57 protein-coding genes, 1 tRNA gene and 1 other RNA gene (1 of these 59 cut by a window edge) are annotated in these 56,356 nt (G+C 65.5%); 44 read left to right on the top strand and 15 right to left on the bottom strand.

Annotated features, from left to right (window positions below):
• The 4 genes from A3ES_RS0119775 to A3ES_RS0119760 form a co-directional block, all read right to left on the bottom strand.
• Positions 1-25, bottom strand: partial view of a VOC family protein gene (locus A3ES_RS0119775; protein WP_020388576.1) — the start only. The gene continues 377 nt to the left of window position 1, outside the view; only the first 25 of its 402 coding nucleotides appear in the window; it begins with the start codon at positions 23-25; the stop codon falls past the left edge of the window.
• A gap of 313 nt (positions 26-338) precedes the next feature.
• A complete protein-coding gene (locus tag A3ES_RS0119770; protein ID WP_020388575.1) occupies positions 339-2,864 on the bottom strand; it encodes a Tex family protein in 2,526 nt (841 codons plus the stop codon).
• Between the two features lie 283 nt (positions 2,865-3,147).
• Complete coding sequence (locus tag A3ES_RS0119765; protein WP_020388574.1) at positions 3,148-4,632, bottom strand: DHA2 family efflux MFS transporter permease subunit; 1,485 nt, start codon at positions 4,630-4,632, stop codon at positions 3,148-3,150.
• A gap of 57 nt (positions 4,633-4,689) precedes the next feature.
• Complete coding sequence (locus A3ES_RS0119760) at positions 4,690-5,319, bottom strand: DUF624 domain-containing protein (RefSeq protein ID WP_020388573.1); 630 nt, start codon at positions 5,317-5,319, stop codon at positions 4,690-4,692.
• An 89-nt stretch (positions 5,320-5,408) separates the two neighbouring features.
• Between A3ES_RS0119760 and A3ES_RS0119755 the strand changes: the two genes are divergently transcribed.
• The 9 genes from A3ES_RS0119755 to A3ES_RS0119715 all read left to right on the top strand — a co-directional run bounded on the left by A3ES_RS0119755 (position 5,409) and on the right by A3ES_RS0119715 (position 13,339).
• Positions 5,409-6,479, top strand: coding sequence for a LacI family DNA-binding transcriptional regulator (locus A3ES_RS0119755; protein ID WP_020388572.1), 1,071 nt, complete (start codon positions 5,409-5,411; stop codon positions 6,477-6,479).
• A gap of 48 nt (positions 6,480-6,527) precedes the next feature.
• The gene (locus A3ES_RS0119750; RefSeq protein ID WP_020388571.1) at positions 6,528-6,941 is read left to right on the top strand and encodes a hypothetical protein; all 414 of its coding nucleotides are present in this window, start codon (positions 6,528-6,530) and stop codon (positions 6,939-6,941) included.
• Positions 6,941-7,357, top strand: a complete 417-nt coding sequence (locus tag A3ES_RS47700; protein ID WP_020388570.1) for a hypothetical protein — start codon at positions 6,941-6,943, stop codon at positions 7,355-7,357. The genes A3ES_RS0119750 and A3ES_RS47700 overlap by 1 nt, the downstream gene beginning before the upstream one ends.
• Positions 7,357-7,764, top strand: coding sequence for a hypothetical protein (locus tag A3ES_RS0119740; protein WP_020388569.1), 408 nt, complete (start codon positions 7,357-7,359; stop codon positions 7,762-7,764). Before A3ES_RS47700 ends, A3ES_RS0119740 begins: the two co-directional genes overlap by 1 nt.
• Positions 7,761-8,990, top strand: coding sequence for a hypothetical protein (locus A3ES_RS0119735; RefSeq protein ID WP_020388568.1), 1,230 nt, complete (start codon positions 7,761-7,763; stop codon positions 8,988-8,990). The genes A3ES_RS0119740 and A3ES_RS0119735 overlap by 4 nt, the downstream gene beginning before the upstream one ends.
• Before the next feature lie 175 nt (positions 8,991-9,165).
• Positions 9,166-10,443 (top strand): extracellular solute-binding protein, encoded by a 1,278-nt coding sequence (locus A3ES_RS0119730; RefSeq protein ID WP_157630626.1) that lies wholly within the window; start codon positions 9,166-9,168, stop codon positions 10,441-10,443.
• A complete protein-coding gene (locus A3ES_RS0119725) occupies positions 10,440-11,381 on the top strand; it encodes a carbohydrate ABC transporter permease (RefSeq protein ID WP_020388566.1) in 942 nt (313 codons plus the stop codon). The genes A3ES_RS0119730 and A3ES_RS0119725 overlap by 4 nt, the downstream gene beginning before the upstream one ends.
• A complete protein-coding gene (locus tag A3ES_RS0119720) occupies positions 11,374-12,279 on the top strand; it encodes a carbohydrate ABC transporter permease (RefSeq protein ID WP_026163022.1) in 906 nt (301 codons plus the stop codon). The genes A3ES_RS0119725 and A3ES_RS0119720 overlap by 8 nt, the downstream gene beginning before the upstream one ends.
• A gap of 325 nt (positions 12,280-12,604) precedes the next feature.
• Positions 12,605-13,339 (top strand): endonuclease/exonuclease/phosphatase family protein, encoded by a 735-nt coding sequence (locus A3ES_RS0119715; protein WP_020388564.1) that lies wholly within the window; start codon positions 12,605-12,607, stop codon positions 13,337-13,339.
• On the opposite strand, the gene A3ES_RS0119710 is transcribed toward A3ES_RS0119715, so the two are convergent.
• On the bottom strand, positions 13,312-13,884 hold the full coding sequence (locus tag A3ES_RS0119710) for a TetR/AcrR family transcriptional regulator (RefSeq protein ID WP_026163021.1): 573 nt from the start codon (positions 13,882-13,884) through the stop codon (positions 13,312-13,314). The genes A3ES_RS0119715 and A3ES_RS0119710 overlap by 28 nt on opposite strands.
• 68 nt (positions 13,885-13,952) lie before the next feature.
• Between A3ES_RS0119710 and A3ES_RS0119705 the strand changes: the two genes are divergently transcribed.
• The 12 genes from A3ES_RS0119705 to A3ES_RS57110 all read left to right on the top strand — a co-directional run bounded on the left by A3ES_RS0119705 (position 13,953) and on the right by A3ES_RS57110 (position 26,535).
• The gene (locus A3ES_RS0119705; RefSeq protein ID WP_020388562.1) at positions 13,953-14,621 is read left to right on the top strand and encodes a lysophospholipid acyltransferase family protein; all 669 of its coding nucleotides are present in this window, start codon (positions 13,953-13,955) and stop codon (positions 14,619-14,621) included.
• Positions 14,622-14,663: 42 nt separating this feature from the next.
• Complete coding sequence (locus tag A3ES_RS56125; protein WP_337587768.1) at positions 14,664-15,068, top strand: MBL fold metallo-hydrolase; 405 nt, start codon at positions 14,664-14,666, stop codon at positions 15,066-15,068.
• Between the two features lie 155 nt (positions 15,069-15,223).
• Positions 15,224-15,457, top strand: a complete 234-nt coding sequence (locus A3ES_RS47690) for a hypothetical protein (RefSeq protein WP_040455052.1) — start codon at positions 15,224-15,226, stop codon at positions 15,455-15,457.
• Positions 15,458-15,704: 247 nt separating this feature from the next.
• A complete protein-coding gene (locus A3ES_RS0119690) occupies positions 15,705-16,565 on the top strand; it encodes a nitroreductase/quinone reductase family protein (protein ID WP_337587769.1) in 861 nt (286 codons plus the stop codon).
• A gap of 80 nt (positions 16,566-16,645) precedes the next feature.
• Positions 16,646-18,112 (top strand): ATP-binding protein, encoded by a 1,467-nt coding sequence (locus A3ES_RS0119685; protein ID WP_020388558.1) that lies wholly within the window; start codon positions 16,646-16,648, stop codon positions 18,110-18,112.
• A gap of 19 nt (positions 18,113-18,131) precedes the next feature.
• Positions 18,132-18,923, top strand: a complete 792-nt coding sequence (locus A3ES_RS51345) for an MBL fold metallo-hydrolase (RefSeq protein WP_020388557.1) — start codon at positions 18,132-18,134, stop codon at positions 18,921-18,923.
• Positions 18,924-19,049: 126 nt separating this feature from the next.
• Positions 19,050-21,296 (top strand): N,N-dimethylformamidase beta subunit family domain-containing protein, encoded by a 2,247-nt coding sequence (locus tag A3ES_RS0119675; RefSeq protein ID WP_020388556.1) that lies wholly within the window; start codon positions 19,050-19,052, stop codon positions 21,294-21,296.
• Between the two features lie 841 nt (positions 21,297-22,137).
• Entirely contained in the window at positions 22,138-23,157 is a 1,020-nt protein-coding gene (locus A3ES_RS0119670; protein ID WP_157630625.1) for a hypothetical protein, read from the top strand.
• Between the two features lie 501 nt (positions 23,158-23,658).
• Positions 23,659-24,159, top strand: coding sequence for a SigE family RNA polymerase sigma factor (locus A3ES_RS0119665; RefSeq protein ID WP_020388554.1), 501 nt, complete (start codon positions 23,659-23,661; stop codon positions 24,157-24,159).
• The gene (locus A3ES_RS0119660) at positions 24,156-25,040 is read left to right on the top strand and encodes a PASTA domain-containing protein (RefSeq protein ID WP_020388553.1); all 885 of its coding nucleotides are present in this window, start codon (positions 24,156-24,158) and stop codon (positions 25,038-25,040) included. Before A3ES_RS0119665 ends, A3ES_RS0119660 begins: the two co-directional genes overlap by 4 nt.
• Positions 25,041-25,933: 893 nt before the next feature.
• The gene (locus A3ES_RS56935) at positions 25,934-26,113 is read left to right on the top strand and encodes a hypothetical protein (protein ID WP_237745000.1); all 180 of its coding nucleotides are present in this window, start codon (positions 25,934-25,936) and stop codon (positions 26,111-26,113) included.
• Positions 26,110-26,535, top strand: coding sequence for a tyrosine-type recombinase/integrase (locus A3ES_RS57110; protein WP_202806546.1), 426 nt, complete (start codon positions 26,110-26,112; stop codon positions 26,533-26,535). Before A3ES_RS56935 ends, A3ES_RS57110 begins: the two co-directional genes overlap by 4 nt.
• 810 nt (positions 26,536-27,345) lie before the next feature.
• Here the strand turns inward: A3ES_RS57110 and A3ES_RS0119650 are convergent.
• From A3ES_RS0119650 to A3ES_RS55070, 3 genes are all read right to left on the bottom strand, one after another.
• Positions 27,346-29,376 carry an ATP-binding protein gene (locus tag A3ES_RS0119650; protein ID WP_020388552.1) on the bottom strand — a complete coding sequence of 677 codons (2,031 nt, stop codon included), beginning with the start codon at positions 29,374-29,376 and terminating at the stop codon, positions 27,346-27,348.
• 284 nt (positions 29,377-29,660) lie between these two features.
• Positions 29,661-29,906 (bottom strand): hypothetical protein, encoded by a 246-nt coding sequence (locus A3ES_RS0119645; RefSeq protein WP_157630624.1) that lies wholly within the window; start codon positions 29,904-29,906, stop codon positions 29,661-29,663.
• Complete coding sequence (locus tag A3ES_RS55070; RefSeq protein WP_020388550.1) at positions 29,903-30,064, bottom strand: hypothetical protein; 162 nt, start codon at positions 30,062-30,064, stop codon at positions 29,903-29,905. Before A3ES_RS55070 ends, A3ES_RS0119645 begins: the two co-directional genes overlap by 4 nt.
• Before the next feature lie 99 nt (positions 30,065-30,163).
• Between A3ES_RS55070 and A3ES_RS0119635 the strand changes: the two genes are divergently transcribed.
• Entirely contained in the window at positions 30,164-31,324 is a 1,161-nt protein-coding gene (locus A3ES_RS0119635) for a helix-turn-helix domain-containing protein (protein WP_020388549.1), read from the top strand.
• A gap of 142 nt (positions 31,325-31,466) precedes the next feature.
• A complete protein-coding gene (locus tag A3ES_RS54125) occupies positions 31,467-33,674 on the top strand; it encodes a hypothetical protein (protein WP_157630623.1) in 2,208 nt (735 codons plus the stop codon).
• 58 nt (positions 33,675-33,732) lie between these two features.
• Here A3ES_RS54125 and A3ES_RS0119615 read toward each other — a convergent pair whose 3' ends face one another.
• Together A3ES_RS0119615 and A3ES_RS0119610 are read right to left on the bottom strand one after the other, a co-directional pair.
• Entirely contained in the window at positions 33,733-34,224 is a 492-nt protein-coding gene (locus A3ES_RS0119615) for a GNAT family N-acetyltransferase (RefSeq protein ID WP_020388545.1), read from the bottom strand.
• A complete protein-coding gene (locus A3ES_RS0119610) occupies positions 34,224-34,949 on the bottom strand; it encodes a GntR family transcriptional regulator (protein WP_020388544.1) in 726 nt (241 codons plus the stop codon). The genes A3ES_RS0119615 and A3ES_RS0119610 overlap by 1 nt, the downstream gene beginning before the upstream one ends.
• Positions 34,950-35,146: 197 nt before the next feature.
• On the opposite strand from A3ES_RS0119610, the gene A3ES_RS0119605 reads away from it, so the two are divergent.
• From A3ES_RS0119605 to A3ES_RS0119565, 9 genes are all read left to right on the top strand, one after another.
• Positions 35,147-35,398 (top strand): DUF6284 family protein, encoded by a 252-nt coding sequence (locus A3ES_RS0119605; RefSeq protein ID WP_083933555.1) that lies wholly within the window; start codon positions 35,147-35,149, stop codon positions 35,396-35,398.
• On the top strand, positions 35,398-36,219 hold the full coding sequence (locus A3ES_RS0119600; protein WP_020388542.1) for a hypothetical protein: 822 nt from the start codon (positions 35,398-35,400) through the stop codon (positions 36,217-36,219). Before A3ES_RS0119605 ends, A3ES_RS0119600 begins: the two co-directional genes overlap by 1 nt.
• 2 nt (positions 36,220-36,221) lie before the next feature.
• The gene (locus tag A3ES_RS0119595) at positions 36,222-36,482 is read left to right on the top strand and encodes a hypothetical protein (RefSeq protein ID WP_040455049.1); all 261 of its coding nucleotides are present in this window, start codon (positions 36,222-36,224) and stop codon (positions 36,480-36,482) included.
• Position 36,483: 1 nt separating this feature from the next.
• Positions 36,484-38,685, top strand: a complete 2,202-nt coding sequence (locus A3ES_RS0119590) for a cell division protein FtsK (protein WP_020388540.1) — start codon at positions 36,484-36,486, stop codon at positions 38,683-38,685.
• A 194-nt stretch (positions 38,686-38,879) separates the two neighbouring features.
• Entirely contained in the window at positions 38,880-39,218 is a 339-nt protein-coding gene (locus A3ES_RS47675) for a hypothetical protein (protein ID WP_020388539.1), read from the top strand.
• A 32-nt stretch (positions 39,219-39,250) separates the two neighbouring features.
• Complete coding sequence (locus tag A3ES_RS0119580; RefSeq protein WP_020388538.1) at positions 39,251-40,126, top strand: bifunctional DNA primase/polymerase; 876 nt, start codon at positions 39,251-39,253, stop codon at positions 40,124-40,126.
• Positions 40,123-41,442, top strand: coding sequence for a DUF3631 domain-containing protein (locus tag A3ES_RS0119575; protein WP_020388537.1), 1,320 nt, complete (start codon positions 40,123-40,125; stop codon positions 41,440-41,442). The genes A3ES_RS0119580 and A3ES_RS0119575 overlap by 4 nt, the downstream gene beginning before the upstream one ends.
• A complete protein-coding gene (locus A3ES_RS0119570) occupies positions 41,439-41,747 on the top strand; it encodes a helix-turn-helix domain-containing protein (RefSeq protein WP_157630622.1) in 309 nt (102 codons plus the stop codon). Before A3ES_RS0119575 ends, A3ES_RS0119570 begins: the two co-directional genes overlap by 4 nt.
• A gap of 11 nt (positions 41,748-41,758) precedes the next feature.
• Complete coding sequence (locus A3ES_RS0119565; protein ID WP_020388535.1) at positions 41,759-43,090, top strand: tyrosine-type recombinase/integrase; 1,332 nt, start codon at positions 41,759-41,761, stop codon at positions 43,088-43,090.
• 147 nt (positions 43,091-43,237) lie between these two features.
• On the opposite strand, the gene A3ES_RS0119560 is transcribed toward A3ES_RS0119565, so the two are convergent.
• Positions 43,238-43,325 (bottom strand) — tRNA-Ser (locus A3ES_RS0119560).
• A 76-nt stretch (positions 43,326-43,401) separates the two neighbouring features.
• On the opposite strand from A3ES_RS0119560, the gene A3ES_RS0119555 reads away from it, so the two are divergent.
• From A3ES_RS0119555 to A3ES_RS0119545, 4 genes are all read left to right on the top strand, one after another.
• Positions 43,402-43,638, top strand: coding sequence for a hypothetical protein (locus A3ES_RS0119555; RefSeq protein WP_020388534.1), 237 nt, complete (start codon positions 43,402-43,404; stop codon positions 43,636-43,638).
• A gap of 219 nt (positions 43,639-43,857) precedes the next feature.
• An RNA gene (ffs, locus tag A3ES_RS52155) (signal recognition particle sRNA small type) lies at positions 43,858-43,954 on the top strand.
• 88 nt (positions 43,955-44,042) lie between these two features.
• Positions 44,043-44,861 (top strand): ammonia-dependent NAD(+) synthetase, encoded by an 819-nt coding sequence (nadE, locus tag A3ES_RS0119550; RefSeq protein WP_020388533.1) that lies wholly within the window; start codon positions 44,043-44,045, stop codon positions 44,859-44,861.
• A 172-nt stretch (positions 44,862-45,033) separates the two neighbouring features.
• Positions 45,034-46,206, top strand: a complete 1,173-nt coding sequence (locus tag A3ES_RS0119545; protein ID WP_020388532.1) for an acyl-CoA dehydrogenase family protein — start codon at positions 45,034-45,036, stop codon at positions 46,204-46,206.
• 2 nt (positions 46,207-46,208) lie between these two features.
• On the opposite strand, the gene A3ES_RS0119540 is transcribed toward A3ES_RS0119545, so the two are convergent.
• The gene (locus A3ES_RS0119540; RefSeq protein WP_020388531.1) at positions 46,209-46,517 is read right to left on the bottom strand and encodes a hypothetical protein; all 309 of its coding nucleotides are present in this window, start codon (positions 46,515-46,517) and stop codon (positions 46,209-46,211) included.
• A 108-nt stretch (positions 46,518-46,625) separates the two neighbouring features.
• Here A3ES_RS0119540 and A3ES_RS0119535 point away from each other — a divergent pair, with 108 nt between their 5' ends.
• Together A3ES_RS0119535 and A3ES_RS0119530 are read left to right on the top strand one after the other, a co-directional pair.
• Positions 46,626-48,290, top strand: a complete 1,665-nt coding sequence (locus tag A3ES_RS0119535) for a sensor histidine kinase (protein WP_020388530.1) — start codon at positions 46,626-46,628, stop codon at positions 48,288-48,290.
• Positions 48,278-48,916, top strand: coding sequence for a response regulator transcription factor (locus tag A3ES_RS0119530; protein WP_020388529.1), 639 nt, complete (start codon positions 48,278-48,280; stop codon positions 48,914-48,916). The genes A3ES_RS0119535 and A3ES_RS0119530 overlap by 13 nt, the downstream gene beginning before the upstream one ends.
• Here the strand turns inward: A3ES_RS0119530 and A3ES_RS0119525 are convergent.
• The 3 genes from A3ES_RS0119525 to A3ES_RS0119515 are packed head-to-tail and all read right to left on the bottom strand — an operon-like array spanning position 48,899 to position 50,583.
• On the bottom strand, positions 48,899-49,264 hold the full coding sequence (locus tag A3ES_RS0119525) for a hypothetical protein (RefSeq protein ID WP_020388528.1): 366 nt from the start codon (positions 49,262-49,264) through the stop codon (positions 48,899-48,901). The genes A3ES_RS0119530 and A3ES_RS0119525 overlap by 18 nt on opposite strands.
• Positions 49,265-49,270: 6 nt before the next feature.
• On the bottom strand, positions 49,271-49,735 hold the full coding sequence (locus A3ES_RS0119520) for a MarR family winged helix-turn-helix transcriptional regulator (RefSeq protein WP_020388527.1): 465 nt from the start codon (positions 49,733-49,735) through the stop codon (positions 49,271-49,273).
• Entirely contained in the window at positions 49,732-50,583 is an 852-nt protein-coding gene (locus tag A3ES_RS0119515; RefSeq protein WP_020388526.1) for an N-acyl homoserine lactonase family protein, read from the bottom strand. The genes A3ES_RS0119520 and A3ES_RS0119515 overlap by 4 nt, the downstream gene beginning before the upstream one ends.
• A gap of 121 nt (positions 50,584-50,704) precedes the next feature.
• Here A3ES_RS0119515 and A3ES_RS0119510 point away from each other — a divergent pair, with 121 nt between their 5' ends.
• From A3ES_RS0119510 to A3ES_RS47665, 6 genes are all read left to right on the top strand, one after another.
• A complete protein-coding gene (locus A3ES_RS0119510; RefSeq protein ID WP_026163018.1) occupies positions 50,705-52,330 on the top strand; it encodes a long-chain fatty acid--CoA ligase in 1,626 nt (541 codons plus the stop codon).
• Positions 52,331-52,338: 8 nt separating this feature from the next.
• Positions 52,339-53,046: a CocE/NonD family hydrolase gene (locus tag A3ES_RS0119505; protein WP_083933545.1), complete on the top strand. Its 708-nt coding sequence runs from the start codon at positions 52,339-52,341 to the stop codon at positions 53,044-53,046.
• Complete coding sequence (locus A3ES_RS0119500) at positions 52,955-53,443, top strand: CocE/NonD family hydrolase C-terminal non-catalytic domain-containing protein (RefSeq protein ID WP_083933543.1); 489 nt, start codon at positions 52,955-52,957, stop codon at positions 53,441-53,443. Before A3ES_RS0119505 ends, A3ES_RS0119500 begins: the two co-directional genes overlap by 92 nt.
• Positions 53,444-53,686: 243 nt before the next feature.
• Complete coding sequence (gene rfbA / locus A3ES_RS0119495) at positions 53,687-54,559, top strand: glucose-1-phosphate thymidylyltransferase RfbA (protein ID WP_026163017.1); 873 nt, start codon at positions 53,687-53,689, stop codon at positions 54,557-54,559.
• Positions 54,560-54,615: 56 nt separating this feature from the next.
• Positions 54,616-54,801, top strand: a complete 186-nt coding sequence (locus A3ES_RS0119490; protein ID WP_020388521.1) for a hypothetical protein — start codon at positions 54,616-54,618, stop codon at positions 54,799-54,801.
• 77 nt (positions 54,802-54,878) lie between these two features.
• The coding region (locus tag A3ES_RS47665; RefSeq protein WP_020388520.1) for a DNA polymerase III subunit gamma and tau at positions 54,879-56,356 on the top strand (1,478 nt) is incomplete at its 3' end.

The following is a 56,356-nucleotide window of genomic DNA, read 5'->3' as shown; positions in this document are numbered from 1 at the left end:
TCAACGCGAACTGCTCAAGATGCATATCCGCCAGAAAATCACCCACCCCCACCAACAGCCAAACCACCCACCAACAGCCAAGCCGCCGGCATCAGCCAACCGCCCGGCATCAGCCATGCTGCCCCGGCGATAGCCAAATCGCTCGGCATCAGCCAAGCCGCTCGGCATCAGCCATGCTGCCCCGGCGATAGTCAAATCGCCCGGCATCAGCCAAGCCGCCCGGCATCAGCCAAGTCGGCTGGCATCAGCCAAACCAACGGCCAACGGCCAACCACCTGACAACAGACAACCGGCCGGCAAGCCCAGTGGGCGCCGACCGGTTGTCTGTTCGGGGGGTGTCAGCGGACGGTGAAGCCTGCCTTGCGGAAGGCGTCGGCGAGGGAGCCTTCGTCCATGGGGGTTTCCTTGGCGGGCTGCGAGTTGCCGCCGCCCTGACGGCCGCCCTGACCACCGCGACCCTGGCCGCCACCCTGACCACCACGACCCTGGCCGCCACCAGACCCACGTCCTTGACCGCCACCACCCTGACCGCCAGCCGGTCCGCGACCGCTACCACCAGCGCCGCCAGGTCCACCCGGACCGCGACCGCCGCCACCGCTACCACCGGCACCGCCGCGGCCGGTGCCGCGGTTTTCGCCGGTGCGGGCTGAGCGGCCTTCGCCGGGGCGACCGCCTGAGGTCGGGGCGCCGACCTCGTCGTCCAGGCGCAGGGTCAGGGAGATGCGCTGACGCGGGATGTCGACCTCGAGGACCTTGACCTTGACGATGTCGCCGGGCTTGACCACCTCACGGGGGTCCTTGACGTAGTTCTTGGACAGCGCCGACACGTGCGCAAGGCCGTCCTGGTGTACGCCGATGTCGATGAACGCGCCGAAGGCTGCCACGTTGGTGACCTGGCCCTCCAGCCGCATCCCGGGCTTCAGGTCGCCGATCTTGTCGACGCCCTCGGCGAAGGTCGCGGTCTTGAAGGCCGGGCGTGGGTCGCGACCCGGCTTCTCCAGTTCGGCCAGGATGTCGGTCACCGTCGGCAGACCGAACATGTCGTCGACGAAGTCCGCCGCCTTGAGCGACTTCAGCATCGGCGAACCGATCAGCGACTTCAGTTCGCTGCCGGTCGAGTCGAGCATCCGGCGCACCACCGGGTATGCCTCCGGGTGCACGCTGGAGGAGTCCAGCGGGTCAGCGCCGTCGGGGATCCGGAGGAAGCCGGCCGCCTGCTCGAACGCCTTCGGGCCGAGTCGCGGCACCTCCTTCAGCGCGGTCCGCGACTTGAACGGGCCGTTCTGGTCGCGGTAGATGACGATGTTGTCGGCGAGCCCTTGGGTGATCCCGGAGACCCGGGTCAGCAGCGGCGCGGAGGCGGTGTTGAGGTCGACGCCGACCGCGTTCACACAGTCCTCGACCACCGCGTCCAGGGACCGCGACAACGAGTTCTCCGGGAGGTCGTGCTGGTACTGACCGACGCCGATCGACTTCGGGTCGATCTTCACCAGTTCGGCGAGCGGGTCCTGCAGCCGCCTTGCGATCGACACCGCGCCACGCAGCGAGACGTCCATCCCGGGCAGCTCGGCCGACGCGAAGGCGGATGCGGAGTACACCGACGCGCCCGCCTCCGACACGACCGCCTTGGTCAGCTTCAGCTCCGGGTGCTTGGCGATCAGCTCGGCGGCCAGCTTGTCCGTCTCGCGCGACGCCGTACCGTTGCCGATGGCAATCAAGTCGACCTTGTGTGCGGCGGCGAGCGCGGCCAGGGTGGCGATCGAGCGGTCCCACTGGTTCTGCGGGACGTGCGGGTAGATCACCCCGGTCGACACGACCTTCCCGGTCGCGTCGACGACGGCGACCTTCACGCCGGTGCGGAAGCCCGGGTCGAGCCCCATCGTCGCGCGCGTCCCCGCGGGTGCCGCGAGCAGCAGGTCGCGCAGGTTCGCCGCGAAGACGCGGACCGCCTCGTCCTCGGCGGTCTGCCGCAGCCGGGTCCGCAGGTCGATGCCGAGATGGACGAGGACCTTCGTCCGCCAGGCCCAGCGCACCGTCTCGACCAGCCACTGGTCGGCCGGACGGCCCTTGTTCTCCACGCCGACCTTGCGGGCGATGGTCGCCTCGTACTCCGTGGGGCCTTCGGCCGCTTCGACGCCGGCCGGCTCGGACTCGACGGTCAGCGAGAGGACGTCCTCCTTCTCGCCGCGGAACATCGCCAGGATCCGGTGCGACGGCATCTTGGTGAACGGCTCGTCGAAGTCGAAGTAGTCCGAGAACTTCGCGCCGTCGGTCTCCTTGCCCTCGCGCACCTTCGACGCCAGCCGGCCGCGGGTCCACAGCCGCTCGCGTAGTTCGCCGATCAGGTCGGCGTCCTCCGCGAACCGCTCGACCAGGATCGCCCGGGCGCCATCGAGAGCGGCCTGCGGATCGGCCACCTGGTCGTTCACGAATACCGCTGCCGCCGCCAGCGGTGGCACGCTCGGGTCGGACAGCAGTCCGTCCGCGAGTGGCTCCAGCCCGGCCTCGCGGGCGATCATCGCCTTGGTCCGGCGCTTCGGCTTGAACGGCAGGTAGATGTCCTCCAGCCGCGACTTCGTCTCGGCCGCCAGGATCGACGCCTTCAGCGCATCGTCGAGCTTGCCCTGGCTCTCGATCGACTCGAGCACGGTCTGCCGGCGCTCCTCGAGCTCGCGCAGGTACCGCAGGCGTTCCTCGAGGGTGCGCAGTTGCGCGTCGTCGAGCTCACCGGTGACCTCTTTGCGGTACCGCGCGATGAACGGCACCGTCGAGCCCTCGTCCAGCAGCCCGACGGCTGCCCGGACCTGGCCCACGCCGACTTCCAGTTCGTCAGCGATCCTCTGCTCGACCGACTGCAATGCCACTGTCCCGCATCCCCTCTACATCCGATGACAGACGAGCATTCTGCCCCGCTCGCCGCATCGCACATCCTTCCCTATCCCCCGGACAGAACACGACCACCGCCCCCACCCTGTGGACAACTACCCCAGATCCGGTACTACGACCGCCCGACGTGCCGAACCCACAACTGGTGGGCTCGCACCCAGAACAGCGGCCTCGGACAAGGTGTGCCGTGTCCGAGGCCACCGCTTGGTGTCCGAGCCCACCAGTGGTGGGTTTGGCACGTCGGGGCTGGCGTGGTACGGGTCAGGCGGCGTCGAGAGTCAGCTCGGCCTCAACCTCGGCGGCTACTGAGCGGGCCGGGCGCATGACCGTGCAGGCGATGACCACGGCGATGGCGACGAGCCCGCCGGCGACTGCGAAGGAGAGGTGGAAGCCGCTGGTCAGTGCTTCCAGGACCGGCTTGCCCGCGGTCGCCAGGGTCTCGGTGCGGGTTGCGGACAGCGTGGCCAGGACGGCCAGGCCGAGTGCGGCGCCGACCTCAGCCATGGTGCCGATCAGGCCGGAGGCGAGACCTGCGTCCTCGGGCTTCACGTCGGCCATCCCCAGCCCCATCAGCGCGGGGAAGCAGATGCCGCCACCCAGCCCCAGCAGGAACAGCACCGGCATCACGTGGATGAAATAGTTGCCGTCGACCGGAGCCTGGGTGAACAGCGCCAGCCCGATCACGATCAGGACCAGTCCGCCGATCAGTGGCCGGCGGGCACCGAAGCGCATCACGAGCTTCTCGGAGTACCTGACCGACAGCAGTCCCATCACGAGCGTCGTCGGCAGGAACGCCAGCCCGATCTCCAGGGCGTCGTACCCGAGCACCCGCTGCAGGTAGAGCGAGCCGAGGAAGAAGATGCCGAACATGCCCGCGGCGGACAGCGCCTGGATCAGGTTGGCGCCGGTCAGCGTGCGCGACTTGAAGATCCGCAGCGGGACCAGCGGGTTGGCGGCGGTCGCCTCGCGGACGATGAAGCAGGCCAGCAGGGTGAGCGTCAGCAGGCTGAGCGCGATCGTCCGCGGTGCGGTCCAGCCCAGCTCGGCGGCCGGCTTCACGATGGTGAAGACGCCGACCATCAGCGCCGAGGTGATCAGCACGGCACCCGGTACGTCGGTGCCGCGGCCGAAGCCGATGCCCTTGTCCTTCTCGATCACCTTGAGGGCCACGATCACGGTCGCGACGCCGATCGGCAGGTTCACGAAGAAGATCCAGTGCCAGCTGATCGCCTGGGTCAGCACGCCACCGGCGAGCAGACCGATCGAGCCACCGGCCGAGGCGACGAAGGCGTAGACGCCGATCGCCTTGGCCTGCTCACGCGGTTCGGGGAACAGCGTCACGATCATGCCCAGGATCACTGCCGAGGTCAGCGCGCCGCCGACGCCCTGGAGGAAGCGGGCCGCGACCAGGACCTCGGCCGACGAGGCGAGTCCGCAGAGCACGGAGGCGACGGTGAAGACGATCAGGCCGGCGACGAAGATGGTCCGCCGGCCGAGCAGGTCGCCGAGCCGGCCGGCCAGCAGGAGCAGGCCGCCGAAGGCGATCAGGTACGCGTTCACCACCCACGCGAGGCTGGAACTGGTGAAGCCGAGGTCGTCCTGGATGGCCGGCAGTGCCACGTTCACGATGGTGACGTCGAGCACGATCATCAACATGCCGGCGCAGAGCACGTAGAGGGCCAGCCAGCGCGAGCGGCCGCCCTGCGCGGCCGGCGTCGTCGCCAGGGTGTCGGTCGTCGCGTACATCTGGGTTCTCCTTCTGGTCCGGTTGGGCCTTACACCCCTACGTCGGACCAGCAGGACTCAGATTGACACGTCCGGAGAATCTTTTTTCGGACCGGTCGTCCGGGTGCGGGAGATCCAGTAGCCGATCAGTGCCGGAACGAGCCCGGAACCGATCGCGAACAGGGTGGGCAGCCGGGAAACCAGAGCGAACCAGGTGGCCAGCGCGATCACGCCGCCGGCTACTGCCAGTGAGCGGCGCAGCAGGAAGAGGTTGGCCGCGCGGAAGAGGGTCTTGGGTGTACTGTCCTCGGCCGCGTCGGGGAGCACCGCGAGTGCGCTCAGGTAGAGCCCGATGATCATTCCGGTCAGCGGGATGAGGATGGCGAGGGCGACGATCCGGACCGGGCCGTTCGTGTTCGCCCAGAAGAACAGGCCGAACGCGAGCGCGACGCTGCCGAAGTACAGGCCGAGGCCGGCCAGCCAGAACCGCGGGAAGGCCCACTTGAACTGCCGGAAGAAGCGCCGCAGCAACTGCGGATGCTGCTGGCTGAGCGCGTCCGGCAGTACTCGCTGGAACGCGAACGCCGCCGGGTAGAGGGTGACGATGCCGACGCTGAGGACGAGGAAAACGATCTGCAGCATGAGCAGATCGCCGATCACCGTCAGCTTCGACAGCACGACGTTGGTCCGGCCACTGGTATCGCTCACATAGGCTCCCTGGCAGTCGGCGCTTGGCCTGCGCATGATCATATGATCACAAACAATCAGATCCGGATCACCGTCCCCGGAGGACCCGCATGCTTGCATCGGAACGCCACGAGCTGATCCTGCGCAGCCTGCGCCGGCACGGCCGGCTGCGGGTTGCCGAACTGGCGGCCGAGCTGGGCGTTTCCGCGATCACAGTACGCCGGGACCTCGCCGAGCTCGATTCGGCCGGACTGCTGCGCCGGGTGCACGGCGGCGCGATCGGCACCAGCCCGGCCGCGGTTCGCACCAGCCAGGGCAGTCAGCTCACCATCGGCATCGTCGTACCGAGCTCGACCTTCTACTACACGTCCGTGATCCGAGGCGCCGAGGAAATGGCCGCCCGGTACGGCGCTCGCCTGGTGCTCGGCGTTTCCGGGTACGACGTGGTCGTCGAGCAGGAGCGGCTCGAGAAGGTGCTCGGGATCGGGGTGGCCGGCCTTTTGCTCAGCACCGCACTCGGCGACGGCAGCGCGGCCGAGATCAGCCGGACGCTCGACGCGATCGACGTACCGGTCGTGCTGATGGAGCGGGCCTTCGGGTTTCCGGATGTGGAGCGCGAATACGACCATGTCCGCACGGATCACGCGTACGGCGCGACGCTCGCGCTGCGGCATCTCGTCTCGCTCGGTCACCAGCGGATCGGGATCAACCTGGACGACAGCGTCACGGCGTACTGGCTACGGCAAGGGATCGAGCAGGCGGCCGAGGCGCTCGGGGTGGAGCTGTTCATCTCGTCGACCGGGCTGCCCGCCCACGGTGGAGATCCGGCCACGCTTGCCCAGCACGACGCGTTCCTGGCCGAGTGTGAGACTTTCGGCGCTCGCGCGGCACTAGTGCACTCCGACGAACACGCCGCGCGATTGACCGAACGAGCACTCGAGACCGGCCTGCGCATCCCCGGCGACCTGGCCGTAGTGGCCTACAACGACGAGACCGCCGCCTTCGCCGTCGTACCGCTGACTGCCGTCGGCCCGCCCAAGCAGACGCTCGGCGAGACGGCCTGCGAACTACTGCTCCGCAAACTCCAGGGCCACGCCCCAGCCACCCAGCACCTGAGCCTCCTGCCGGAACTCCACATCCGCGAGTCCTGCGGGGCGGCAGCCAGCCGTCAGTGGGCCTGAACCCGCAGTTAGATTTGGCCCCGACAAGGTCATCATCAGGAGGCACGGATGGACTACGAGCAGTTCAAGACCGAATACCAGCAGGTCTTCGACTCAATCGAAAACCAGCCGTCAGCCCACTTCGCGCCCGATCTGGCCCGGCTGAGGTCGATGGCCGCCGCGATCGACTCACCCGCCGACCGCCGCACCGCCGAGAACCAGATCGCCACGATCGAGGACATCCTCGCCTACGACGAAGAGCCCCCACTCTCCCCGGCAATGGCCAACGCCAGCCGCGCCCACGCCCGGGCCAGCGCCGCGGGTGGCACGACCGAGGAGCGAATTGCCCGTGCAGAGGCCGGCATGGCGGAAATCGGCCGGATCGCCGCTGCCGCAGACCCCGCCGAGCAGGCCTCCATCCTGGAGATGAACGAGTCCCTGTACATGCTGATCACATCCTTCGAGCCGAGTGGGAGTCGTTGATGAACTACGGGGAATTCGAGGCGGACTTCAAGCGGGTTTACGAAGCAGCTGGGGACGGTCTGAGTACCGGAGCCCTGAAGGCGGAGATACTGCGGCTGCGGCAACTCTCGGAGACGATCGAGGACCCCCGCGAGCGCGCTAACGCCGGGTATGACATCGCCATGCTCGACCATCTGGTCGCCCACGACGACGACCCGGAACCCTCGGCCATCATGCTCGTGGCCTTCGGTGCCTACCGAAGGGCTTCCGCAATGGATGGCACCCCGGCAGAACGGATCGCCCGGGCCGAGACGGGGATCGAGGAGATAGAGCGCATCGCGGATCGGGCCGCCCCCGACGAGCAGGCGTCGATCGCCGGCATGAACGAGTCCCTGTACATGCTGATCACAACCTTCGAACCGAGTGAGAGTCGCTGATGAACTTCGAGCAGTTCGAGGTCGAGTACCAGTTGGTTTTCGACTCGGTCGAGAGTCAGTCGGCTGCACATTTCGCGCCTGATGTCGCACGGTTGAAGGCTTACGCGTCCACCCTTGAGGATGTGCGGGAGCGGACTGAGGCAGAGAATCTCATCGCTGACCTGGAGGGTGTTCTCGAGTACGACGCCGAGCCACTCTCGCCGGCCATGGTGGAGGCTATCCGCGCTCACGCCAGGGCTGACTCCGCTGTCGGCACCCCGGTCGAACGGATCGCCCGGCTCGAAGCGGGGATGGAGGAGATCGCCCGCATCGCGGAAGGTGCCGAGCCGGCCGAACAGGCCTCCATCCTGGAGATGAACGAGTCGCTGTACATGCTCATCATGGCCCTGGAACCTGAATCTCGGTGAAGGTCACCAGCCAGAAGGAGTTGATGGCTGAGCAGGCTCGCTCAGCTGTCCGCATCTCCGGCGCCCATCATTCGTCCTGGAACGGCCGACTCGCCGTCGCTGACCCTGCCCGCAAGGTCCGGGGCGCGGTGAAGTGGGACAACACGATCGAGTATGACAACGCCTCGGTGAACGAGCCGCTGCGCGAGATGTTCGACAACGCGCGCGTCTACAACCAGGACGCGGAGACGCTGCGGTCGTACCGCGAGGCTCTCAAGACGGTCCTGCACGAGAACACCCATGTTCTCGCTGCTGAGGGAACGGACCATAGCGATGCGCAACACGCCTTCAATCACACGCCTGGTGCTCGTGCACTCGAAGAAGGCATCACCGAGCTCTACAGTTACAACAACCTGAACGCCTACATCGACGACCTCGGTCTGGAGGAGATCGCGCCCGGGATCAGTACGGCCGAGGCGAGACCGTCGTACAAGCAGTTCACTCCCGCGGCCACGCGGTTCACGGAGGCGATCGGTCGCCGAAGCGGCGTCGACAGCGACGAGGTGGTGCGCCGGCTGGCGGTGGTGAACGCCGAGCAGAAGTTCCGCGTCGCCGCCGAGATCCTGTACGACAACAGCGATCTGCCCGGTCTGGTGCCCGACCAAGAGCGGGACGCCGCAGTACGGCGGATCGAGACGGCGATGCAGGAGCCGCTCGCGAACCTCGGTGACCTGGACAAGTCGGACGAGGACCGGCTCCGCCGCGAATCCGCCAAGGCAGGCGCCAATGCGGTGCAAGCCGGTGCAGCCGAGATGAACGCCATTCGAGCACAGTGGACCGCTCCTGAGCCCAGTCGGCAGGTGACCCGCGGACCCCACCAGGCGACCCAGCAGGCCCAGAACAACCCACAGCAAACGCAGAATCCACAGCAAACGCAGAGTCCGCAGGAAGCTCAGGACCCACAGCTAGTGCAGAGTCCGCAGGAAGCTCAGGATCCGCGGCAAGCGCAGGAGCCGGGGCGTGGGCAGCAAGCCGGCCAGGCTCAGCACGGGCAGACGGGTGTCCAGTCGGGTGCCTCCGAGGGGGCGGTTGCGCAGTCTGGTGATCTCCAGAACGCGATGCGGGCGGGGCTGACCGGTACCTCGCCGATGTCGTCGGCTCGGGCGTTGAAGGCTGGGGAGCAGGGGGCTCGGCGGAGTACTGGGCAGGAGGGCCCGGAGCGGCAGGGGCCTGAGCGCGGGGCGTGAGCGGGCCTGGCGCTGTATGGAACTCTGATCGCGGCTGTTCCGTTATTGATCGAATTTGATCATTCGAGCGCTCAGGTATTGACGGGAAAGCCCTTTCCTCCTACTTTCGCTGCACTCGGTGGTCTGGTCGTCGCAGGTGGGCGCGGACCCCGCTCGGCAGCGAAGGAGTTCCCCTGTGAGACGTGGTGCCCGGAGTGGAGTGGTGGTGCTGGCCGCGGTGCTCGGCCTGGCCGCCAGCAGTTGTGGCAACGGGGTGATCGACAAGAGCACGGACGGCGTCCCGCCGGCCGAGGCGACCGGGACGTTACGGGTGCTGATCCCGTCCTTCCCGCCCAGCAACAAGGGCCGGGAGGAGTTCGACAAGGTCGTCGAGGACTTCAAGAAGACCTATCCGAAGATGAAGGTCGAGCCCGACTTCGCGACGTACGGCAACCTGAACGAGAAGATCTCCACCTCGATCGCGGCCGGCATCCCGTACGACGTGATGGTCACCGGCGTCGGCTGGGTGCAGACCTTCGCGTCGAAGCGGCTCTTCGCCGACCTCGGTCCGTACGGAGTGACCCCCGAGGTGATCCAGGACAAGAGCATCGGCGCGATGGTGCCGGCCGCGACGTACGACGGCAAGCTCTACGCCTACCCGATCGTCGCCGACGCCCGGGCGGTCGCGCTCCGGGTCAGCGCCTTCAAGGAGGCCGGGCTGGACCCGGACAGGCCGCCGAAAAACATGACCGAGCTGAAGGCCGCCGCCGAGAAACTGACCAAACGGGACGCCAACGGCACGATCACTCGCTCCGGCTTCGATCTGGCCGCGCCGACCAGCTTCCGCCAGACGTACACGACCCTGCTCGCGTCCACCGGGACGCCGCTGTACCTCGACGGTCAGCCGAACTACAGCAACGCCAAGGGTGTGGAGACGTTGGAGTGGATCAAGTCGATGATCAACAACGTCCAGGTCTACGGCCAGCGCAATGCCGCCCAGCAGCCGCTGGTGTACACCGGTGAGGCAGCGATGGGCATCACCGGCGGGGCCGTCGACTGCTCCGACAAGGGCATCGGTCAGGCCAACTGCGACGACCTGAGGTTCTTCCGGTTCGACAGTGGCAAAGAGGTTCAATTCGTCGGCGGCGACCTGGCTTCGATCGGCTCGCGGGCCCGGCACAAGGACGCGGGCTGGGCCTTCATCCAGTCCCTGACCAAGCCGTCGTCGGTCGACGCGATCGCCAAGCTGAACAAGAAGATTCCGGCCTACAAGGACGCGGCGAACTCCCCGCAGGCGAAGTCGAACCCGCTCAGCAAGTTCGTCGCGAGCGGTCTCGAACTCGCCATCTACGAAGGCGGTTCGGCGAACTGGCTGGAGATGCGCGGCAACTTCGACACCCAGCTCACGCAGGCGGTCCTCGGCCAGAAGGATCCCGCCAAGACGCTGGCCAACCTGTCAGGACAGTCCCGATGAGCGCCACGCTGGAACGAACTCCCACTGTCGCCAGTCCCCGTCGGGACGCGCCGGCCAAGGACAGCCGCAAGCTGGTCCGGAGTCAGGTACGGGCCGGCTGGCTGCTGCTCGCGCCGGCCCTGCTGCACTCGGGCATCTTCCTGGTGATCCCGATCATCTTCGCGGTCGCGCTCAGCTTCACCGACTACAGCTTCGGCGACTCCTGGTCCTGGGTCGGCTTCGAGAACTACTCGGTCCTCTTCGGGGACGCGAACTTCCGCGCCGCCTTCGCCAACACCGTGCTGTACGCCGTTGTGGTGATCCCGGTGTCGATGGCGGTCTCGCTGGCGATCGCCCTCGGCCTGAACCAGAAGATCCGCGGGCTCGGCTTCTTCCGGACCGCGTTCTACGTGCCGACGGTGACCGCCACCGTCGCGATCGCCACCATCTGGCTGTGGATCTACAACCCTGGATCGGGTCTGGCGAACGGCTTCCTCAGTCTCTTCGGCTTCGCGCCGAACCAGTGGCTGTCCAACCCTGACACGGCGCTGCCCTCCCTGATGGTGGTCGGCATCTGGCAGGGACTCGGTACGAAGATCATCATCTACCTCGCCGCCTTGCAGGGCGTGTCCCGCGATCTGCAGGAATCGGCCGCGCTGGACGGCGCGAGCCGGTGGCAGCGGTTCGCCAACGTCACCTGGCCGGCCCTGGGCCCCGTGCAGTTCTTCGTCCTCGTCACCTCGATCGTCGGTACCTTCCAGGTCTTCGACCTCGTCTACGTGATGACGGACGGCGGTCCTGGGACCGAGACGATGGTGCTGGTGCTCGACATCTATCAGAACGCGTTCCAGGACCTGCGACTCGGCTTCGCGTCCGCCGAGACGGTGATCTTGATGCTCTTGATCGCGGTGTTCATCGGCCTCGGACGCCTGCTACAGAAGGCGGATGTCAATGACTAGCGCAACGGTGACCGGCCCGATCGCCGGTTCGAAGGCGCCGGGCCTGCGGGTCGGCCGCGTGCTCCTGTACGTCGCGCTGTGCCTCGGCGCGCTGGTGATGATCACGCCGTTCGTGTGGATGGTGCTGACCGCCTTCAAGAGCGACCTGGAGATCGCGAAGTTCTCCTGGCTGCCGGGCGAACTGCGCTGGCGCAACTTCGTCGAGGCGATGCAGACCGCGCCGTTCCTGCGGTACTTCCGCAACAGCCTGTTCATCGCCATCGGCGAGACCGCGTTCACCCTGGCGGTCTGTACTACGGCCGGCTACGCGCTGGCCAAGCTGCCGATCCGCGGCTCCAAGGCGCTGCTGAGCTACTTCATCCTGCTGCTCCTGGTGCCGTTCCAGATCATCTTGGTGCCGCTGTTCCTGATCGTGAAGTCGATCCCGCTGTTCGGCGGCAACAACATCCTCGGCCAGGGTGGTATCGGCTGGCTGAACTCCTGGTGGGGTCTGATCATCCCGCTCGGTGCCGCGCCGTTGTTCACCTTCCTGGCCAGGCAGTTCTACGTGTCGCTCCCGAACGAGCTGGCGCAGGCGGCCCGGGTCGACGGGCTCGGTGAGTTCGGCATCTTCTGGCGGATCATGACGCCGCTGATCAAACCGGCCCTGATCACCATCTGCGTGTTCCAGATCGAGGCCGCCTGGAACGCCTTCCTCTGGCCGCTGATGATCACCACGTCGGACGAGATGCGGCCGTTGCAACTGGGGCTGGCGATCTTCGCCCAGAACCCGGCCGAGGTGCAGTGGCCCTATCTGATGGCGGGGACGGCGCTCGCGACGTTGCCGATGATCGTGATGTTCATCTTCGCCCAGAAGCGCTTCGTCGAAGGAATGGCCAACGTGGGCATCAAGGGGTAGGAATTCCCCTCCGCAGGTGCTCGCCCCGCCCCGGGCGAGCACCTGCCAGGGCCCCCTCCAAAATCACCAGCGCTCCCGAGGAAACACCGGAGCGTCCACTTGCCCCCCTCAAGACCAGGCCGCTCAACCTTTTATCGTCACAACCTCAGGGCCGTTACAGCTTTTCTCCACTATTTCGAAGATTGCCCGCACTTTTTCCGGTGAACCACCCTTTCCACAACAATTCCACTACTCATTGAACGGGCAAGTTAACTGTCCGTAATCAAACTCCGCGAATTCCCGTACGCCGGATTAGCCGCACCCCACGCTGGGCACCGAACCGCCGATGCGAGTTCTCACGATGAACGTCCAGCACGACGCGGGCGACCCCCGCCGTACCGGCCTGATCAACGCCGAGCTCCGGCGTACGGCGCCTGATCTGGTGACCTTGCAAGAGGTCTGCCATCCAGGCGACCAGTTGGCCGAACTGACGGCCGGTACCGGCTTGGTGCACACCACCCAGCAGCACGAACTCATCGGCCCGTCCGGATTCGGCCACGGAACGGCGCTGGCCACCCGCTGGCCGCATCGCATTCTGGAGGTGAGCGAGCATCGCGGCGACCCCCATTGGTGGACGGTCGTCGCCGCGGTGGAAATCCCAGACCGCGGCGACCAGCTCTTTATCGTCCCCACCACGCCTTGGAAGCTGGAGCACGAAGACGAGCGATTGCGGCAGGCTCACGACCTCACCGCACTCGACGCCCGCCACCAGGCCATTCTCCCGACGATCGTCGCCGGCGACTTCAACGCAGCACCCGATTCACCGACCATGAGCTACCTCAGCCGGTACTACGACGACGCGTGGACCGCGGCAGGCGACGGCCCAGGCGACACCTGGACCGTCGACAACCCGGTCGCAGCCCTCGAGATCACCAAGCTGCTCGGCGACCCCACCCACCACCGCCGAATCGACTACATCCTCACCCTGGCGCGAATCACCTCAGCCCAACTGATCGGCGCCCACCCCATCAACGGCACCTGGCTAAGCGACCACTACGGCGTACTGGCCGACCTCACCTGACCCAGATGCGTGTGGACGATGCCTGGGATCAGGGAGGTGGGGTTGGGGTCTAGGAGGTCCAGGGCGTTGGTGAGGGTGAGGGTGGCCAGGCCGTGGAGGTTGGTCCAGAGGGTGATGGTTTTGGTGGGTGGGTCGGTGGCGCCGGTTTGTTCGATCAGAGCGGTGATGGTGGCGAGCAGGGGGAGTGAGGTCTCGCGGAGGTTGCCGCCGGCGTTGGCGAGGAGGTCGTGCCGGAAGATCAGCTGGAACATCGCCGGGCGTTCCTGGGCGAACTCCAGATAACGCACCCCGAGCTCGACCAACTGCTCCTCGGCCGTGGCGCCGGCTGTCGGCGTACGGAGTCGAGTGGCCAGGTCGGCCAGGCCGGTAGCTGCGATGGCGGCCAGCAAGGCGTTGTGGGTGGGGAAGTAGCGCCGCGGTGCGCCGTGCGAGACGCCGGTACGCCGGGTGATCGCGCGCAACGAGAGTTCGGCCAGGCCCTCCTCCTCGAGGAGTTCGACGCCGGCCGCGACGAGTCTGTCCTGCAGTGAGTCCACGGTAGACATTGTCTAACACTCTGCCGTAGGCAGTGTCTACGATGCCTAGTAGACACTGTCTACGCCGGAGGTATCGCATGTGGTACTACCTGTTCAAGTACGCCCTCGCCGGCCCGGTACTGCTCCTGCTCGGCCGCCCCACGATCGAGGGCGCCGAGCACATCCCGCGCAGGGGCCCGGTGATCCTGGCCGGCAATCACCTCGCGGTGGCCGACTCCTTCTACCTGTGCCTGTTGGTGCGCAGGCGGATCACGTTCATAGCGAAGAGCGAGTTCTTCACCACCGGCGGACTCAAGGGCCGCTTCCTGCGCTGGTTCTTCACCGCCATGGGCCAGGTCCCGGTCGACCGCTCCGGTGGTAAAGCCGCGCAAAACGCCCTGAACACCGCGACGGCGATCCTCGAAGCAGGCGGCGTCTGGGGCATCTACCCCGAAGGCACCCGCTCCCGCGACGGCCGCCTGTACCGCGGCAGGACGGGCGCGATGCGAGTTGCCCTCGCCACCGGCGCACCCGTAGTACCGGTGATCGTCAGTGGTACGGAGACGGTCAATCCAGTCGGCTCCAGGCTCTGGCGTTTCGGCAAGGTGCACCTGACCATCGGCGAGCCGCTCGACCTGTCGCCCTACCTTTCCCGCCCGATAAATCAGCAAGCGGCCCGCGCCGCCACCGACTATCTGATGCAGGTTCTGCAGCAGTATTCCGCTCAGCAGTACGTCGATCACTACGCCGGTCGTCAAGCCTCTTGAACGTTCCATTCCGAGGGGCGATCAAAGGCCTACTCCACGTATATGATTCGCCACGTGGTGGGGCTAACCGATGGGGTCGAACAGCTGCTTGGCCGGCCGCCGCATTTCATGAACGCGTGCCTCGTCGACGACGTCCTGGTCGACGCCGGTACTCCGGCCGCCGCGCGGCGGATCCTGCGCCAGCTTCGCGACCGGCAGGTCGGCGCCCATGTGGTGACCCACGCACATCCTGACCACTTCGGCTCCAGCCACGCGGTCTGCGAGGCGCTCGGCGTGCCGTTGTGGACCGGACTGCGCGACGCCGAGGCGATCGAGACGGCCGGGATCGGCAAGACCCGGCTCGTCGACGAGGCTCGCGCGCTGGCCAAGGACCGTGGATTCGTCCGGATGCAGGCGACCGGCGACGAACTCGAGCCGCCGCCGTTGGGGCCCATGCCGGCCTTGTAGCCGAGCCACCCGAGCCATGCCGTCACCGGGTCGTAGTCGGCCGGTACTGCGGGGTCGTACTCCGTCAGCAACTGCCCGTTGGGCGTGATCCGCATCGGCAGGCCCTTGTGCTCGCCGAGGTAGAACATCGCGTTGTAGAGCGAGGCGGGCCCACAGTGGCTGTTGCCCTTGGCGGCCAGGTGGGTGCGGAACTGGTCGACATCAGTCACGTCGCACAGATTCACGGCGTACTGCGTGCCGGTGGTGTCCCGCTGCTCGGCGCAGAGCGGCGCGATCGGGAGCTGGTCGGCGTGGGCGGCAGTGGTCGGGAAGATGGCCGCGGCGGCGGTAAGGCCGGCGAGAAGGGAGAGGCTGTAGCGCTTCATTTCGGTGGAACCCCCAGGTCTTGAACTCGGTGACTGACTCGGTAGTGACAACTCTGTCCGCCACCGCACCTGAGGGCATGAGGGTCAATCCCTCATCCTTCGTCCTGGGGGGTTCTGGGGGGAAGCAGGTTTACCTGACCAGGCCGGGCGGTTAGTCTTTCCCCCGTGACTGCCGGGTCGGCCTTGAGCCATTCACCGATTGGGTCCCCGGCTGCGTTCTGAGCGCCGGTGGGGCCGCTAGGGCTCCTCCTCTTTCTCTGTTCTTCCGGTCCTGAGTTTCCTTTTCAGCCAGAAAGCAGAGAGAACCCTGAACAGTTTCACCCAGCAGATCATCGAGGAGTTCCGCGCCAACGCCGGTCGCGTCGGCGGCCCGTTCGACGGCGCGCGGTTGCTGCTCCTCACCACCACCGGAGCCCGCTCCGGCAAGCCCCACACGGCGGTCCTCGGGTACTACCCCGACACCTCCGACCGCATCCTCATCGTCGGCTCAGCCGGCGGCGGCCCCAAGCACCCCGACTGGTACCACAACCTGCTCGCCAACCCCCGCGTCACCGTCGAGGACGGCCTCCACACCTACCAGGCCGACGCCGTCGTACTGCGGGACGCCGAGCGCGACGAGATCTTCGACCGCCTGGTCGAGGCCGATCCGGGCTGGGGCAAGTACCAGGCCGACACCACCCGCATCCTCCCGGTGGTGGCTCTCACCGCGGCAACCACCGGCCCACCGCCCGCCACCCTCACGCTCCGGATGATCCACGACGCCTTCCGCCACGAACTCACCCTGATCCGCAAGGAGGTCGTCACCGCCGCAAGCACCGGCACCACCGCGGGACTAGGCGCCCAACTCCGGATCAACTGCCTGAAGGTCTGCCAGGGCCTGCACTTCCACCACACCCGGGAATCGGGCGGCCTCTTCCCAGCCCTGCTCGCCACCAACCCCGACCTGGCCGGCACCATCGAACGCCTCGACCAGGAGCACGCCCAGATCGCCACCCTGCTCGAAGAACTCCAAACCCTCCTGACCAACACCTCCGCCCTCGACGTCCTCCCCCGCCTGGACACCCTGATCGAAGCCCTCAACCACCACCTCGACTACGAGGAAGACCAACTCCTCCCCCTCCTCGGCCAGTAATCGAGTAGGCGTTCCGGCCTGGGTGTGGATTCTTAGGAGTACACTTCTTAAAAGTACAGTCCTAAGAAATGGGAGGACGTGTGCCCAGGTCTGCGGCCAAGCCTGATCACATCTTCGGCCGGGACGCCGAGTGGGCGGGGCTCGTCTCGTTCGCGACCCGGCCGCTGCCGCACGCCATGCTCGGCGTGGTCGGCGGCCGGCGGCGGATGGGCAAGACGTACCTCCTTCGCGCCCTCGTCCAGCAGCAAGAGGGGTTCTACTTCGCGGCCACTGCCGCGACGGCCGGAGAGTCCCTTCGCCAGTTCGGAGCGGCTCTTGCCGCCCAGGCGGGATCGCCCTCACCCTTCTCCTTCGCGAACTGGGACGACGCGATCAGCTACTTGTTCGGCCTGGCGACGCCGGGCCGTCCTTTCCTGGTCGTGATCGACGAGTTCCCCTACCTGGCGAAGACCGCGCCGGAGTTGCCGTCACTGATCCAGCGCGAGGTCGACCGCTTCCAGCGGGAGGAGAGCTCGATCCGGTTGCTGCTCTGCGGATCCGCGATGTCGGTGATGGGAGGACTGCTCGCCAGTACTGCGCCGCTGCGCGGACGTGCACAACTGGAGTTGGTCGTCCGGCCTTTCGACTACCGCGCCTCGGCCCGGTTCTGGGGGGTTCAGGACGATCCCGCGCTGGCCGCCAGGTTGCACGCCGTGCTGGGTGGCACACCGGCGTACCGGCGTCAGTTCCTGGCCGATGACGCGCCGCGAAGGCTGGACGAGTTCGACGAATGGATCTCCCGAACGGTGCTGTCGCCGTTGAGTCCGCTCTTCCGGGAGGCCCGCTACCTGCTGGCGGCGGAGGCCGATATCCGGGATACCGCCTTGTATCACTCGGTTCTCGCTGCTGTTGCCGGGGGCAACTCGACCCGCGGTGGCATCGCCAACTACATCGGCCGGAAGGCCGTCGACATCTCTCATCCGCTCAACGTGCTCGAGGATGCTCATCTGGTCGAGCACGAAGAGGACATGTTCCGGTCGGGGCGAGCGCAGTACCGGATCACTGAACCGCTGATCAACTTCTACGAGGCGGTGATGCGTCCGGCGTGGGCGCGGCTGGAGTCCGGACAGGGACGCGAGGTGTGGGCGCAGTCGAGTGAGCGGTTCTCGTCCCAGGTCGTGGGACCGCACTTCGAGGCGATGTGTCGCGAGTTCATGCTGGGCCCGGGGTTGGCTCTCGTCGACGCGCCGCTGGGCAAGGTCGGGCGTGGAGTGGTGTCCGACGTGGCGGGCCGCCGGCAGACAGAGATCGATGTCGCGGTGACTGAGGGCGGCAGAGGCGGCGCGCGAGCCGCCCTGCTTGGCGAGGCCAAGTGGGGAAAGAAGATGGGCGTCGAGCATCTCGAGCGCCTGGCCCGGGCTCGTGATGTGCTCGGTGCGCGGGGTATGGACACCACCCGCTGTGTCCTGGCCTGCTTCAGTGGTGCGGGATTCACCGATGCGCTTCAAGCGGCCCGGTCCGATCGGGAGGATGTTCTCCTGGTGGGTATCGGGGACATGTACGCCTGACTTTCCTGGAGGATTTCCGATGCAGTTGGGTGCGATGCAGGTGGACGCCATCAGTGACGGGACGTTCACTGTTCGGCCGGAGTACTTCGGTGCTGAGGGTGATGCTCGGCGGGAGTTTTTTGCGCGGGACGGGTTCGGGTGGTTGCCGATCGGGTGCTTTCTGATTCGTACTGGTGAGCGCACGATCCTGGTCGACGCGGGGATGGGGCCGGATCAGGACGAGCTAGCGCACGGCATGGTGCTCGTCGGTGGGCAGCTGTTCGTCGGGCTCGGTGCGCTGGGGATCGGTGCCGAGGACATCACCGATGTCGTCATCACCCACTTCCACACCGACCACGTCGGCTGGCTCTTCGACCTCGCCGCCGAGCCCGTCTTCCCGAACGCGATCATCTGGTACGGCGCCGCCGACTGGGACTACTTCGTCAACGGCCCCGGCGATATCCGCCCTCACATCCGCGACGGCTTCCTCGCCCAGGCGTCCCGCCAGCACCCCTTGACCCACGACGCCACGGTCACGCCCGGTGTCACCGCAGTACTGACTCCCGGCCACACACCAGGCCATCTGTGCGTCTCCCTGGAGTCCGGACCCGACCGGCTCCTGCTGCTGGGCGACGCCATCACCTGCCCCATCCAACTGGTCGAACCCACCTGGCACTCGTACGGCGACGTAGACCCAACCACCGCCGAGCAAACCCGCCAACGCCTCCGGGCCGAGCTGGAAACCACCCCTGGCGTAGGCGCTCATTTCCCCGCCCTGAGCGCAGGTCAACTCCTGCTGCCTGACCAGTGGCTGCCTCGAACCGGGAAGTAGTCGTCACCGAGCCGTGACCTGCGCCGCCCTTCCGTCTGCGGTGACTGCGTGTAACTCTCGGAACAGTGGCCTGTCTGGCCACCTTCCTGTGGGGGGAAGTTCACGGTACGGATTCCTGGGGGGATCATGTTCCGTCAGCTGTTCGGGTCGACCGCCGCCGCTTTGTTGCTCTCGGCCACTATCGTGCCGGCCGCTGTGTCGCTCGTGAGTGCCAATGTGACCATTGCGGCGTCCGCGGGGGCGAGTGGCACGACGACCCTGAGTTATCGGGCGACGGTGACTCGGGCCGGGACGGTGCGGGACATCGTTGTGTCGGTGCCTGCTGGCTCGACCGGGCAGATCACCTCGATCAACGGGACGGTCAGCACGGTGTCGCCCGGCGTACTGCGGTGGCGACCGAGCAACACTGTTGTCGTGGCCGTAGGGGCGCGGTTCTCCATTCCGCTTTATGGGTTGCGACTGCCTAGTGGTGGACCGTGGAGCCTTGCTTTCAAGGCGACTGGTACCACCGGCGCGATTCTGTCCTCCGGCAACGGGACTTTGGCGCTGCCGGCGAATGTACTGATCCTTGCGAGCAACCCGATCCCGGGACAAAAAACGACCCTCACGTACGCCGGTACGCTGGCCCGCGCCGGCGTCCTGGCCGCGGTGCGGATGCAGTTGCCGGCGGGAGCGTCAGGCGCCGTCACGAGCATCAACGGCACGCTGACCACCTCTGGCGGCTACGCGACCTGGAAGCCCCGTACTCCGATCAGCGTCGGCGCCGGCGCTCGGCTGTCCATCCCGATCTACGGGGTGGTGCTGTCGAAGTACGGCGGGATCCTGACGCTGGCGATGTCGGCCTCGGCCTCGACGGGCGTGAGCTTGATGTCCGGCTCCGCCACCTTGGCGCTGATCGCACCCCCGGCCGCCATGCCGCCGGTACCGGTCAACGCGATGCCGAGTGTCAGGCTCGGTTGTCCGTCGAGCTGGCCGTCGACCGTGGTGGAGAACGTGCGGCCGGGCACCGCCGATTGGGTGATTCCATCCTCGATGAACGGAGCGCTGGCTGCCTACCTCACCCAGACGTCGGCCACTTGCGGAGACGTCGTCGATATCAAGGTGACGTCTGGCAATCCCGTCAGCATCGTGGCGTACCGGATGGGCTACTACCAAGGCCTTGGCGCTCGGGAGATCTGGCGCCAGGACGGCGTACCGACGGTGGTTCAGGCGGCTCCGACCACGGGCGGCACCGCCAATGGCAACAGCCTGCGGATGACGTCCGCGGCGCACTGGACGACGACCGCGAGCATCCCGGTGAACGCGACCTGGGTGCCCGGTGTCTATCTCATCAAGGTCAGCGGCGGCGGGGCGGCGGCGTACGCGCCGCTGACGATCCGCGATGACAGCGGGACGAAGCACGACCTGCTGATCCAGCAGGCGACGACGACCTGGGAGGCCTACAACACCTACGGGGGCATCGGCTTCTACAGCGGCGGCGTGACCGGCGGCTCGGGCCGGCTCAGCTCCGACCGCCCGTACGCCGAGGGGCAGGGGTCTGGGCAATTTCTCCCGCTGGAGCAGGGATTGGTGTTCTGGGCCGAGTCGAAGGGGCTCGACGTCACGTACTGGACCAACCACGACCTGGACGAGTACGGCGGGCAACTGCCCGATCGCGCTGGGACGGTTTTCCTGCCTGCGCATGACGAGTACTTCTCGCTGCCGATGCGGGCGGCCCTTAGCCAGGCGATCAACAGTGGTGTGAATGTGGCGAATCTTGGTGCCAATACGGCGTACCGGCGGATCACTTTCACCAACGACAGCAGGCGAACCTGGGATATCGACCGGTACGCGGACGGGTACAACTCGACCACCTGGCGGTATCTGGGGGATGGGTATGCCTCGCAACCGCTGCTGGGCGCCGAGTACGTGTGCGCCGTCCTAGCAAGCACACTGACCACGGGCACCAGCTGGGTTTTCGACGGAGTCGCTCCAGGGACCGCTCTACCCGGCTTCGTCGCAGGCGAGATCGACTACGCCCAACCGGGTCTGTACCAGCACCCTGGCCAGACGACCGCCGCAAGCTCCACCGGCACGTGCCGCACGAGCGGCAAAGCAGCACCCATGCACATGACGACGTACACCGCACCCTCCGGAGCCCGCGTCCTCAACGGCTCAACCTTCGCGTTCGCCTGCTTCCTCGTCGCCCGCTGCCCGTCCAACTGGACCGTCCCAACCCCATCCCCGGCCTCCCAGCTAGCGGTCGGCAAGATCGTCGCCAACATCGCCGAATGGGTCAGCCACGGCCAAATCGCAGTACCAGCCGACACCACCATCGCCCAGGTGCGCGCCGCAGTCCCCAAACAAAAACTCGAAGTCCACACACAGCCCTAGAAGCCAGAACGAAAGGTGGGCCGGCCGCGATTGCGACCGACCCACCTGGTGTTTCGTCTCTCAGACGGCCGGAATGGTGCCCTGACCAGGTGGAAGCTGGTCGGTCGGCCGCTCGGAGAGTGGCGGAGGATACGAGATTCGAACTCGTGAGGGGTTGCCCCCAACACGCTTTCCAATTCCTTGGACTGATGTTCAGGATGCCTTGTGGGCGTTCGCGTCGCCTAGGCGGAACGCTCATCGAACGTCTGTGAACGGTGGTGAACGGCGACGAATGAGACCAAACTGAGACCAATCCAGGTGCGCCTAGACCCGTAGTCGGCAGCCTCGACGGTCCGAGGTAAACATGTCGTGGGCGGCTGACGGGAGTCGGCCACCACCCTCAGCTTGGGAACTGAATTGTCCAGCTCGCGGCGCTGACGTCTCCGCTCGATTTTCGGGGCTGTGACCGCGGTTGACCGCCGGTGGCCACGTGAGATTTTCCGATCGGGCACGAATCGGTGCAACGCGTTGGACAGGCTGTGCCGTCCAACCAATGGAGAGAGTCTCGGGACGTTTCAGACGTGCCGACAGCACGGCCAGGACCTAGTAGAGGTACAGGGCGGCATTACGCCTGAGCGGTGGTCTAGTCCAACGGGCTTTGCGCGGGTAGCGTGCAAGCATTCTGTGGTTAGGGGCCGAGATGATGCGGCGAATCTCAGCTGGCGTGCTGGCGGTGCTGGCGGTGGGGGCGGCGATGGTGTCGCCTCCTGCTGTTAGCGCGGCTCCGGGGGATGATGATCCCGGGTACGGTCTGTACCCGGGGCGGGATGAGCTTCTGCGGTTGAAGGGTTGCGCTGACTGCGTGACTGATCAGCCGGTGAAGATCGACATCACCGGTACGGCGGACCGTCAGGCGCAGATCGACTCGATTGCGGAGTTGCTGAGCAAGGGGCCTGTGCCGGATGGTGGCTTGAGTTGGGATGCGGACACGCGGACGGTGGTCGTCCGCCTGGTGGGGGCTGTCGACGGGACGTCGCCTGCGGTAGAGCAGGTGAAGTCCTCGGTCTTGTCCACGGCCAAGGGATTCACCGTGGAATTCCAGTCGGTGAAATATTCCCGGGCCGAACTGGAGCAACTGAGTTATCGGTTGTTCTCGACCACGGATCAGTGGGCTCCTGGTCTCACCGGAGCGGGCGGAGGCTGGAATGCATTCATCAACCGCGTCGAGGTGTGGGTGCCTGCCGAAACAGCAGGGGCCTGGACCGAGCGAGTGCGGGCGCTGAACGACGACAGGATTGTGATCCAAATCTCCACGCTCCCCGCTCCCCCCAACTCAGGCTTGGAAAGCGGAGCTTTGCTGCCCCACGCGTCTGCTGACGCTCAGGACCCAAGTCCGGATGCCAAGTTGGCCGGAGCGACGCAGGGGTCATTGCCGTTGGACGTGACGGGTGACTGGGATTCGTCCGTAGAGCGCGACCGATTACGAAGCATACTGAGGCCTTTGCTGGATTACGACGGCGGCATGATGTGGGATAACTCGACTAAAGCGCTGACCATACAAATGACTTCTGACGACGCCGTCGAGGACGCGCGGAAGCTCGTAGCATCGGCCGCGACGACGCTGCGAATCAGGTTCGCGCGTGTGCAGTATTCCGCGAAGGAGCTGGATGACCTTGCCAACCAGCTCTTGACAAATCAGGTTGAATGGGCGGGGGCTTCAGGCATCGGTGGCGGATTCGATACCCGGTTAAATCGAGTCCTCCTGCAAGTCGATCCGAAATACAAGGATGCCGACGCCCTCATTCACGCTATTGAGAAGCTCAACGATCCGCGCGTTTCCCTCCAGCTCATTGAAGCCGTTGGTGGAGGCCCGGAGAGTTGATTTGATGATCTTGCGGCTTGGACTGCTTGTGCCGTGGGCTATTCCGGCTCGTTCTTCATCAAGATCAATTCCATCAGCTCGATTCGACCAGGGGTCTTGCGTTGGAGCGGGTGACGGGAATCGAACCCGCACTGTCACCTGACTTGTGCCACGTTCGGTGATCTCGGCTGAGCGCAGCGCGTTGACCTGTGGATATGTGCCGCTTGCTGCTCGGATGCGTGCACTAAGCGAGCGTCCTAAGGCTGTCAGTCGTAGCTCCGTACGCGCGCCTGGTGAAAACCATCGGTGCGACCGAGGCCCAGATCGTGAAATTCCTCGCGGCGCGGCTCGCGGGACATCGAGCACATCGGATCGGCGCACGACGACGTTGAGCTGGAGCTGTTGAAGGCTGCCGCGCGCAGCGACGAGCGGCGTGACCAGGTCTTCGCAAGACGTGGCGGAACCTTTGGGTGCTGCCAGCCTGTCTATACGGGTGAGGGGCTCCTGAGGGACAGGTGAGAGATGGCCGGGGACTCGGACTTTAGCGAGTACGTCGCCGCGCGCTGGCCCGGCCTGGTGCGCTCCGCGGTGCTCCTGGGATGCGCGCATGCCGAGGCCGAGGACCTCGTGCAGACAGCCCTCGAACGATGCCTGTTGAAGTGGGGCAAGGTGCAAGCGGCCGAGGACCGGGACGCCTACGTGCACCGAGTCCTGATCAACACCTTCATCTCCGCACGTCGCCGCCGCTGGACGGGTGAGAAACCGGCGGCGGTCATTCCCGACCGGGCCGGCCCCGACCAGACCGCCAGCGTGGACGACACCGACGCAATGATGCGTGCGCTGGACCGGCTGAGCAGCGACCAGCGCGCTGCGGTGGTACTGCGCTACTACGCCCACCTGAGCGAACAGCAGATCGCGTCAATACTCGGCGTCGCCGCAGGCACCGTGAAGAGCCGTCTGTCCCGAGCCGTGAAGGCCCTCGCGCAGGACCCAGACCTGGCAGAACTGCGAGGAACACAATGAACGAATCCAAGCTGACCGAACTCCTCGAACGCGCCGGGGAACGGACAAGCGTCGGGCCACCGCCGATCGACGCGATCCGCGCAGGCGCCACCCGCCTACGTCGTCGTCGCACAGTGGCAGCGTCCGTGACCGCCGCGGCAGCCTTGGTGGCCATGGTCGGTGGGACCGCGCTGGTCGCAACTCACGGCAGGAGCCTGGACAACCCTCCACCTCCTGCCGCCTCCGCCAGCCCGGGGCCGGTGCCTGCCGCGACGCGGCTGCTGGGCATCGGGCATGCTGCTATCGCTGTGCCGAAGGTCTGGGGCACGAACCAGAGCAGCTGCGGTACGCCGAAGAAAGACACGGTTCTTATCGATGACCCGAGTGCCGCGCTCCTCTGTCAGTCGTCCCGCCCCAGCGGTGTCGAGAGTGTGGAGCTGGCGAGTGGCAAGCCACTGCGTTTCGACTTCCACGCCGACGAGACCATCGAGGTCGACGGCGTGCGGGCCGAACGTCAGCGCACACGCTGCACCGATGGCGCGATCAACAACGTCAGGGTCTGCTCAGGCGCGGTGTTCATTCCGTCTCTCGACGTATCATTCCGCGCCGAGTCCTCCACGAACGCCGGCGAGGTCGACCGCATCCTCGAGCGGATCGTCATCGTTCCCGACCGAGTCGGTGTGCCGGAGCCCCTTGAGTTCATCGCACCGAACAACTCACCGGCACTGTCCGGCGAGAAGTATGCGAACAGGCTCACGGCACTGGGCCTGAAACCTAGGATCCAGACCAGGAAGGCTCCCGGCTACAGCCCTGGCGACGTCCTGGCCGTCTCTCTCTCATCGGCGCCCGGCACGATGCTGCCGCTCGGAGCGACAGTGACGATCACCATCGACCAACCCTGAGGCTTCAGCCGCAGCGCCAAACGCCAGGTGGCCCGAGGTCCTGATCCTCTGACCCGGCTGGCACGGACGCAGCCAGGGTGCTCGTAGCAGGCTGGCAGGTATTTTGCGGCGATATGGGATCTTGACGCGCCGTTCCTTGCTGCAGGTGGCTGTCTGCTTCTGTGCTCCCCCGCTCGCCCAGATCACCTGACCAAGCCATGCGCACTAACTTGGCCGAAGTCAGGGACCCCAGGTCAGAAACCTGCATTCGACCTGGGGTCTTGCGTTGGAGCGGGTGACGGGAATCGAACCCGCACTGTCAGCTTGGGAACAGAATTGTCGGTCGCAGTCGGCTCAGCCGGAGCAGCGGCGAGCTGGCCGCCCGGGCTGAATTGACCGCTGTTGACCGGTGGTTCGCACCGAGGACCATCCGATCGGGCAAGCACCTTGTTCCTGGGCTCGGAGCACACAAGCTTCAAAAGCTCGAACCGGAGCACCTGGAAGGTCTGTATCAGCGCATGATCGTGAACGGCAGCAAGGCAGGCACTGCACATCAGGTGCACCGCACAGCCCGAGTCGCCCTGGGCGAAGCGATGAGGAGAGGGCACGTCAAAAGAAATGTCGGCAAGATCGCCAGAGCGCCACGGTTGACGGATGAGGAAATTGAGCCGTACTCGGTCGAAGATGCCCAGCGGATCATGACGGAGGCTGGAGAACACCGAAACAGCGCGCGATGGGCGGTCGCACTCTCGCTCGGCCTGCGACAAGGAGAGGCGCTAGCACTCCGCTGGCCGGACGTTGATCTTGACGCCAAGCAGCTCCGCGTGAAATGGACCTGCCTACGGCCGATCTACGAACACGGGTGTGGCGGGAAGTGCGGTCGATCGGCGGGATACTGCACCAAGAAGGTCCGGGTGAATCCACTGGTAGGTGAGACCAAGAGCCGCGCCGGCAAACGCGTCATCGGTCTGCCGGACGAGCTTGTAGAGCTGCTGCGCGATCACAAGGCAGCCCAGGACGAGGAACGGCGGCGCGCTCGGCAGCTCTGGAATGGGGGCGACTGGGTGTTTGCAGGTCTGACCGGAGAACCGTGAATCCCAACACCGACCACCACGAATGGAAGGCGCTCCTATGTCGAGCTGGCGTCCGAGAATCACGGCTACACGACGCACGGCACACCGCCGCGACGATGCTGCTGGCGCTAGGCGTGCCTGAGCGAGCCGCGATGGGAGTCATGGGCTGGTCCTCAACGTCGATGGCAGCTCGGTACCAGCACATGACTGACCCGATCTGGCGGGACATCGCCAAGCGGCTCGGAGGGTTGCTCTGGGCGGTGCCCAACGAGGACGACCAGGCCTCCGGGAAGGACGGCCCCGATGACGCTGGGGGCGCGTTCCGGTCCCGGCGTAGGAGAACTGAGACCAAAACTGAGACCAAACGACTCCGGGGCGGCTCCCAGATGTGGGAGCCGCCCCGGTTCGTGTTTATCCTCCGAGAGTCTGCAACCACGCTCTGACCTGCGGTTTTGCGACCCTCGGGGAGTGGCGGAGGATACGAGATTCGAACTCGTGAGGGGTTGCCCCCAACACGCTTTCCAATCGCTCAATCCCGTGTTCAGCACTGTTCCCCAAGGGTCGCACAAGCAGGCGACGCCCATCCTCAGTACCTCCCCGAACGCCCCCGAACGCAGGCGGATGAGACTGGCTTTGAGACTGCGCGAGACACCCGACATGAGAGCAACGGTGGGGTGGTCTTGACTTGGGACCGCCGCTTTTCCGTTCGACAGCAGCCCACGGAACGGGGCGTCGACCCGTTGCGCTGTGGGCCTTCCAGGGGGCTTCGCATGGTTCCTGTCGCTGGTTGTTGCGGTACCTGTCGCGGGTACTTCGAGGTTGCAGACGACCAGCGGGCCAGCGTCTGGACTGTGGTTGCGCAGTCGCCGCCGTTCGCTGCCCCACGGGCTATGCCATGGCATCCGAAGCCGCTAGCATCGGGCTAGTCGTCGATTGAGGCTAGGGGTTACGGGGATCGGTTCGATTCCGATCTGCATCCTGGTTCTAATCGTCCTCGCAATAACCGTGATTCGACTCATCAGTCTGGGCCTAGAAAACACCAACCCGGGAGTGAACACGCCGCGAGGCGGAAAGGAGCCAAGCATGATTCTTAGATATGCAGGGTTGTTCGGAAGTGCAGTTCTAGAAACCGCGTGGACGATTAGCCTGGGTGTAGTAGCTGGGCCGCTACTCCTAACCTGAGTCGACGACCATTGATGTCGAGATGAGACCTAGGCGCTTTGCAGGATGCGGGATTCACCATCGAACCGATTTTATTCGGATGCGCCAGAATCCTCAGTCGATTCTTCGCTGCTGTCGATGTCAGTTGCGTCGTTAATCCCTGTTGTCGGAGAGTCGCTAGCAAGCGCCGCATTGGGTAGATATCGGCCATAAGCTCTCCGGAGGTATTCGATGCCACGGTCGGTGTCGCTCGTGTACTCAAGTGCAGCACGGATGAACGCTAACCGATGCTTGGCATCTTGAAGGATCTTCCCCCATGTAACCGCACGAACAATATATTTTCCGTCCGTAGAAATGTTGACGATGCCCGGTTCGCGATTCTGCTGGTTTGCCTGGTCTTTGGCGCTCTCTGTTAGCTCATCGCCAACGATCCAAAATTCCCATCGGCTGTCGGTGCCGTTGAATCGAGCATCGGCTTTGACGGTAGATGCGTAGTTTTGGATCTGGGAGAGTTGCTCGGAGCCGATGTGGACCGAAGGTCGCTTCAGTTCGATGACTATGTTCTCGCGCTCATTGTGGGCTTGTTCGGTTATGCGGCTGAGCATTAGGTCGACCACTATGCGTCTGCCGTCCGCGTCCAAGACCTCGGCATCGAGATCGGATGGAACAAGGTCTTCACGGCCAAGAAGGCCGATATGATCCTTTAAGGCAGTGCGCAAGGTTACGTCATCTGCGGTGAGTGCATACTCTTCCTTGAAAAGCCAAGTCTCGTTGGCTAAGATTCGATGTAATTGACTGCGCTCTAGTGTGTGTTTCCGCAGAACGCCATCGAACAGGATTTGTTCCAAGCCCTGAATAAAATCAAGACGGTCCGTGACCCGCCTTGCGGCCGAGATGATCGAGCCGAGAGACGTTGCCTCGACTAGGTCGCGCAATTCTTGAAGGCGGTCTTCGGGCAGGTTCAATACTTCCTGGAGAACCTCATGGACTGTTCCTGGGCTCTTTTCAATTGCTTCGCGGAGCAGGCGTAGGGACAACTTTCTCGATTTGACGTCTGCGGCCTCCACGACAGGCGCTGTGGTGATGGCGAGGATGTTGAATAGGTCGCGCTCCGTCTTCTCGACTACGGTAGCCGGCTCAACATTGAAGGGGTATGTTTTCTCCTCCTTCCAAGCCTTTATTAATTCACCACCCTTGTCCGATGCTCGCTTCTTGAAGTACTCGCGAAGTGCATCGCGGCCAGCGTTGATTACCGTGGCTACGTCGGTGTCATCCATTTCTTCAAGCACGAGTTGACTTTGAAGATCCTTGAATCCGTCCCAGCGAATGTATGATGTAAATTCGAAACCTAGGGCTCGAATGCCGGGTGCCATCTCATGTAAAGAAACGCCTGAGCTATCACAGAGGTGGAGTGCGCGCTTGGCGGGCTTGCGCCACTCGATGATGTCCAACTCTGCGCCCGTGATGCCTTCGATGCTTAGTGAGAGATTCTCTCGCCTTAGCTGAAGAGATTCAGGATCTACAGGCGTCCCGCGCCAGGTAATATCAATTGGATACTTCTCTAGGATGAACGCGAAGATGGCTGCGAGTTCGTCAATGACATCGTCACGAAGGAGATAGGTCTCCGCTTCACTGGTGAGATTCGTGCACTCCACCACGGTGCCCGTATCTCGGTCGGCCGCCACCACTACATCAGAGACGTCGAAGTCGCGCAGAGATGTCCGTCGACCAGTCACGACGATTTCACGTCGAGGGCCGACGACGGCATCCGCGATGCTGGTCCAGACGACTGTTTCACCGATTGCGAAAGCAGAGAATCTGCCCTGCCCTGCGCGGCCATGAAGTTGCCGGCCGTCCGGGGTATTGGCAGTGAGCTTCTTCCAAGATCCGCCGAGCTGGGAAAAGTCGATGTCGATGCGCTCGCGGTTCATGCCGCGACCGTTGTCGATGACCCGCAGAGAATCTGCGCCGCCCAGGCCGTTGTCAACGACCTCGCAGTCCACCTTTGTAGCATCCGCATCGAGCGCATTCCAGATCAGCTCGGCAATGCCAGTGATTGGGCGTTTAACTAAGCGCTCAAGGTGGTCCTGGTCAACTTGAACTGTCAGTCGGCTGGCAGTCATCTCGGCAGTGTGTCACGCTTCGTGCGCCTCGTCAGTACGTCGCTGACTGTCCGTCATTGCAACTTGCGTCGAGCTAGCCATTCGAGCCCATCTACGTAGCCGGCGGCCGAGTTGAGAGTGGTACACGAGCGGTCCCCGTGTCCGCCCTCGCCGGGGACCGCAGGTGCGCGCGGAGGCAGCCGTCCAACTGGCTCCGCACGGTCTCAGGCCAGGCGCATCTGGCCGAGAGTGGAAGACGAGGCGTACGCGGGTTCACAGGGCTTCACACGCACGCCTCGCCGGTCTTAGCCGCCCTCCAGCTCGCAGCGGAGCCTGGCGGCAACTTGCTCCACTAGTTCCCTTGGCACGTTGGGTCCTGGGAGTTGCGCGAGGAGCTTCTCAATAGCTTCCGCGCCTTGCTCGATGCCGGTGTCCCAGCCTTCGCTGAAGGACTTCTGAATCCACGGCAGCCGATCTCTGATCTCGTGCCACCACAACTCAACGAACATGGTGAAGCGCACGTACGTGCGCCAAAAGGCTCGACGGTTCATTCTTCGTCCAGCCATTCCGCGCCGTCAGCCGTGCGGTGGTAGCCCTTGTGTTCCCCGAGGATGCACGGCATGCCGGTGTTCGGGTGGAGGCCTTCGCAGATATCGGTGCCTGCCCACTCGACGCCGTTCAGTTCGCGCCCTGTATGTGTGCCGTTCATGGGTTCAGCCTGAGGGCCGCAGAGCCTGTCATCACTGATTCCCGCGTATCCCTCTGGTTCAGGATGCAGGGATACAAGGGCATGGGAGACACTGGATAGGTGACCTTCGGAGATCGGCTGAGGGAGTACCGCGAGCACAGGGGTTGGTCTTTGGCCGACCTCAACAAGGCAACGCACTACAGCCGGTCGTACCTGTCGAATCTGGAGAACGGCCGCAAGCCCCCGACCGAAGATGTCGCACAGACCTGTGACGCGGCGCTGCGGGCCAAAGGCGAGCTGATCGCGGCCGCCAGAGGTGACACGGTCGCCAAGCTCGATCGGAGGCCGTGGCAAACGGCTGAGCTAATCCAGCGGATGCAAGCCAGCGACACAACGGCCAGCACGCTGGAAAGCCTGCAATCAACCGTCGAGGAGCTGTGCTGCCAGTACAACCATCGCGATGCCCTTGAGCTGCGCCAGGAGTCGCATAGCTGGCTCCTGCACGTCGTAGGTCTCTTAGATCGGCCGGTGGGCCTGAAGGCACACGCAGACCTGCTGGTAACCGGTGGATGGCTTGCCCTGCTGGCCGGATGTGTTGAGTACGACCTCGGGATGCGCACGGCAGCAGAGTCCACCAGGCGAGCGGCCATGCAACTCGGCCTCGAGGCCGGCCATCCAGAGATCGTCGGTTGGGGATACGAAATGACCGCCTGGTTCGCGCTGACACAGGGGCGGTACCGGCAAGCCGTCGAGGCCTCCCAACGAGGGCAGGCCGTGGCACCCAGGAGCACTGTGCATGTGCAGCTCATCGCCCAGGAGGCGAAGGCAAAGGCGCGCCTTGGTGACTCAGGTCTGCAGACGGTGCTTGATCGTGGCAAAGACATTCTCGATCACCTGCCCCACCCAGACCGGCCGGACAACCACTTCAAGGTGGACCCCGCTAAGTGGGACTACTACGCGATGGATGTCCACCGCGTCGCTAGAGACGACGAGCTGGCCACCCAGTACGCCCGCGCCGTAATCAAGGACAACATCACCCCAGACGGCGCCGAGCTCAGCCCCATGCGCATCGCCGAGTGCCGCCTCACCCTCGGCGTCGTCGCAGGCCGCGAAGGCGACCTTGAGCAAGCAGTAGGCCTAGGTATCTCGGGCCTCAAGGACGGCCGCCAGAGCAAGCCGCCCCTCCAGATGATCGCCGCAGAACTCGACCAGGAACTACGCCAACGCTTCCCCAGCGAGGGCCTGGTAGCTGAGTTCGAAGAGGCTCTGCGTAGCCTCTGATACGACCCTGGGAACCTCCGCTACTGAAATACGGCGTGGGTAACTCTGGGGCCAAGGGTTTCCGGCCAGGATGCCTCCGACGCCCTCGTCTGCTCCCTTGGCCTCTGCCCCATTTCGTCCTTTTCGCGCTAGCCTGCATGGCATGTCTTCTGAACGCTTGGCGCTGGCCCTACGGGAGCTTCAGTCTGGGGACTGGCTAGTCTTCGAGAAATTCGCTGCTGCATTCCTGGCGGTCGACTATCCCAGTCTCAGGACCATGGCTTCGCCTGCCGGGGATAAGGGCAGGGACGGGCAGTTGTATGTTGTCGATGAGGCTCCAAAGACAATGGTTCAGTACTCGGTAGCCGAGGACTGGCGAGCCAAGATCTTGGGGACCGAGAAGAGGCTTAATGAGAATTTCAAGGGATTTACTCGGCTCATTTATTGCACTAGTCAGGTCATTGGGCCCGCAGCGGATTCTCTAGTGGAGGAGTTTCGTAACCGAGGTATCTCGTTGGACATCCGTGATAGATCCTGGTTTGTTGATCGGCAATACACTGCTGCTCAGCGTGAGATAGCTTCTGAAGATCTCTCGGTGCTAAAGGTTGATCCACTTCTAAGTCGTCACGGAATTGCGAATATTTCGGGACCGATGATGTCTGATGATGATGCGCGAGTTGCTCTCTTCCATCTGTCACTGGAGGGCTATGACGAGAATTCGGATCGAAATATAACGAAGTCGTGCTTCGAGGCGCTGCTCCTGGCTGCACTTCACGACACAAACGTCGACAGTCCGATCGGTATGGATGAACTTCAGGTGGCCGTGAAGGCGCTTGTGCCGGTTGACGCCGTCGCTCAGGTGGAGGCGCAGATTTCAGGCGCGGCCAGTCGCCTGACTCGTAAGGGAGGGCCGGTCAAGTTTATTGCCAAAGAAAACAAGTACCATCTTTCGTTTGAGCAGCATCAGCGCAATGTGGTCGCCGCGCAAGAATTCGCTACGCGCCAGCGCCACATCGAGGACGATTTTGCCGCCGCGATCCAATCGCTGGATATTGGTATCGAGGATGCGCGATGTAAAGACTTGGGTATCAATCTTCGGGCAGGTATTGAGGAGATTCTCTTCCGCAAGGGAGAGGCTTTCGCTCGTGCTGTTGCTGGTGGAGTCATGGTTCAAGTTGATGGTGAAGCAGTAATGACCTACCTGACTGAGGCCGGCCACGATGTTCGACCTCTGACAATTTCGGATGCAAAAGATGTAATCTTCTCGGTGCTGGACAGTCCATCAGAGGACACGCAAAAGCATCTAGGACGCTTAGCTGACGGCTACACACTGTTTGCGTTCTTGCGGCAGACTGCGGACGTTCAGAAAATAATGCTGGAGGTCTTCTCGGGTGGCGAAATCTGGCTGGACGCGAGTGTCGTCCTGCCTTTGTTAGAAGAGACACTAATAGATGACCTGGCAAAGCGTCATTACACAACACTTCTCGGCTCGGCGCTTGATGCCGGATTCAAGCTCTATGTAACGGATGGCACCGTCGAAGAAATCGAGCGCCATCTGTATAGGGCGCAATTGTGTGCACGAACAGCTCCGGCCGACTGGCGATCTGATGTGCCGTTCATTTATGCTGCCTATACGCTATCGGGCCGTCCGCGGAACGAATTCTTCGATTGGCTCAGTGAGTTCCGAGGCCAGAATAGTCCTCTCGAAGATATTGAGGAATATCTTCGTGACGAGTTCAGAATTGAACTGCGAAGCCTTCTCGAAGAAGCGAATGCAGCACCTACTGAGTTGCGCGGAGCTGTTCAGGAGATATGGGCTGGCGAGATGGATCGGAAGCGTAGTGACGGCGAGACCCCGCCGGAGGTCATAAGTCGCCTGGTCGCACATGATGTGGAGGTGGCTGTTGGTGTGATTCAGCTCCGCAAAGCGACGCAGCGTTCTGGGACGGGATATCGTCAGTGGTGGCTCACGTTCGACCGAACGGCGTTCGACCTGAAAGCAAGGCTGGCGGAGCGCATGGTCGGAGCTGCACCCCAGTCACCGGCGCTCAGTCCCGATTTTCTCTCGCAGCTTTTGCGTTTAGGTCCGCTTCGGGCTGCGATCGAAACTGAGAAGCACGTCGCGCTACCAGTGATTACGTCAATTAGTACTTATGAATCTATTCCGTCCTCTTTGTTGGAAGTCGCCGACTCCACTCGCAAGCGGTTCGAGGGCCAAAATGAACGAACCGTTAGGCGGCTAGTGAAAGACAAGCTCAATGAGCTCCGGTGGAGAGTAGGGGTAGAAGCTCGGTCAGGTGTGCGCGGGGCCGAGAAGCGCATACGTGGTCGCCTGCGGGACCAAGCGGCCGCCGGGGGAGCTGAAGAGTAGCTCGGCTGCTACCTCCTCAGGTGCCTGCCTCGAACGAGAATGTGTATTTCTCACAACGTCAGGAGATGCTGCGCTGGAAGAGTGCGCCGCTCATTCGGCCGGGTATTTCGCATGTACGCATATGTTGAAAGCCGTGGGCGCGGTAGTAGTCGTGCAGTTTGGTGTTGCTGCTCCAACAGTTGAGGCGGACCCACCGCTTGCCTTCTTTCCGCGCCTGGTCAATCACCTCTTCAAGAAGGGCTGAGCCGTAGCCCTTGCCGTGTTCTACGACGAAGAAGCGGCTGATGTAGGTCTGGGGTTCGGCTAGTTCTTCGGGGGTCCAGAAGTCGGGTTCTGGGTCGATGAGGGCCATCATGGCGACTACGCGGCCGTCGACCTCCCAGCCGACGAAGGGGAACTTGTCGAAGTCGTGGTCGATGTTGGCGTGGACCTTGGCCATGTCGAGGCCGCCCCGGTACTGGTCGGTGCCCTTGGTGGCTAGCCACTCTCCGGCCTCGTCGCGGACCTGGTGGACGAGCTGGCGGTGCGATTCATCGAGCGTGATCAGCATCAGGCGTCCAAGTCGTAGGAGACTTCGACGCGGTCGGCCGCCATGCGGGTGACCATGTAGCGGACCGGCCGCCCTTCGGCGTCGTAGCCGAGGCGGGTGTGCACTAGTAGCGGTGTGCCGGGCGCCATCATCAGGCGCTGGGACTCTTCGGCGCTGGGCATGCGGGCAGTGAGGGTGTCGTGCCAGCGGACCTGCTTGTGGCCGGTCGCGGCTAGGAGGCCGCCTTGGACGCCGAGATCACCGGGGTTCCAGAAGAGGTCATTCCCGTCCGTGACGAAGGGTGGGAAGTAGGAGTCGCTGAGCTGGTGGGGTTCGTCGTTGACCCAGCGGAGGCGGTTGCGGGCCTGAATCGCTGTGCCTGCGGGGATCTTGAGCTCCTTGGCCACATCGGCCGGCGCCTGGATCGACAGGATCTGTAGGTCGTTCCTTGGGGTGCCGCCTTGGGCTTTGATGGTGTTCGCCCAGGCGTCGCCGTCGTTGTTGTGGGCCCTTTCCCACTCGGCCATCTTCCATTCCCAGCGGTTGATCTCGCGGACCTGCCTGGTCCGGCCTTGGCTGCTGGTGATCAGACCCTGAGCCTCCAGCGCGGACAGGGCAGCGCGAACCGTGTTGCGGCTGGCTCCGTAGCGCTCGACCAGCTCCGCCTCACTGGGCAGGGCTGAGCCCGGCTCTCCCAGCGAGTCGCGGATCAGGCGCGCGACTCGCTCTTGCAACGTCTCCGGCATCTCCAAGTCCTCTCGATTGGTGCTTGACAAGCTTATGCGACTTATACCAACATGTCACCCAAGCAACTTGTACCTACAAGTCAAACAAGCAGACCAAGACCTAGAAGACCCGAGTATGCGACGCCCCGGCGGTGGCACCCGCCGAGGCGTCTGGGGTCGCACTGTCCCTTCGCAGAGGAGCACAACCCGTGAACATCATGTCCCTTCCGGTGGCCGACGGCGATGAGCCGACCGCTGCCGATTTGGCTGCAATCGAGCGTGAGTGGCCGCTGATCGCGGCCGAGTTGGATCTCTTGGACGCCGAAATCTCCCTCCTGGGCCTGTCCGGCTTTGTGTCGGCGATGGATCACCGCCGGGTACGCCGGGCCAAGCGCCGCGTCCTTGCGGTAGAGCGGCAACTGGATGCCGGTGCGGAAGCTGCCGACATCGATGGGGCGGAGGTCGCGTGATGAGCACCCCGCTTCGTACGACCTACCCAGTACCTGTTGAGGACCTGATCCCGGCCGCCCGCAAGCTTGCGGCGGACCTGGGTGCGGTGCCGTCTCGGAACCGGATCATGAAGGAATACCGGATCGGCGCCGAGAAGGCTCGCGCCATCCTCGACGCGCTGACCACCGATTCCACGCCGAACCCGGCGCCGGAGCCGGTCGAGCCGCACCTACATGTGGTCGAGAACCGGACTGCCCCGGAGCAGACTGCGGGTGAGGATGAGATGCCCTCCGCGCCGGGGGAGGAGGCATCTCCGCAGGTCACCCAGTTCGTAGACCTGGGAATCGATGCCACACCTCCGTTGTCTGAGGCGGTTCCCGCGGCTGCCTCTGCTGAGGTTCGGCCGGTGCGTTCGTGGCCGGTGTTGTTGCTGGCGCTGCCCGCGTTCGTCGCCGTCTGGTCCGGGTGGGTCGGACTCGGTGAACTCACCGGGTTCGGGGTGGTCCACCCGCTGCCTGGTATCGCGGACGGCTTCACGATCAACTCCGCCATCACGCTGCCGATCGGTGTGGAGACCTATGCCGCGTTCGCGTTGCGGGTCTGGCTGTCGGGCCAGGTCCCGCCGTCTGCCCGGCGCTTCGCGAAGGTGTCGGCGCTGGCAGCGCTGGTCCTGGGTGCGCTCGGTCAGGTCGCCTATCACCTGCTGGAGGCGGCCGGGGTCACCCAGGCGCCGTGGTGGATCACCACGGTTGTTGCCTGCCTGCCCGTCGCCGTACTCGGTATGGGCGCAGCGCTTGCCCACCTCATCCACGCCCGCCCCGCGCAGAACTCGGAGAAGTGATCATGACCGACCACGACAGCGTGACGCCGGTCAACGTGACCGTCTTCGACACCGATGAGATCGCCTACCTGATTACGGCGCTGGCCCTTCTTCAGCCTGCTATCGCCGTGATGGCACTGGGATGGGCACCGCAAGTCCGCGATGCCGTCGCGAAGGCCTTGGCGCTCGTCAACATGACGCCGTTCGGCCTGGGGCAGGTCAACACATCGGTCCGGCCGTTCAAGGTCGTCAGCGTGCAGTCGGACCAGAACAGGGGGAACTGAAATGAGCGAGCACGCCAATGACAACCTGCCCGAGCCGATCGACTTGGAAGCCCGCCGTGCACGCCGCGACGACGCCGCACAGACGCCGGACGAAAAGGCCGGCATAGCGGTGCCGCTGTCTGCGGGCGACGTCGAGCGCATGGACACCGCGTATGAAGTCGCCCTGGACGAAGACACCGGCACTGACCCCGGTGGGGGCAAGGTGCTGGTGCCGGTGGACACGCGAGGTGTGCCGGTGGTGGCGACGCCGGGGGAGCGGCTGCCGATCATTCCGGTTCACCTGCGCCCGGAGAACCTGCCCGCGACGGTGCGGCGTGCGCTGGCTCGTGCTGCGCATGTGGCTGCGTTCCATGCGGTCCGCTCACCTTGGTATGGCTGCAAGCTGGCGTGGTTCGCGGGTCGCGGTGTGACCCGTGTGGCTCGCAATCAGATCAACTGGTTTTGGGTGCCGAACTCGTTTGCCCTTGAGCAGAAGGCCGCAGACGGCAACGAGCTCAAGGAATGGGAGAAGATCCACCGCGAGCTGAAGCGCACCCGCTTGTGGCGCGGCTTCGTTCTGGCGGCTCAGAACGTGGGCCTTGCCATCAGTGTCCCGGTCGCCCTGAACACGGCTCCTACCGCCGCCGTGGCCCTCGCGGGCGCTGGTCTGGTTGCCGCTGCCGCGCACTACGGCCGCCCGGCCGGTCAGACCCTGGTCGGTACTGCGGTGGTCGCTCCGCGGTTCCGCAAGCTCAACTCTGACATCGTGCTGCGGGCCTACTACGCGGCCGGTCTGGGGAAGCCGGACAGGTCGGATCAGGAGATCCGGTTTGGGTCGCAGATGTCGCGGGATGCCCGCAATACCGGGTCTCAGGTGCTGGTGGATCTCCCGTACGGCAAGGGCTGGTCGGATGTGTCCGGGGCGCGGGAGAAAATCGCGTCCGGCCTGGACGTGCACATGAACCAGGTGTTCCTGTCGCCGGACAAGACCAGCTCGCGCCGCCACACGTTGTTCGTGGCCGACCGTGATCCGCTCGCGGTGCCGGTGGGCCGCACGGACATGCTCGACTGCAAGCCGCGCAGCATCTGGCGCCCTGCGAAGTTCGGCAAGGACGAGCGCGACGCCCCGGTGTCGCTGATGCTGATGTGGATCTCACTGCTGGTCGGTGCGCAGCCGCGCAAGGGCAAGACGTTCGCGGCCCGGCTGATCGCGCTGCACGCGGCACTCGACCCGTACGTGAAGCTGATCGTTGTCGATGGCAAGAACTCTCCGGACTGGCTGAAGTTCAAGCTCGTTGCCCACCGCATCGTGTTCGGCACCCACCCGTCACCCGACGACCCGGACCCGATCGGCAACCTGCTGGCGATCCTGGACGAGATCCTGGCCCACATCGACCGCGTGAACACCCAGCTCGCCGCGCTGCCGGTCAGCGTGTGCCCGGAAGGCAAGCTGACCGAGGAACTGGCCCGCGACTCGCGGTACCCGGACCTGCGGGTGATGGTGATCGTGATGGAAGAGTTTCAGGTCTACTTCGAGACCGAGGACCAGGAGCTCAACAAGCAGATCGCGGCCAAGCTCTCCCGTATTCAGGCAGTCGGTCCGAGCGCTGGTGTGGTGATCGTGTCCAGCTCGCAGAAGCCGTCCGGTGTCGGCGCCGGTGATGTCGGCCGGTTGTTCAACCGGTACCGCGACAACCACGCCGTCCGGTTCGCGCTCAAGTGCGGCAACCGGACCGTCTCGGAAGCTGTGCTCGGTGGTGACGCTTACCAGGAAGGGTTTGACGCCAGCACCCTGCCGGTCGGCGACGATTACCGAGGCGTCGGCTACCTCTACGGCGCCGCCGACGCCACGCCTACCGTGCGGACCTACCTGGCCGACCACAGCGACGCGGAGAAGATCCTCACCGCTGCCAGGGCGCACCGGGAGCGGATGGGCTTGCTGACGGGCATGGCGGCCGGGGAAGAGGTCGAGCGGGCCACCCGCGACGTCCTGGCCGATGTGCTGACCGTGATGGGCGCCGACACGGCGGCGCACTGGGACGCGATCGCCGGACGGCTCGCGCAGCAGATGCCCGAGCAGTACAACGGCACCACGCCCGATGCGATCTCTGCCCAAGCCCGAGCGCTGAAGGTCCCGAGCGTCAACGTCAAGCGGGACGGCGCGACCCGCAAGGGCGCCAAGGCCGACGACATCCGCGCCGCGATCGCCCGCCGCACCACCTAGGCCGGCAACGCAGACAGTAACCAACTCCAAAGGGGCAGTGGGACGAGAGAAGTAGCGGCCGGACCGCTACCGGTAGCGGCAACGCTACCCGTCCCGCTACCCCGAAACCCAGACCTGACCAGGCCGTTCATCCCCGCGTAGCGGGTAGCGGCCACGGCTCCTCACGCCCAAAAACAGCCCTCTGGAGACTTCTCATGCTCAGCAGTGCCGCTACCCCCTACCTACCCGCCGCTACCCACGGTAGCGACCTGGCCGCGACCGTCCACACCGCCGGACAGGTCGCCACCGTCGCCCTCATCCTCACCGTCTGCATCGCCTTGTACCTCCTCACCTGCCTCGTCTGGCCGTTCGGGAAGTGCCGCCGCTGCAAAGGCGCAGGCAAGTTCAAATCCCCGTTCGGCAACGCCTACCGCCACTGCGGCAAGTGCGACGGCTCCGGCCTGCGGGTCCGGATCGGCCGCAAGGTCATCAGCTACTACCGCCGCACCCACAACGCCGCCACCAACTCCACCAGCAAGGGACGCGGCAAGTGACCGGTCCGAATCCCTCGAGGGGAGAACCACCGATGAACGACATCCTGACCGCCGCACTGGACGCCGCCGACCGTGGCTGGCCAGTGTTCATGCTCGGCCGGTCGAAGCGGCCCGTAGCCAACTGCAACGCCTGCCGCACAGCCACCAACCACGACCCCGCGAGCTGCGGACACCTGACCTGCCACGGCTTCTACGCCGCCGCCACCGACCCGGCCCGCATCACAGCACTCGTTGCCGCTGTCCCGTACGGGCAGCTCGCCGTCCGCACCGGCGCCGTGTCTGGGCTCCTGGTGGTCGACGTCGACCCCGCCCACGGCGGAACAGCCAGCCTTCACCACCTCGTGAACGAAGGCCTGCTGCCCCACACGCTGCGGGTCATCACCGGCTCCGGTGGCCTGCACCTGTACTACCGCCATCCGGGTCAGCCGATGCCGTCACGGCCGATGCCAGGACGCTCGGGAATCGACATCAAAGCCGATGGCGGGTACGTCGTCCTCCCACCCTCGATCCACCACCGCACAGGCTTGCCGTACCGGTGGGCAACCAGCGGGTCCGGTGCGACGGAGATGCCCCCCGCTCTCGTCGCCGCATGCCTGCCGCCTATGCCGGCCGAATCGTTCACCCCGCGAACCAGCCCAGCCGCGACACAACCGGGCGGGGGCATCTCCCACCCCGACAAGCTCCTAACGGCCCACCTGGACGCCGTGCGCCGCGCTCCAAAAGGCAGGCGCCGCACCACCCTGTACGGCGCCGCTAGAGGCGTTGCGCGGATGGTCGCGGCCGGAGTCATCGACCAGGCCGCCGCCGTCACCGCACTGACCTATGTGGGACACCAAGTCGCCCAAACCGACCGGGACATCAGGGCCGCCATCGCTGGCGCTTTCCGTGACGAAGGGATTGCCGCATGACAGACAACAACCACGACCAGGGGGACGCCATCGACGGCGCCGAGCTGCTGGACGACGTGACTGCCACGGTGGCTCGCTACGTCATCTTGCCCAGCACTTCCGCGATGGTCGCCGTGGTGCTGTGGATCGCCGCATCGCACGCGATCCCGGCTTGGAACTGTGCGCCACGGCTGGTGATCCGGGCGCCTGAAAAGCGGTGCGGGAAGTCACGGCTGCTGGACATGGTCGAGGGCATGTGTCACCGGCCATTGATGACTACCAACGCGAGCCCGTCAGCGGTCTACCGGTCTATCGGCAAGCGCCCGACCGATCCGCCCACGCTGCTGATCGATGAGGCCGACACGATCTTTGGCGCCAAGGCAGGCGACAACGAAGACCTGCGCGGACTGCTCAACGCCGGGCACCAACGCAACCGGCCGACTCTGCGCTACAACGCCAGCAAAGACGATGTCGAAGACATTCAGACGTTCGCCATGGCCGCTCTCGCGGGCATCGGCGTCATGCCCGACACCATCGAAGACCGGGCCGCGATCATCCGCATGCGCCGCCGCGCACCAGGGGAAAAGGTCGAGCCCTACCGAGTCCGCCGCGACGGCCCACAACTGGGCGAGCTGCGCAAACGCCTCAGCCAGTGGCTGACCGCCCACCTGGACGTGCTCACTGCCGCTGCCCCGGATATGCCGCTGGAAGACCGTGCCGCCGACACCTGGGAACCACTCATTGCCGTTGCCGACCTCGCAGGCGGCAACTGGCCACGTGCCGCCCGGAAAGCCGCCGTAGCGCTTACCAGCGACCGCGACGCGGGCGATGAAACATCACTGCACACCAGGCTCCTGACCGACTGCCGGATCGCCTTCCAAGACGCCGACGCACTGCCCACGGCGACACTCCTCGAACGGCTCAAAGCAGATCCTGAAGCGCCTTGGGTAGGCCTTGGGCCGAGCGGGCTGACCCCGGCGAAGATGGGTGCCCTGCTGCGCGATTTCGAGATCCGCAGCGCCAACATCCGGTTCACCACCGGACAGGCCAAGGGCTACACCCGCAGCGATTTCACCGACGCATGGAACCGCTACTGCCCCGAGCCAAAGGCCGTCGGAGGGGAAGGCGTCCCAGCCGTCCCAGGCGTCCCCTCGCAGGTCAGCACGGGGACGGCTTCACCCCCTGGGACGGCTCAAGCCGTCCCAACCACTCAAGCCGTCCCAGGCCTGACCAGGGAAGTTACGGCTGGGACGGCTGGGACGGCTTGGGGACCAAGGGCTGTCCCGACCCTCGCCGATGCCAGCACTGATGCCGAGCCCATCTGGGAGAGCGCATGACCGAACCCCGCAACGCGATCACCAACCACACCACCGCAGGGCAAAGGAGAACGGCAATGGCCAGCGCTCTTGAGGTAGTCGATTCGTTGCGACCGGAGTACGAGACGCCGACGCCGCTATTGCTGACGGTGGAGGAAGCCGCGCGGCTGCTCGGCATCGGCCGGACGACAGCCTTTGCCCTGGTGAAGTCTGGCGAACTCGAATCGATCCCGCTCGGACGCCTCCGCCGAATTCCGGCTGAGTGCATCACTGACTACATCAACCGGCTACGGACGCAATCCCGCGTCAACAACCAGGCCGCCTGAAAGGGAGTCACGTGGAGAAGAAGAGCAGGCAGCCGAAGCCCGTTGAGAAGAAGGACAAGCGGCCGAAGAACCCGGACGGTCGATCGAGCATCTACCTGGGCGCGGACGGCTTCTGGCATGGCCGCATCACGATGGGTGTGAAGGACGACGGCTCGCCCGACAGACGGCACGTCATGCGGAAAGACGAGAAAGACGTAGTCGCGCGCGTTGAGGAGCTGGAGAAGGAAAGAGGCACCGGGAAGGTGCTACCGGTCGCTAAGAAGAAGTGGACCGTGGCGGAGTGGTTGAACCACTGGCTCACGATCGCCCGGCCGAATCTGCGAGACGGCTCGTACGACGCCTACGAAGTGGCCGTCCGAGTCCACCTGGTCCCCGGTCTGGGCAAGCACAAGCTCGAAAGGCTGCTACCTGAACACCTAGAGCGCTTCTACACGAAAATGCAGGACAACGGAGCGAGCGCGGGTACCGCCCACCAGGCGCACCGCACCATACGTACGGCGCTCGGCGAAGCCGAAAGGCGCGGGACACTGACAACGGGCAACCCGGCTGAGAAAGCCAAGCCGCCACGGCTCGACTTGGAAGAAGAAGACGAGATCGAGCCCTACAGCGTGGACGAGATCAAGGCACTGATGGAGGAGGCGAACAAGGGCCGGAACAGCGTGCGATGGGCCATTGCGCTGGCGTTGGGTCTGCGCCAGGGCGAAGCGCTGGGGCTGAAGTGGGCAGATGTTGATCTGAAGGCCGGAACTCTCAGGGTGCGGCGGAGCCGGAATCGGCCGAAGTACAAGCACGGCTGCACGGATGAGCCGTGCGGGCGAAAGCCCGGCTTCTGCCCGAAGCGTCAACTCGCCCGACCCGAGACGGCGCCGACCAAGTCACGGGCGGGACGCCGAACCATCGGCCTGCCCAAGGAGCTGACCGCGATCCTGAAGGAGCACCAGGCGCAGCAGGCGGCTGAGAAGGAGCTAGCTCGCCAACTCTGGACCGAGGGTGACTGGGTGTTCGCCGGTCGGACCGGCAAGCCTCTCAGCCCGAACATGGACTACCGAGAGTGGAAGGCGCTGCTAGTCGCGGCTGGCATCCGGAATGGCCGGCTACACGATGCCCGCCACACCGCCGCCACGGTTCTCCTACTGCTGGGTGTCTCCGAGCGCGCTGCGATGGACATGATGGGCTGGTCGTCCTCGGCGATGGTGAAGAGGTATCAGCACATCACTGCGCCGGTCCGGATGGACATCGCGGCTCGGGTCGGTGGCCTGCTCTGGGCGCAGTCTCAACCTCATAAAGGTAGCGATGACGACGAGCCGGACGAGGGCGCTGCCGGGGTTCTGCAGTCGGCCTGAGAAGGGCCGTTGAGACTGGCGTTGAGACTATGAACGAAGAATGGGCCGGTCGCGAGAGCGACCGGCCCATCTTGTGTTCGTCCCCTGCGAGTGACCACATAGTGCGCTGACCAGCGGAAACACCGGTCGGGTGGGCCTCTCGGAGAGTGGCGGAGGATACGAGATTCGAACTCGTGAGGGGTTGCCCCCAACACGCTTTCCAAGCGTGCGCCCTAGGCCACTAGGCGAATCCTCCACGCGAGAGGATACGCGAGGACGGGGTGGGGATGAAAATCGGGGTGGAGGGGCGGCGGCGGGCCTAGGGTTGGCGGATGGTGAGTGTGCCGGATCCGGGTGTGGTGTATCCGATGGCTGGGGTTGAGCGGGTGGTGTTGCTCGGGGCCTTGGTGGAGTCGGAGCTGGTCGAGGTGGGGGACTACTCGTACTACGACGACCCGGTCCGGCGCCCCGACGAGATCGGTGATGGTCTGCAACCCGGGCAGCGGCCCACCGGACAACCAGATAGCCGGATAGCCCAGCTGCTCAGCGGCAGCGGCGGCCTCCAGTGAATGCGGGCTGCTGTCCAGCCCGGTCGCGATCCCGAACGGCCCGAACTCAAGACTCGTCATGCCGGATGGCAACCCACCGGCAGCCACCCGTATTCCGCAGTACCGGCGACTGCGCGACGTAGTAGCGGCGGAGGGCGCAACGCAGTACCGGCAGGCGGCGCGACGCGGTACCGGTGGCCCCGGATTCTGGGGAAGGGCCCTCGATCCCGTACACTCTTGGCTGGTTCCCCGCGTGGCGGTATCTCGCCCAACTCCCCCAGGGCCGGAAGGCAGCAAGGGTAAGTGAGCTCTTCCGGGTGCGCGGGGAATCCTTATGTCCGGACCCCCCTCGTGGGCTCCGACGTGGCGGCTCCGACCCGCGAAATAAGCTGGGGTCGACGATCCACCGCCTACGAGGGAGTCCGATGAGCGAGCTCGACCGCCGGTACCTGCAGGAACTGATCATCGGCGAGCTCGGGGTGACACCCTCGTTCGACGCTGAGCTCGAGATCGAGCGGCGGATCCATTTCCTGGCCGACCAGCTGCGCGGCTCCGGCGCCTCGGCGTACGTGCTCGGCATCTCCGGCGGCGTCGACTCCAGTACTGCGGGCCGCCTCTGCCAGCTCGCCGTCGAGCGGGTCCGCGCGGACGGCGGCAACGCCAGCTTCATCGCGATGCGGCTGCCGTACGGCGTACAGGCCGACGAGGACGATGCGCAGCGGGCGCTCGAGTTCATCCGCCCGGACGAGACGCTCACGGTGGACGTCAAGCCGGCCACGGACGCGCTGGTCGAGTCGGTCCGGCATTCGGGTCTGGGCGACCGCGCCGACTTCCACACCGGCAACGTGAAGGCCCGGCAGCGGATGATCGCGCAGTACGCCGTCGCGGGTGCGCGCGGCGGGCTGGTGGTCGGGACGGATCACGCGGCGGAGGCGGTGATGGGGTTCTTCACGAAGTCCGGCGATGGCGCGTGCGACCTGACGCCGCTCGCCGGGCTGACCAAGCGGCGGGTCCGCGCGGTGGGATCACGGCTCGGCGCGTCCGACCTGATCACCGGCAAGGTGCCGACCGCCGACCTGGAGACCGCCAACCCGGGACTGCCCGACGAGCTGGTCCTGGGCGTGACGTACGACGAGATCGACGACTTCCTCGAAGGCAAACCGATCAGCGACAAGTCCGCCGAAACGATCATCGGCTACCACCGCCGCACCATCCACAAGCGCGCGGTCCCGATCGCCCCCTGATCCCCGGACGTCCACCACATGCCAACCCCTCCCGCGCACCGGATCGCACGCCTGGCCACGGTGTAGCGCGGCCTTCCGGCGCTGCTTGGAAGGTGATGGCGCTCCGGCCAACCGCGTGTGACGGGCGGAAGTGCGCCTACGGTGGTTGGACACGCGATCTCTGGAGGGGCTGATGGTCGACTTCTCGCTCAGTGAGGAACAGCGGGCGATTCGTGAGACGACGCGGGAGTTCGTCCGCAAGGAGCTGATGCCGCTGGAGAACGAGGTCCTCAAGCGGGAGCGGGAAGGGCTGATCGGGGTCGAGCCGGAGGTCATCAAGGCGCTGCGGCTGAAGGCGAAGTCGTTCGGGTTCTGGGGATTGAGTACGCCGGCCGAGTACGGCGGGATGGACGTGTCGGCGGTCGACCAGGTGCTGATCACGAGTGAGCTCGGGCGGACCTTCGTGCCGTTCTCGTTCGGTGGCGAGGCCGACAACATCCTCTACGAAAGCAATGAGGCGCAGCGTGCGGAGTACTTGCTGCCGACCATTTCCGGTGAGCGCCGGTCGTGTTTCGCGATCACCGAACCGGGCGCCGGCTCCGACACGCGGGCGATCCGGACCACCGCCCGCCGCGACGGTGACGAGTGGGTGATCCGGGGCGAGAAGACCTTCATCACCGGAGGAAACGAAGCCGACTTCGCGATCGTCATCGCCGTCACCGATGCGGAGAAGGGTTCGAAGGGCGGCTTCACCGCGTTCCTGGTGGACCGAGACCGGGGCTGGACCTCGGACCCGATCATCACGATGGGACAGGCAGTCCCGGCGACGCTCAACTTCGACGACGTCCGCGTCCCGCAGGATCATGTGCTCGGCGAGATCGGCCAGGGCTACGAGCTGGCGATGCGCTGGATCATGAAGGGCCGGTTCCTCATCCCGGCTCGTGGCATCGGCGCCTGCGAACGGCTGCTCCAGTTGGCGATCGAGCACGCCACCACCCGGCAGACCTTCGGCACCCCGATCGGTGACAACCAGGCGATCCAGTGGATGATCGCCGACTCCGAGGTCGAACTGGAGGCGGCCCGCTGGCTCGTCCTGTACGCCGCCTGGGCCGTCGACCAGGGCCGCTCGCCCCAGCACGACAGCGCGATCGCCAAGCTCTACGGCACCAACACTGTCAACCGGATCGCCGACCGGGTGCTCCAGATCCACGGTGGCATGGGCTACACCAAGGAGCTCCCGATCGAGCGCTGGTTCCGCGAGTTCCGGCTTTGGCGCATCTTCGAAGGCACTGACGAGATGCAGCGCCTGATCATCTCCCGCGACCTACTCCGCGGCTACCGCAAACCAGGCGCCCACTTCAACTGACCTCAGTTGTCGAGCAGTACTGCGTCCATCCGCGTGCGCCGGCGGTTGCGGAGCCAGTGGCCGAGCGTGATCAGGCCGAAGCCGACTGCGTAGATCGTGCTGGTGAAGGCCAGGTAGCCCAACGAGCCGGACAGGTCCGGATCCGCGGGGAAGGCTTCTGTGGAGCCCTTGGCCCACTCCATCACCAGGTTGGCGGTCTGGAAGGTGAAGACCTGCGCGAACAGGATCGCGTACGTCAGATAGGCGGCCAGCCGATTGCGGACGAGGAGCCCGAGGGGCAGCGCGACGAGGACAGTGAGAATGGCGATCATGGTGATCCCTCCCGAAGCTGGTTGAGACTCCAAGGTCGCCCGTCGCACCCCTGGCTTGCATCGAGGCCTGCGCTGATTCAGCGGGCACCTTGGCCGCGGTCGGATCTGATGGCCGCACTGGGTGTGGTGGCGTGGCCCTGGCAGCTGACTGGGTTCCTGGCGCTGCTGCTGGTCTTTCCCGACGGACTGCTCCCGGGCCGCCGCTGGAAGCTAGTGGCGGTAGGCGTGCCAGTGTCGGCGCTAGTGGTGGGTGTAGTGATGACCATGGACTATGCGGTTCCCCGCTACTTCACGACGCCTGTACTCGTGCCGCAGCCCATCTGGATGCCGCTGATGATCAGTGCGCTTGGCCTGCTGCTGGCGGTGGTCGTTGCCTGCGGCGCCAGTGTCGTACTGCGCTATCGCCGCGGTGGCGAGCGTACGCAGCAACAGTTGCGCTGGCTGATCCTGGCCACGGGGATCGTGGTGGTTCTGATGGTGGCGAGCTGGATCGTCACCTCCTTCGAACTAGTCGGCCCGGAGGCGTACTTTGGCTTCCTGCTCGGGATTCTCGTCCTCGTCCCAGCCGCCGTTGCGATCGCCGTGCTGCGCCACGACCTGTTCGAGATCGACCGGATTCTGAGCGACTCCGTTGCCTGGTTCCTGACCACGCTGATCGCCGCGGCGCTGCTCACGAGTGGAGTCGTGCTGACCGGCTACCTGGCCGGCCGGGACTCCGTGATCGGCCTGACCGGTTCGGTGTTCTTGGTCGCGCTGGTCGTTTTCCCCTTGCACAGAAGGGTTCATTACGCGGTCGGCCGGGTCCTCGACCGGGACCGGACGGTGCTGATCGAGCAGATCGAGTCCTTCGTCGAGCAGGTCCGCGACGGCTCGGCCGAGCCCGAAGAGATCGAGACCGTACTCCGTACCGCCACCCGCGATCCCGAGCTGACTCTGTTGCTGTCGGACCCAGCCGGAACAGGCCTTGTCGATCTGACCGGCGCCGCCCGGACGCCGTCGCCGGAGCGGATCCAGGTGCCGCTGCGGACGGCGAACGCGGACATCGGGATCATCCTGGTCAACCCGGGATCGATGCGCCGCCTGCGCCGGGTGAAGCTGGCCGCGTCCGCTGCCCGGTTGCCGATCGAGGTCAGCCGGCTCCGGATCGGGCTGCGCCGCGCACTGACCGACGTTGCCGAGAGTCGCCGTCGGTTGGTGTCGGCAACCATCGACGAACGACAACGGCTGGAACGGGATCTGCACGACGGCGCGCAGCAGCAACTCGTTGCCATCGGCATGCAGTTGCGCGCCGCGCAGTACAAGCTGGGGATGGATGACCCGGTCTCCGGCGATCTCGAGCTGGCTGTCGAGCGACTCGAGACGACGGTTGGCGAGCTTCGCCGGTTGGCGCACGGCGTACGGCCTGCGAGTCTGGATGACGGTCTGCCCGCGGCCCTGGCTCGGCTCGGGGCAGAGTGCCCGCTGCCGGTCGACTTCGAGGTCGAGGAGACGGCGAGCTCGGAGGTCGTCACGGTGACCGCGTACTTCGTGGTCGTGGAGGCGATGGCCAACATCCTCAAACACGCGCGTGCCTCCCGCATCGGCATCAACGTCGAACGCCACGACGACGGCTTGCGGGTGGCCGTGCGAGACGACGGGATCGGCGGCGTCCCGGCCGATACCGGCCTGACTGCGCTCCGTGACCGCGTCGGCTCAGTTGGCGGGCGGCTCACCGTGACCTGTGGAGCGGCCGGCGGTACGACGATCGAGGCGGTGCTGCCGTGCGCGTCCTGATCGCGGAGGACTCCGCGTTGTTCCGGGAGGGGCTTGCCGGGCTCTTGGTCACGGCCGGCCACACGATCGTAGCGTCGCTGGCCAGCGCGGAAGGTCTGGTGGAGGCGGTCGTCGAGCACGAGCCGGCGGTTGCCGTGATCGACGTACGGATGCCGCCGACGATGACCGACGACGGCGCCGACGCGGCTCGGGAGATTCGGCTACGCCGCCCGAACCAGCCGATCCTGCTGCTGTCACAGCATCTGGAGACTCGCTACTCCGTCCAGCTCGTCTCCACCGGCGCGTTCGGTTACCTGCTCAAGGATCGCGTACTCCGGGTCGAGGACTTCCTGGACGCGCTCGAACGGGTCGCGGCGGGCGGTTCTGCGCTTGACCCCGCGGTTGTCTCGGCGCTGCTCGCTCCCCGTCGCTCGGAGCTGGAACCTTTGTCGCCAAGGGAATTGGAGGTGCTCGGATTGGTTGCCGAGGGCTACTCGAACGCCGCAATCGCGGGCCGGCTCTTTGTCGCCGACCGTACGGTCGAGAGCCACCTGCGCTCGATCTTCCAGAAGCTGTCCCTCGACGAGTCGTCAGCGACGCATCGCCGAGTGCATGCCGTCCTTACTTACCTACGAAACAGCCGCTAGCCGCTCTAGCCGTACGGCGGCGATCCCGCGGTAGGCAGAACGCAGTACTGCGGCCAGTGCGCCTTTGTGCTCGAAGGAGTGCGTGACCAGGCCTTGGTCGATGAGCCAGACGCCGTCCTCGTGGAAGCCCGGGACCTGCCAGGTGATGTCGATCCGTGTCGGGGAGATTGCCGTGTACTCGAGCCAGCCGTTCAGGCCGGGGCGCACGCGCAGCCGGTAGCGCTGGCCGACTACTGGGGTCTTGGGGCCGTCGATGCTGAGGAACGCCTCGTTCCACGACGGCAGGTCCAGCGGGGTTAGTAAGGCTTTGGCGGGCGAGCCGTTGATCTGCAGAGTTGCTTGTTCCATGGGGCTTCACTCCTTCTCGGCAGCGCGTCGCCGGGCCAGGGCCTTGCCAGCAGGGAAGGCGTCGGCCAGCGTGCGCAGGGTGGTGATGGTCTGGGCCACTGGCTGTCCAGTGACGAGTTGGGCGATCGTGTCGTGCAGCTTCTCTTCAACGGCGGCGATGCGCTTGCTGAGCGCCTTGCCCTCGGGGGTGAGGCTCAGCGCGAGGTACCGGCGGTCGTCGGGGTCCGTGTCGCGCTGCACCAGGCCCTGTGCGACCAGGCGATCCACCAAGCGACTGGGGCTGTTGCCGGTCTCACAGACGAGCAACCCGCCGAGTGCGCTCAGGGTGAGGGGCCCGTGGTCGCGCAGTACTCGCAGTACCTCGCCCTGCGACGGTGTCACTCCCAACGGCCGGAGCTCTGCGGCCAGTAGCCGATTGCCCTCCCGCTGGATGGCCAGGATCAAGTACCGGAGCTCTTCTGCAGCCTTCATGAAGCGACAGCCTCCTGCTGCTGCAAGGCGAGGGCTGCGGCGGGGTCATGGGCGGCCAGCACGACCAGGTCGGGGTACAGGTCGCGTAGCTGGTTGACCATGTCGACTGCGCGGTGCAGCTCCTGCTTCTTGCCGACTCCGGGGATCTCGCCGGCTGCCAGCAGCTCCGCGTCGTACGTGAGGTCTCCGACCATCAAGAGCGGTGCGCGGCCGGGGCGGCGTACCAGCATCGACAGGGAGCCTGGTGTGTGGCCGGGGGTCGGTAGCAGTACGAGACTGTCGTCGCCGAACAGGTCGTGTCCCTGGTCGAAGGGACCGATCGGGGACATGCTCTCGAAGTTGATGTGGTCCCAGCGCAGGTCGGGGCGCTCGATGTGGCGCCGCAGATAGCCACGGGCGGCGGGAAGCGGCCGGCGCATCGACTTCCACTCCTCGGCGGCGACGACGATGCGTGCCTTGCTGAGCTCGCCCAGGCCGCCGATGTGGTCCTGGTGCAGATGCGAGAGCACGGCCGTGTGGACATCGCGGATGTCGTGACCGCTCGTCTTGAGCAGCTGGGACAGGGTCTGGTCGGGGGCGATCTCGAAGGTCGCCAGCCGGTCGTAGACGACGCCGTTCAGCCCGCCCGGGAAGTAGTCCGGCTCGGTGACGGAGGCGCGGTCCTGACCGGTGTCGAACAGGACGAGCCCGTCCTGGTGCTCCACGACGTAGACGTTGATCGGCCTGGGCGGGGTCCAGCTCTTCGAGGTCGCGAGCCAGACGTACATGTTCTTGTCCGTCGGGCCGACGTGCTCGGGCCGGATCCGGACGCTCCCGGTGCTGAGGGCACTTACTCCGCTGATCTCCATGGGCAATAGATTACACGACACGTATGTCGTGTCAACTAATGGCGTGGGTTCATGTTGAGTGCACTCGCGGGTCGGTGTGCGGTCATGGCCAAGCTGACATCGGTGCTGGCACAGTGTCTGCATGAAGGGACTCATGCAGGACTACCAGCTGTCCTTGGACACGATCTTCCGCCGGGCTGAGGAGTTCTTCCCGGACAAGACCGTCTACACCGGCGGCCCAGCGCCCACCAGGACGACGTACGCGGAATGGGCCGCGCGGACCAGACGGCTGGGCGGTGTGCTCGACACCCTGGGCATCAGCGCGGACGGCCGGGTCGGGACCTTCGCGTGGAACTCCGGCCGCCACCTCGAGCTGTACTTCGCGGCGCCGTGCACCGGGCGGGTCCTGCATACCCTCAACATCAGGCTGTTCCCTGACCAAGTCGTCTACATCGCGAACCATGCCGAGGACGAGGTCGTCTTCGTCGACAGGTCGTTGCTCGGGCTGTTCCTGCCATTGCTCGACCGGCTGCCTCTGGTCCGGCACGTCGTGGTGATGGACGATCTGCCGGCCGGTGCGCCGAGCGTCGAGGTGCCGGATGATCCGCGCTTCCACGACTACGAGGAGCTGCTCGCCGCCGCGGAGCCGGTCGAGTTCCACGTCGAGGACGAGAACCAGGCTGCCGCGATGTGCTACACGAGTGGGACGACGGGCAATCCCAAAGGTGTCGTGTACTCGCACCGATCGACCTGGCTGCACTCGATCGGGGTGCTCACCAACGCCGGGATCGGGCTGCACGAGACCGACACGGTGATGCCGGTGGTGCCGATGTTCCACGCCAACGCGTGGGGTCTGGCGCACGCGTCACCGATGGCCGGGGCGAGCCTGGTCTTCCCCGGGCCGGACATGTCGCCACAGGGCATTCTCAAGCTGCTGAAGGAGCAGGAGGTCACACTGACGGCGGGCGTCCCGACGATCTGGCAGGGCCTGTTGCCGCTGCTGGACGGGGTGGAGCTGCCCAAGCTGCGGCGGATTCCGTGTGGGGGCTCGGCTGTGCCGTTGGCTCTGTCCGAGGCCTTCCGGGAGAAGTTGGGCAAGCCGATTCTGCAGGCGTGGGGCATGACCGAGACCAGCCCGGTGGCTACCGCGGCGCACGTCCCGCTGCGTGACCAGGACCGGCCCGAGGAAGAGCTGGCGACGCTCCGGGCCCGGCAGGGATTGCCGTTGCCTGGTGTCGAGGTGCGGATCGTCGAGCCCGGATCGATCACGCCGTTGCCGTGGGATGACGAGGCGACGGGCGAGCTGCAGGTGCGCGGGCCGTGGATCGCGGCGGAGTACTACCGGCCTGACGAAGGTGTCGAGCTGAACACCGAGGACGGCTGGATGAAGACGGGCGATGTCGCCGCGATCGACCAGTACGGATCAGTGCGACTCGTCGACCGGACGAAGGACCTGGTGAAGTCCGGTGGCGAGTGGATCAGCTCCGTCGAGCTGGAGAACCTGCTGATGGCGCATCCCGCGATCAAGGAGGCGGCCGTGATCGGGGTGCCGCACCCGAAGTGGGACGAGCGGCCGCTGGCGTGCGTAGTACTGCAGGAAGGCGAGGCCGCGACGTCGGAGGAGATCCTTGCCTACCTGGAGCCGTTGGTGGCCAAGTGGTGGCTGCCCGACGCGGTTGAGTTCATCGAAGAGGTACCGAAGACGAGCGTTGGCAAGTTCTCGAAGAAAGACCTGAGAACCCGCTTCGCCGACTACCACCTCAGCTAACCCTCCACCTGAGCCACCCTCGCGGGCTAGCTCGCGAGGGACTCAGACGAGCCCGAGCAGGGGATGACGGCACGCGGGTCACCAAGGCTGTTGAGGCCAACGCGCCCGGTACGAGTGACGGCACCCGGGTCACGCAAGCGGAATACGACTACAAGACGGCGACCAGCCCGTACTTCGCTCGCCCGAAGGCGGCGGCGAAGAGCGGGAGGCGGATGTTCGAGCCGGCCGTCGACGACGACTACAAGGACCTCGAGGACGACGGCACCCCGTCGAAGTTCCCCGACTACTTCGTGCCGCGTGGGTACGCCGTCGTCCTGGTGGACCTCCCCGGAACCCGCGCGTCCGAAGGCTGCCTGACCACCGGCGGTCGCGGTGAGCCCCTCGGTGCGAAAGCCGTGGTCGACTGGATCGGCGGCCGCGCGCAGGCCGTGAACAAGGCCGGTCAAGCGGTTGCCGCGAACTGGAGCACCGGAAAGGTCGGCATGGTCGGCCGCTCCTACCGTGGCACGACTCCCCTCGCGGTCGCGGCCACGGATGTGCCGAACCTGAAGACGATCGTGCCGATCTCCGCAGTCGGCAGCTGGTACGACTACTACATGCGGCACAACGGCGTCGTCCGGCAGGGTGACTGGCGACCACGCCGCGCAAGCTGTGACCGCACTGCTGGTCGACTACGGCCCGGGCGATCACCTGGCCCACGATGCAGACAAGGGTGAGTCCGGCCTGCTCGCCGACGGCGAGCAGTGCATCGGGCGGGGCGATTCCGTCGACACCGGCTGTATCCCGAAGTCGCGCCCGAACGTACGCACCGCGCAGTACGAGATCGTCGCCGAGGGCTGGGCGGACACCGAGCACCGCGAATCCCGCGAGCGGGTCACGCCGGTAGTACCCGGTACGTCGTACGACTTCCGCTGGAAGCTGTCGCCGGAGGACTACGCGTTCAAAGCCGGTCACCGGATCGGCGTGGTGATCGCGGCGACCGAGTGCACCGACCTCTGGTACGCCTGCGAGACCGCCGCAGCCGGTAACCCGCTCTACCCGGCCGCCAAGGTGAACGTGACCCTGGCCGCCAGCTCGATCGGCCTACCGATCGTCCCCGCCGACGCGGGCTGACGAAGACACCTCCTCCCGGGCCAACACCAGCACGGCCAGGCAGGAGGTCCCGCCAGATTGCGGCAGCCACTCCCCGTACTCCGCCGTCCCGCGAGGCTGGTCGTTGCCAACGGCATCGTCCAGTGCCGTTCGAACCAGGGCAGGCTCTCGTCGGTCACGACGCAGCGCACACCCACTTCGCTGAACTCGTCCGCCTCACCGCTGCCGCTGCGCAAGGGTAGTGCCGTCGGTATCGTGGCGTGGGTGCGAGGGATCATCCTGGCCGGTGGCGACGGTACCCGGCTGCATCCATTGACGATGGGTGTCAGCAAGCAGTTGTTGCCGGTGTACGACAAACCGATGATCTACTACCCGCTCTCGACGCTGATCCTGGCCAACATCCGCGAGGTGCTGGTGATCACCCGGCCGGAGGACACCGCGCAGTTCCGGCGATTGCTGGGCGACGGTTCACAGTTCGGGATGGAGATCTCGTACGCCGAGCAGCCCGCCCCCAACGGTCTCGCCCAGGCGTTCCTGATCGGGGAGTCGTTCATCGGCTCGGAGCCCGTCGCGCTCGCGCTCGGCGACAACATCTTCTACGGGCCGGGACTCGGTCTGCACCTGCAACGGTTCAACGACGTGGACGGCGGCGCCATCTTCGCCTATCGGGTCGCGGACCCTTCGGCGTACGGGGTCGTCGAGTTCGACGCGGACGGGCGTGCGCTGAGCATCGAGGAGAAGCCGGCCCGGCCGAAGAGTAAGTACGCCGTACCGGGGCTGTACTTCTACTCCAGTGACGTCGTCGAGGTCGCCAAGGAGATCAAGCCGTCGGCGCGCGGCGAGCTGGAGATCACCGCCATCAACGCCATCTACCTGCAGGACAAGCGATTGCAGGTGGAGGTGCTGCCGCGCGGTACTGCGTGGCTCGACACCGGGACCTTCGACGCACTGATGGCAGCCGGCGAATTCGTCCGGGCCGTCGAGACACGGCAAGGCCAGAAGATCAGCTGCCCGGAGGAGATCGCCTGGCGCCGGGGCTTCATCGACGATGCAGGCCTGCAACGCTGCGCCGACGGACTCACCAAGTCCGGCTACGGCGACTACCTCCTCGGTTTACTCGAGGAGGGCCCGCGCTGAACCTCGCGACGGATTTCTGCCAGCTTCGGAGACGGCCGCAGGCCTACCTTCGTTGAATGCCGAATGACTCCGCTGTCGCCGTCCTGGATCGCTTCTACGCCGCGGAGGCCGAGTACGTCGCAGCCGGCGGACGTGAGCTGGAGACTTCGCTGGTGCAGGTGAACGCGGTCCGGGCCGGTCTGGTGACGGAGTTTCGGACGTACTACTGGGATCCGGCTGCCGTGTCAGCCCTGTTCGACTGAGTCGGCGTGTGCAGCTACGGAGCTGGTCGGAGGGCGGTGGGGAGGATTTGTCGGAGCTCGGCGCTAGGGTTGCCGTCGTGGAAGCACCCCTAGCGTTGTACCGCCGGTATCGCCCGGAGAACTACTCCGAGGTGATCGGGCAGGACCATGTCACCGTTCCGCTGCGGAACGCGCTGAGCAACAACCGGGTGAACCACGCCTATCTGTTCTCCGGTCCGCGCGGCTGTGGCAAGACCACCAGCGCCCGGATCCTGGCACGCGCGATCAACTGCGAGAAGGGCCCGATCGCCGAGCCGTGCGGGGTCTGCAAGTCCTGCACCGACCTGGCCCGCGGCGGTCCCGGCAGCATCGACGTGATCGAGATCGACGCCGCCTCGCACGGTGGTGTCGACGACGCGCGCGACCTGCGCGAGCGGGCCTTCTTCGCGCCGGTCGAGAGCCGCTACAAGATCTACATCATCGACGAGGCGCACATGGTCACCACGCAGGGCTTCAACGCCCTGCTGAAGCTGGTCGAGGAGCCGCCGCCGCACCTGAAGTTCATCTTCGCGACGACCGAGCCCGACAAGGTGATCGGCACGATCCGGTCGCGTACGCATCACTACCCCTTCCGGCTGGTCCCGCCGAAGGCGCTCGCCGACTACATGGCGACCCTTTGCGAGGCCGAGGGCGTCACGATCGAGCCGGCCGCGCTGCCGCTGGTGGTCCGCGCGGGTGCCGGGTCGGTGCGTGACTCGCTGAGCGTGCTCGACCAGCTGATCGGTGGCGCCGACACCGACGGCGTGACGTATCGGTTGGCCGTGCAGCTGCTCGGCTTCACTCCGGATTCGCTGCTCGACGCCTGCGTGGACGGGTTCGCGGCACACGACAGCAAGGCCGTCTTCGAGACGATCGAGAAGGTCATCGAGACCGGGCAGGACCCAAAGCGCTTCGCCGAGGACCTGCTCCGCCGGCTACGCGACCTGGTGATCCTGTCCGCCGTACCGAACGCGGTCGCCTCCGGCCTGATCGAGGCCGCCGAAGATCAGGGCGAGCGACTGCAGACCCAGGCGGCGGGCATCGGCGCAGCCGAACTCACCCGCGCCGCAGACATCGTCGCGGCCGGCCTACTGGAAATGCGCGGCGCAACCGCACCCCGCCTCCAACTAGAACTGATCTGCGCCAAGGTCCTCCTCCCCGGCGCCGACGACTCCACCAACGGCATCCAAGCCCGCCTCGACCGAATGGAACGCCGCCTAACCATCACCGGCGCAGCCGGTACTGCGCCCGCTGGTACTGCGAGCGCGGGCGGCGCTGGCTATAGCCCAGGCATCCCGACCCCAGCCGCCGGTACTGCGCCTGCCGCTGCAGAGCCGTCCGCTCAAGCGCAGCCGCCCGTAGCTCCAACTCACCCAGCCCAACCGACTGCAGTCCACCCGCCGGTCACTGGCCAGGGTCAGGCGCCGGGCCAGGGTCTGCCACAAGGCGAGGGCCAGGCGCCGGGCCAAGCACCAGGCCAGCCGTCGGGGCAAGGCCAAGGACAGGCACTGGGTCAGGCAGCGGGTCGAGACCAAGG

It is taken from the genome of Kribbella catacumbae DSM 19601, from assembly GCF_000372465.1.
GTDB lineage: Bacteria > Actinomycetota > Actinomycetes > Propionibacteriales > Kribbellaceae > Kribbella > Kribbella catacumbae.
The sequence above is the reverse complement of the archived record's forward strand: the minus strand, read 5'-3'. Positions and strand labels throughout refer to the sequence as shown.

Bases quoted from the DNA above. Each gene is read 5' to 3' on its own strand.
- A3ES_RS0119600 (WP_020388542.1), top strand. From the start codon at position 35,398: ATGAGCACCCCGCTTCGTACGACCTACCCAGTACCTGTTGAGGACCTG.
- A3ES_RS0119610 (WP_020388544.1), bottom strand. From the start codon at position 34,949: ATGCCGGAGACGTTGCAAGAGCGAGTCGCGCGCCTGATCCGCGACTCG.
- A3ES_RS0119650 (WP_020388552.1), bottom strand. From the start codon at position 29,376: ATGACTGCCAGCCGACTGACAGTTCAAGTTGACCAGGACCACCTTGAG.
- A3ES_RS0119525 (WP_020388528.1), bottom strand. From the start codon at position 49,264: ATGGAACAAGCAACTCTGCAGATCAACGGCTCGCCCGCCAAAGCCTTA.
- A3ES_RS0119515 (WP_020388526.1), bottom strand. From the start codon at position 50,583: ATGGAGATCAGCGGAGTAAGTGCCCTCAGCACCGGGAGCGTCCGGATC.
- A3ES_RS0119490 (WP_020388521.1), top strand. From the start codon at position 54,616: ATGCCGAATGACTCCGCTGTCGCCGTCCTGGATCGCTTCTACGCCGCG.
- A3ES_RS0119570 (WP_157630622.1), top strand. From the start codon at position 41,439: ATGACCGAACCCCGCAACGCGATCACCAACCACACCACCGCAGGGCAA.
- A3ES_RS0119575 (WP_020388537.1), top strand. From the start codon at position 40,123: ATGACAGACAACAACCACGACCAGGGGGACGCCATCGACGGCGCCGAG.
- A3ES_RS0119725 (WP_020388566.1), top strand. From the start codon at position 10,440: ATGAGCGCCACGCTGGAACGAACTCCCACTGTCGCCAGTCCCCGTCGG.
- A3ES_RS0119660 (WP_020388553.1), top strand. From the start codon at position 24,156: ATGAACGAATCCAAGCTGACCGAACTCCTCGAACGCGCCGGGGAACGG.
- A3ES_RS0119720 (WP_026163022.1), top strand. From the start codon at position 11,374: ATGACTAGCGCAACGGTGACCGGCCCGATCGCCGGTTCGAAGGCGCCG.
- A3ES_RS0119590 (WP_020388540.1), top strand. From the start codon at position 36,484: ATGAGCGAGCACGCCAATGACAACCTGCCCGAGCCGATCGACTTGGAA.
- A3ES_RS55070 (WP_020388550.1), bottom strand. From the start codon at position 30,064: ATGAACGGCACACATACAGGGCGCGAACTGAACGGCGTCGAGTGGGCA.
- A3ES_RS0119535 (WP_020388530.1), top strand. From the start codon at position 46,626: ATGGCCGCACTGGGTGTGGTGGCGTGGCCCTGGCAGCTGACTGGGTTC.
- A3ES_RS0119740 (WP_020388569.1), top strand. From the start codon at position 7,357: ATGAACTTCGAGCAGTTCGAGGTCGAGTACCAGTTGGTTTTCGACTCG.
- A3ES_RS47675 (WP_020388539.1), top strand. From the start codon at position 38,880: ATGCTCAGCAGTGCCGCTACCCCCTACCTACCCGCCGCTACCCACGGT.
- A3ES_RS47700 (WP_020388570.1), top strand. From the start codon at position 6,941: ATGAACTACGGGGAATTCGAGGCGGACTTCAAGCGGGTTTACGAAGCA.
- A3ES_RS0119540 (WP_020388531.1), bottom strand. From the start codon at position 46,517: ATGATCGCCATTCTCACTGTCCTCGTCGCGCTGCCCCTCGGGCTCCTC.
- A3ES_RS0119615 (WP_020388545.1), bottom strand. From the start codon at position 34,224: ATGCTGATCACGCTCGATGAATCGCACCGCCAGCTCGTCCACCAGGTC.
- A3ES_RS0119645 (WP_157630624.1), bottom strand. From the start codon at position 29,906: ATGAACCGTCGAGCCTTTTGGCGCACGTACGTGCGCTTCACCATGTTC.
- A3ES_RS0119595 (WP_040455049.1), top strand. From the start codon at position 36,222: ATGACCGACCACGACAGCGTGACGCCGGTCAACGTGACCGTCTTCGAC.
- A3ES_RS0119580 (WP_020388538.1), top strand. From the start codon at position 39,251: ATGAACGACATCCTGACCGCCGCACTGGACGCCGCCGACCGTGGCTGG.
- A3ES_RS0119765 (WP_020388574.1), bottom strand. From the start codon at position 4,632: ATGTACGCGACGACCGACACCCTGGCGACGACGCCGGCCGCGCAGGGC.
- A3ES_RS0119520 (WP_020388527.1), bottom strand. From the start codon at position 49,735: ATGAAGGCTGCAGAAGAGCTCCGGTACTTGATCCTGGCCATCCAGCGG.
- A3ES_RS0119545 (WP_020388532.1), top strand. From the start codon at position 45,034: ATGGTCGACTTCTCGCTCAGTGAGGAACAGCGGGCGATTCGTGAGACG.
- A3ES_RS54125 (WP_157630623.1), top strand. From the start codon at position 31,467: ATGTCTTCTGAACGCTTGGCGCTGGCCCTACGGGAGCTTCAGTCTGGG.
- A3ES_RS0119710 (WP_026163021.1), bottom strand. From the start codon at position 13,884: ATGTCTACCGTGGACTCACTGCAGGACAGACTCGTCGCGGCCGGCGTC.
- A3ES_RS0119705 (WP_020388562.1), top strand. From the start codon at position 13,953: ATGTGGTACTACCTGTTCAAGTACGCCCTCGCCGGCCCGGTACTGCTC.
- A3ES_RS0119750 (WP_020388571.1), top strand. From the start codon at position 6,528: ATGGACTACGAGCAGTTCAAGACCGAATACCAGCAGGTCTTCGACTCA.
- nadE (WP_020388533.1), top strand. From the start codon at position 44,043: ATGAGCGAGCTCGACCGCCGGTACCTGCAGGAACTGATCATCGGCGAG.
- A3ES_RS0119675 (WP_020388556.1), top strand. From the start codon at position 19,050: ATGTTCCGTCAGCTGTTCGGGTCGACCGCCGCCGCTTTGTTGCTCTCG.
- A3ES_RS0119755 (WP_020388572.1), top strand. From the start codon at position 5,409: ATGCTTGCATCGGAACGCCACGAGCTGATCCTGCGCAGCCTGCGCCGG.
- A3ES_RS0119665 (WP_020388554.1), top strand. From the start codon at position 23,659: ATGGCCGGGGACTCGGACTTTAGCGAGTACGTCGCCGCGCGCTGGCCC.
- A3ES_RS0119555 (WP_020388534.1), top strand. From the start codon at position 43,402: ATGGTGAGTGTGCCGGATCCGGGTGTGGTGTATCCGATGGCTGGGGTT.
- A3ES_RS0119510 (WP_026163018.1), top strand. From the start codon at position 50,705: ATGAAGGGACTCATGCAGGACTACCAGCTGTCCTTGGACACGATCTTC.
- A3ES_RS0119715 (WP_020388564.1), top strand. From the start codon at position 12,605: ATGCGAGTTCTCACGATGAACGTCCAGCACGACGCGGGCGACCCCCGC.
- A3ES_RS56125 (WP_337587768.1), top strand. From the start codon at position 14,664: ATGATTCGCCACGTGGTGGGGCTAACCGATGGGGTCGAACAGCTGCTT.
- A3ES_RS51345 (WP_020388557.1), top strand. From the start codon at position 18,132: ATGCAGTTGGGTGCGATGCAGGTGGACGCCATCAGTGACGGGACGTTC.
- A3ES_RS0119605 (WP_083933555.1), top strand. From the start codon at position 35,147: ATGTCCCTTCCGGTGGCCGACGGCGATGAGCCGACCGCTGCCGATTTG.